The following is a 57671-nucleotide window of genomic DNA, read 5'->3' on the forward strand; positions in this document are numbered from 1 at the left end:
GCGTACGCCCCCGCGCTCACCCCGCCCCGTGCGCCGCCTGCCGCTCCCGTACGTCCTCCTGCGACAGGTACACGTCGGTCCGCTCGAAGTCCCGCAGCGTCGCGGGCTTCTCCGCCTGGAAGCCGGTCCGTACGAAGTCGTCCCCGGCGGTGGCGTTGATCAGCCAGTTCGCGACGGTGCGGAACCTGGCGACGCCGGTGCGCAGTGCCAGCAGGTGGTAGCCGCGCGCCGCCACCTGGGCGGGCAGCCCGGTCAGCTCGTACCCCAGCGGCTTGGACACCGCGTCGATGCCGCCGAGGTCCACGACCAGGCCGAGGTCCTTGTGCCGGTACGGCGTGCGCGGCGCCCCGCGCAGCCCGGCGACGATGTTGCGGGCCGCGTGCTTGCCCTGCCGCGAGGCGTGCTGCGCGGTGGGCGGGCAGACCGCGCCACCGCCCTTCTCCAGGTCCGGTACGGCCGCCGCGTCACCGCAGGCCAGCACGTCCGGCATGCCCGGTACGGTCAGGTCCGCGTCCACGACGAGCCGGCCCCGTACGGTCTCCGCGCCGAGCGTGCCGATGAGCGGGGACGCCGCCACGCCCGCGGTCCAGATCAGCGTCCGGCACGGCAGTACCCGCCCGTCCGTGAACTCCACGGTGTCCTCGGTGACCTCGGCGACCGACACGCCGAGCGACACCTCCGTGCCGCGCCGCCGCATCAGTTCCAGGGCCTTCTGGCCGAGCCGTTCGCCCAGTTCGGGCATCAGCTTCGGCGCGATGTCGATGAGGTGCCACTTGATCTGGGTCGGGTCCAGGCGCGGGTAGCGCTTCGCGGCGGCGCTGGTCAGCCGCTGGAGGTAGGCGACCGTCTCGGTGCCCGCGTACCCGCCGCCCACGACGACGAACTGGAGCCGCGCCGCCCGCTCCTCCGGGTCCGTCGAGGCCGCGGCGATGTCGAGCTGGGCGATGACGTGGTCGCGGATGTACGCGGCCTCGGCCAGCGTCTTCATGCCGCGCGCGTACTCCGTCAGCCCGGGGATGTCGAAGGTGCGGGTGATGCTGCCCGGGGTCAGCACCAGACGGTCGTAGCGGACGTCCGTGATCTCGCCCGTGATCAGCCGGACGACGCAGACCTTCGCCGCGGTGTCGATGCCGATCACCCCGCCGGGCACCAGGCGTGTCCGGCGCAGGATCCGCCGCAGGGAGGGGGCGATCGACTGCGGGGTGACCACGCCGGCGGCGACGTGCGGCAGCAGCGGCAGGTACAGCTCGTAATTGTTGGGCGTGACGAGCACGATCTCGGCCGTCTCCGCGGACAGGCTGTGCTCCAGGCCCCGCGCGCACTCCACTCCGGCGAAGCCGCCGCCCACGATCAGGACTCTGGGTCGTTCCATGACGCGTCCTCGCCTCTGTCGGCAGCTGTGTCGGCTCCCGGCCACGCTCACACGCGGCGGCGGGGCCCGCCACCGCGCCCGCCGGGTGCTTCCTGCGACCGGGTGAGAAACCGGGGTGCCGGAGGGTGCCCTACCGGGTCAGCGGTGGTCCCGGTGGGTGGGCCGGGGGCGCCCGGTGCGGGCGAAGTGCGGCAGGGAGATGCCGCCGCGGTGCGGGGCGGCGCCGGTGCCCGGCCGTACGAACAGGGTGACGGTGACGCCCTCGGTGAAGCCGTTGCGGCGCATCAGCGCGGCCGACGCGGTGTTGTTCACCTCGACGTCGGTGACCACGGACGAGGCGCCCGCCGCGGTCAGCGCCGCGCAGCAGTCCTCGACCAGCCGGCCGGCCACGCCGCGCCCCTGGAACTCCGGGTCCACCGCGATCCACTCCAGGTACCCCCAGTCCTCGCGCTGCTCGAAGGTCATCGAGCCGAGCACGAACCCGGCGAGCCGCTCACCGGCCAGGGCGACCCGGCAGGCGGGCACGGACGCGTCGAGGTGGGTGGCGACGGCGGTCAGCGACCAGCCGGTGTACGGCATGGCGTCGGTGTCGTAGACGCGGGAACCCAGCTCCAGCACGGCCGGAAGGTGTTCGGGCCGCAGCGGGTGCAGAGTGATCCCGGGGCCGTGCGGAGGCGGGGTGGTCATGGCCGGAGCTCCTTCCGGAGGGGGCGCGGGGCGGGTTCCGAGGCGCGCCCCATGGTGGTACGAACCCACCCTAAGTGGGGCGATATCGGGTCGCGGACCGGCCCCTGTAGTTTGCGGGGGTGAGCACCGCCGTCGCCGAGATCCTGTCCCTCCTGCTGCTGGTCTGCGTCCTGGTCTTCGCCGTACGGAGGCCGGGCGGTGCCCCAGAGGCGGTCGTGGCCGTACCGGCGGCGGGCCTGCTCGTAGTGGCCGGTGCGGTGTCACCGTCCGCCGCCTGGCAGCAGGTGCACACGCTGCTGCCGGTCGTCGGCTTCCTGGCCGCCGTACTGGTGCTGGCGCATCTGTGCGCGCGTGAAGGGCTCTTCGAAGCGGCCGGGGCGGCCCTGGCGCGGCGCTGCGCGGGGCGCCCGCGGCTGCTGCTGGCCGGTGTCTTCGTGCTCGCCGCCGCGGTCACCGCGGTGCTCAGCCTGGACGCGACGGTGGTGCTGCTGACGCCGGTGATCGTGGCCACCGCCGCGCACGCCGGCGCACGCGCCCGGCCCCACCTGTACGCCTGCGCCCACCTGGCGAACTCCGCCTCGCTGCTGCTGCCCGTCTCCAACCTCACCAACCTGCTCGCGCTCGGCGCCGCCGGACTGTCCTTCACGCGCTTCGCCGCCCTGATGGCGCTGCCGTGGGTCGTGGCGGTGGTCTTCGAGTACGTGGTGTTCCGGCGGTTCTTCGGGGCTGAGCTGCGGCAGGACGCCGGGGGAGGCGCGCCGCGTACGGGTACGGGCGGCGACGGGGAAGCCCCGGACCCTCCGCCGCTGCCCGTCTTCGCGCTCGTGATCCTCTCGCTCACGCTCGCCGGATTCGTGGTCACCTCGTTCGCCGGGCTGAACCCGGCCTGGGCGGCGCTGGCCGGCGTGCTGGTTCTCGGAGTACGCGCGCTCGCGCGCCGGGAGACCACCGTGACCGGCGTCGTGGGCGCGGCCAAACCGTACTTCTGCCTCTTCGTGCTGGCCCTGGGCATCGTGGTGCAGGCGGTCGTGGACAACGGCCTCGGCGATACCGTCGACCGGCTGCTGCCCGCGGGCGCCTCGCTGCCCGCGCTCCTCGGCGTGGCCGCGTTCGCCGCGCTGCTCGCCAACGTCATCAACAACCTGCCCGCGGTACTGGCCCTGCTGCCGGTCGCGGCGCACGGCGGCGCCGGCCCCGTGCTCGCGGTGCTGATCGGCGTGAACCTCGGCCCGAACCTGACGTACGTCGGCTCCCTGGCCACGCTCCTGTGGCGGCGCACCCTCCATGATCGCGGCAACGCCCCCGACGTGGGCACCTTCACCCGGCTCGGCCTGCTGACCGTACCGGCGGGACTGGTCCTGTCGACAGTGGCGCTGTGGGGGGCTTTGCAGGTCATCGGCACCTAGTACCCGGTGCCGCCGCCCTACAGCGGCCCCTCCCAGCCCACCGCCTCGACACCGTCCTCCGCCACGGTCAGCCGTACCCCCGCCCGCCCGTCACCGAGGACGGCCGTCGCGTCGACCACCACGTCGATACGGCCCGGCGCCGACGTCCTGCTCCGCTCGCTCGCGTCCGTGAGCGCCGCCCGCAACTCCTCGATCAGCGCGTCGCCGCTCGCCTTGCCGACCCGCGCGTCCACCGGGCCCACGAACCGGACCGACGGCCGGACGCCCAGGCGAGGGGCCGCGGCACCGGTTTCCTGGAGGACGCGGGTGCGCAGCCCCGCCGGTGTGTCGGCGGGGCCCTGCTGGAGAGCGATGATCGCGGTGCGTATCTCCTGGATCGTCGCGTCGAGTTCGTCCACGGCCTGGCCCAGGCCCTCCCGCACCTCCGGCACCACCGTCCTGCGCCGGGTGCCCTCCAGGAGCATCCCGGTCGCGAACAGGCGCTGTATGACGAGGTCGTGCAGGTCGCGGGCGATGCGGTCGCGGTCCTCGTAGACGGCCAGCCGTTCGCGGTCGCGCTGCGCGCCCGCCAGGACGAGCGCGAGCGCGGCCTGCCCGGCGAACTGCGCTGCCAGGGTCCGTTCGGACGACGTGAAGCGCCGCTCGCCGGGGGCCCGGCACAGCGCGAGCGCGCCCAGTACCTTCCCCCAGCCTCCGGCCGGGTGGGACCCCGTCTCGCTGCGCAGCGGCAGCAGCATGGCCGGACCGTAGTGGCGGGCGAGCGGGGAGACCGAACGCGGGTCGGCGGCGAAGTCGTCCGAGTGGACGGCCAGTCCGGCGCGTATCTGGTGGACGACCGGGCTCTCCGGCGGGATCACGCCCCGGTACGCCTCGTCGCGGGCCGGGTCCGGCAGGAGCGTGGCGAGCGCCGCGACCTCCATGCCGCCGTCGGAATGCGGCAGCAGCACCGCCCCCGTCACCGCCTCGGCCAGCTCCCGGCCGCGCTCGGCGACGACCGCGAGCGCGCCCTCGGGTGCCGTACGGGGCGTGGGCCCGGCCAGCAGCGCGGTCGTGACGGAGGCGGCGCCGTCGATCCAGCGGCGGCGCTGCCGGGCCGCCGCGTACAACCGGGCGTTGCTCATGGCGATGCCCGCCTCGGTGGCCAGCACCCGCACCAGGTGCAGGTCCTCGGCGTCGAACTCCGCGCCGTCCCGCTTGTCCGCGAGGTGGAGGGTCCCGAACCGTTCGCCGTGTGCCCGGATGGGCACGCCGAGGAAGGAACGTATCGTCGGATGGCCGGGCGGCAGCGCCCCGCAGGCGCGCGGGTCCCGGGTGACATCGGCGATGCGGACCGCCTCGGTGCCGTGCAGCAGCGCGCCGATGATCCGGCTGCGCTCCGGGAGACGGCCGATCCGGCGTTCGTCCTCGGGGGAGACGCCGTGGGCGATCAGGTCGCACAGTGCGACGCCGTCCTCGTCGAGCAGGCCGACGGCGGCGTACCGGGCGGAGGTCAGGGCCGCGGCGGTGTCCGCGACGCGGCGCATCGCGCCCGTCAGGTCGAGGTCGGCGCCGACCGTGACCATGGCTTCGAGGAGTTGCGGGAGCCGGGGCAGGAGGCTGTCGGGAAGGTCGCGCAGGCGCTGCGCGGTCCCCTCGGCGGGGTCCGGGGAGCCGGACGCATCGGGCGTGACGGGGCCATGGCAGTGCGGATGGTGCGGCATCGGTCCGGCTCTCGCCCTGTCTCTCGCGTCTCTGCTCCGCCCGGCACCGCGCGCCGTCCCCGGGCCGTATGCGGCGGGCACCGTACGGGACGGGGAACGGATGTGCGTCCGTAACGCGCCCCTGATGGCTGATCGGCGGAATTGAGTCCAGTTCGTCCAAATGAAGGAACCGGCGACCGATTGGCGGGGTCGGGCACGCAGACGCTACCCAAGGAATGCGTAGGAAAAGGATAAGCGCTGGCCGGAAACTGCTCGGTCTTTCGACCGAGGCGCCGGGCCGGAGCGGGGCCGGGAACGTCTCGTTCCGGCTCAACCTGCCGCCGGGTCCGCCACTGTCCCGCCCGATGACCGCTGCACCGGTCCTATGCCGAGCGCCGTGACCGCCGTCACATGCGCGTGCTCCGGGGGTGACACGTCCACCATCCGCCCCCATGACGTGAGTTTGAGACAACTTCTTTACGTATGTGCCGTCCGGACTGACGCCGGTGCCAGCGGGTAAGCCGTAGACACGTAAGGGCACAGCCGACGACCCGGACCCCGCCGGAGGCTGGCACCGCGCGGGATGCCGAACGCCGACGGTGGTCGTCGCCGCCCGGGCCGCACCGGGTGAGTCCCCCAACTTCCGTACGTCTCCACCGCCAGCGTGCGACGGCACCACGCGCCCGGGCACGGAGGTGGGGACAGGCAATGGTGGACCAGGGATGGAGCTTCACGAGCCGGGAGCGCGTGGTGGGCGCGACCACGGTGGTGGAACTGGGTGGGGAAGTGGACATTCTCGCGGCGACCGCGCTGGGCCTGCGGCTCGACGAGATCACCGGCACCCGCCACCCCGATCTCGTGCTCGACGTACGGGACGTGACGTTCATCGACTGCTGCGGCGTCTCGATGCTGTGCCGCACCCGGCGGCGTACGGAGGCCAGGGCGGGCCGGCTGCGCCTGGCCGGAGTCGCGGAGAGCCCGAGCGTGCTGCGGCTGCTGCGGCTGACGGGCCTGCTGTCGGCCTTCGACCTCTGTTTCGACGCGGGCTCCGACCCGGGCTCCGACCCGGGCTCCGACCCGGTGTTCGGCCTCGCCGGTGAGACCGGCGCCGGCCCCCGGACGGGCGACGCCTGCCCCTGCACCCGCCCGCACACCGAGGGCCCGGGGCGCCCGGCCGCTCCGGACGCCCCCACGGACAGCGCCGTCGCCTGACGCGACGTCAGGGCCGGGCCCTGATCGCTCCCGGCCCGGCACCGCCGCCCCGGTTACGCCCCCTGCTTCGGCAGCGCCGCCTCGATCGCCTCCGTCAGCTCCGCCGCCTCCGGCTCGGTCCGGGGCCGGAACCGCCCCGCCACCGCGCCGTCGGCGCCGATGAGGAACTTCTCGAAGTTCCACTGCACGTCCCCGGCCTCACCCGCGCTGTCGGCGGTGCGGGTGAGTTCCTCGTACAGGGGGTGCCGGTCCGGGCCGTTGACGTCCGTCTTTTCGAACAGCGGGAAGCTGACCCCGTACGTCGTCGAGCAGAACGTGCTGATCTCCTCGGCGCTGCCCGGCTCCTGGCCCGCGAACTGGTTGCTGGGGAAGCCCAGGACGCTGAAGCCGCGGTCGGCGTAGCGCTGCTGGAGCCGCTCCAGGCCCGAATACTGCGGTGTCAGGCCGCACTTGGACGCCACGTTGACCACCAGGAGGGCCTTGCCCCGGTGGTCGGCCAGCGAGGTGGGCTCGCCGTTCAGGGTGCGCAGGGGGATGTCGTACAGGCTCACGTTCGGGCTCCTCGTTACGGGACCGCGGGTGCGGACGTGTGGACGGACTTCACCGGAACAACATCATCCGCGCGCGACTTCTTCCCGGCCCTCCGCACTCGCCGGTCCCTCGGTCCGCAGTGGCGATCCGTCCCGCCCCGGACCTGTCCAACTGGTTATTCCGGAACACGGGGAATATCTCGGCTGTGAAATCTCTGTGCGCGGGCTATTCTCCTGCTGTGAGGGGCCGGTATCGGCCATGCTTTGTACCGCCTTTCGCCGGTGGGGCCGGGGCGCGGTCGCCCGACAGCGGCAGGTGACGTGCGGGCGTGGGGGAGCCGGCCGTACTGGCCGGAAGGTGATGCGCGAACGAAGGCGCAGGTGGCGGCCGGTGGCCCGGAGCGGCAGGGCTTCGGGGGAAGCGTTCCTGCGCGGGGAGAATTCCTGGTCGGGCCGGCTGCCGTATTCCTCCCCGCGGGGTTGACCGGAAAAGCCCTGGACGAAGCAGGATTCGCGATTCCGCTTCCCCACTTCATGTTTCTCTCATCTTCGCGTGACACGGTGGGACGGCGTGCTCGCGACGGCATCGGAACCATGTACGTACGCACCTTTTCCCGGCGGGAAGTCCCGCCGTTCCCTCGCCGTCGCCGCCGGTGAAGCGCCGATCCCCCGAATACCGGCTCCGGCGTGGCCGCCGACCCCGAAGGTGCCGTCCGCGGCGGCACCCGGCCCGGTCGCGCCCGCGCCGGGCACCCACCGTCGCCCTGCGGTGCCCCGACCACCCACCGTTCACGGGAGAGACTCCATGTCCGCCACCACCTTCGTGGACCGGCCCCGCGCGCTCCAACAGGCGCACGCCCGCTGGCAGTTCTGGCACACGCCCGCGGGGCGGCCGCGCTGGAACCGGCCCGCGCTGCTGGGCATCGCCGCCCTCGCGGCCCTGCTGTACGCCTGGAACATCACCGCCAGCGACTACGCCGGCTACTACGCCGCCGCCGTCCGCAGCATGTCGGAGAGCTGGAAGGCGTTCCTGTTCACATCCTTCGACCCCGGTTCCACGGTCACCCTGGACAAGGTCGGCGGATTCCTGTGGCCGCAGGCGCTGTCCGCGCGGATCTTCGGCTACAGCAACTGGGCGCTCACGCTCCCGCAGTGCGTCGAGGGCGTCGTCTCCGTCCTGGTCATCCACCGCACCGTACGCCGCTGGCGCGGCCCGGCGGCCGGGCTGCTCGCGGCCGGCGTGCTGACGCTCACCCCGGTGGCGGCGTCGATGTTCGGGCACGCGCTGCTGGAGGCACCGCTGACCATGTGCCTGGTGCTGGCGGCGGACCAGTGCGCGCGGGCGATGCTCAGCGGCCGGCTGCGGCCGTTGCTGCTGGCGGCGGTCTGGGTGGGGCTGGCCTTCCAGGCGGCGATGATGCAGGCGTGGATCATCGTCCCGGCCCTGGCCGTCGCGTACTTCGTGGTCTCCCCGGCGGCGCTGCGCAAGCGGCTGGGCCACCTGCTGACCGCGGGCGCCGTGCTGTGCGCCGTCTCGCTCTCCTGGGTGCTGCTGATGACCGTCGTGCCGCAGAACTCGCGGCCGTACGTGGACGGCTCACGGAACAACAGCGCCCTGTCGATGGTGTTCGGCTACAACGGCTTCGACCGGCTCAGCGGGGGCTGGAGCATGGACGCCGCCAACAGCGTGCAGACGGGCGCGGCCAAGGGCCAGGGCGGTGCGGCGCGGGGCGGGGGAGCCCAGGGCGGCGTCCAGGCCGGTGCCCAGGGCGGCGCCAAGCCGTCCGGTCAGTCGCCGACCGGCGGCGACGGATCGCAACTGGCGGTGGGCGCCCCCATCAGCGGCTGGCTCAAGCTCTTCCGTGCGCCGCTCGCGCAGCAGATCGGCTGGCTCTTCCCGCTCGCGCTGTGCGCACTCGTCCTCGGCTTCGCCACCCGCCGCAAACAGCGCCGTACGGACCCGGTGCGCGGCGGCTATCTCCTGTGGGGCGGCTGGCTGCTGACGGCGGCCACGGTCATGAGTGCCATCAACGTCCCGCACGCCACCTACATGTCCGCCCTGGCGCCCGGCCTCGCCGCGCTGTCCGCCGCCGGGGTCGTCACGCTGTGGCGCGCCTACCGGAAGGGGACCGTGAGCGGGGCCGGAGGGCTACGGACTTGGGCGCTGCCCGTGACCGTAGCCGTACAGGCAGCCTGGGCGGTCCACCTCGTCTCCGTCCACGCCGGCTGGGTGCCGTGGCTGATTCCCCTGATCGTCGTTGCTGCGCTCGCCGCGCTCGGCCTGCTGGCGTACGGAGCCGTCCGCTCCCGCCGCGAGAAGGACGGACCGAGCCCCGCTGACTCCCCGTCAGCTGCCAGGGGGCGCAACCGCCTCCGCCGTACCGGAACCGCCGGACTGATCGCGGGCTGCCTCACGATGGCGGCCGCCCCCGCCACCTGGTCGCTGTCCGTACTGGACCCCCGGTACACCGGCTCGGCCCACTCGGCCTCCGCGGGCCCGCAGGACGTGACCATCGGCACCCCCGCGCACCTGACGGACGCCCAGCGCAAAATCCTCGACTATGTGGAGCGGCGCAAGGGCACCGCCGAATACACCTTCTCCGCCGCGCTGCTCTCCGCCGAGCCGTACATCCGCCTCGGCGGCGCCGCCGTCCTGCCGCTCGGCGGATTCGCGGCCGGGACCGAGCCGGTCACCCTGGAGGAGTACCAGCGGCTGGTCGCGTCCGGGAAGCTGCGCTTTGCACTCGTCGGCAACCGCAGCACCGCGGGCACCTCGGAGACGGCGCGGATCAGCCGGTGGGTGCGGTCGGCGTGCGAGAAGGTCGATCCGGCGGCGTACGGCGGGCGGACGGGGGCCGGTGCGGGGCAGGCGAACGGGGCCGGAGCACCGGCCGGGACCGGACAGCCGCAGGCCGGAGGGGGACAGCCGCACACCGGAACCCGGCAGCCGCAGGCCGGAGGCGGCGCGGGCCAGAGTCTCCACCGCTGCGCTCCCGAGGACGTGCGGAGCTGACCGGGATTCGCCCCGCTTGCCCCGCCGTGCCCCTCTTGACCCGTGCGCGAGCTGCCAGCACAGTACGGAGGACCGTCCGGCCGGACCGATCCCGCGGTTGCGGACGCGAGGACGTGGGAGGGTGCCGTGCACAGCAGCCCGAGCATCGTGCCGTCGGACCCGGGAGCCGGGGCCGCCCGGACCGACGGCGTACCGGACGTGGACGAACCGGCCGCGGTCGCCTTGGCGCAGGACCTGGTCCGGCTGCGGACGGTCAACGCCACCGGCGCCACCGCCGTCGAACAGCCCGCCGCCGACCTCGTCTCCCGGCTCTTCACCGCGTTCGGCTGGCCGCACGAGGTGACCGAGGTGGCGCCCGGCCGCCCCAACGTCGTCGCGGTCGTCGAGGGCGGCGGCGGGCCGGGCCGCACCCTGATGTTCGAGGGGCACACGGACGTGGTCACCGAGGGCGACCCGGCGGCCTGGTCCGTCGACCCGTACGGCGCGCAGATCCGCGACGGCAGGCTGTGGGGCCGGGGCGCCGCCGACATGAAGTCCGGCGTGGCGGCCATGATCTACGGGGTACGGGCGCTCCAGCAGGCCGGTCCCTTCCCCGGCCGGATCGTCGTCGGCGTGCTGTGCGACGAGGAGGGCCTGATGCTCGGCGCCAAGGCGTTCGCCGCCTCACCGGCGGCCGCCGCGGTGGACGGCGTCATCGTCTGCGAGCCGGAGGGCTACGAGGTGTGCACCTCGGCCCGCGGCGGCATCCGCCTCCGGTTCGCGCTGCACGGGGTGATGGCGCACGGCGCGATGCCCCAGGAGGGCCGCAACCCGCTCGTCGCCGGCGCGCGTGTCGTCGCCGCGCTCGCCGGGGCCGAGGAGTGGGCCGTACGCCGGTACGGCACCCATCCGCACGCCGGGACGGTGACCGTCACCCCGACGGTGCTGCACGGCGGCGACCCCGACCAGCTCAATGTCATCCCCGCCCACGCGGTGGTCGGCGTCGACGTGCGGACGGTACCCGGCACCGACCACGCCGAGATGATCGAGCATCTGCGGCAGGCGGCCGAGGACGCCGCGGCAAGCGTGGGCGTCACCGTCGGACTGACCGTCGTGGACGACCGGCCCGCCATCGAGACCGACGCGGACCACCCGGTCGTCAGGGCGCTGGTGGCCGCTCACCGCCTGGTGCACGGCAGCGACCCGCCCTTCGGCGCGGTCCCCGGCACGACCGACGGCACGATACTGACCCGCGACGCGGGCCTGGCGACCGTCGTCTACGGGCCGGGCGGCAAATGGATCGCCCACCAGAAGGACGAATACGTCGAGGTGCGCGAGATCGGCGAGTACGCCCGGGTGTACGCCGCGGCGGCCCGGCACTTCCTCGCCGGGAGCGGCACCTGCCGCGAGGGCACCGTCACATGACCCTCCCGTCTTCACACGCGGTCCGGACGCCGCGTTCCGGGCGCTCTCGGCGTCGGCGGTGTGGTGATCAACGAGATCCCGGGCTGCCGCGGTGATGTGGCGCGGGAAGCGGACTGCGGGGCACGGAAAGCCGGACGCATCGGGTGAAGGAGCAGGCGATGGAGCACGCGTCGGAGTACGCAGTCGGCCGGGCGGTGGAGTACGCGAAGCTGTTCCGCCTGGACGGGCGGCGCGTCACGGTGGTGGGCGGCGCCGGGGGCATCGGCCGGGAGGTGGTGTGTGCTCTGGCCGCGCATGGTGCCGAGGTGATCGTTGCCGACCTGGATGCGGCAGGGGCCGCGGCGGCTGCGGAGGCCGCTGCCGCGGAGCCGCCCGCCCCCGGCAGCCGCACCGGTACCGCGACCGCCTGTCCCCTCGACGTGCTGGACGAGGACGCGGTACGGGCCGCGGCGGACCGGTGGGGAGCACTGGACGGGCTGGTCGTCACCGCCGGCGTCAATGTGCGCAAGCGGATCACTGATTACACCGCCGCGGAGTTCGACCGGGTCCTGGCCCTCAACCTGCGGGCCGCCTTCACGCTCGTACGGGCCGTCGCCCCGGCCATGGCCGAGCGCGGCCGGGGCAGCGTGGTCGGCCTCGCCTCCATGCGCGCCTTCCAGGTCGAGCCGGGGCAGAGCGCGTACGCCGCCTCGAAGGCCGGGCTGGTGCAGTTCCTGCGGACGGCAGCGGCGGAGTGGGGGCCGCGCGGCGTCCGGTTCAACGCGGTGGCGCCCGGTGTGGTCCGCACCCCGCTCACCGACCAGATCGCCGCCGATCCGCAGTGGTACGACGCGTACGCCCAGGCGTCCGCGCTGCGCCGCTGGGCCCGCGCCGACGAGATCGCGGGCGCCGCGGTCTACCTCGTATCGGACGCGTCGACCTTCGTCACCGGGAGCGTGCTGACGGTCGACGGCGGCTGGACGGCGGTGGACGGCCGGTTCGAGCCGACGCTCTGAGGACGGCCGTACGGTACGAACGCACCCCCACGGAGCCCCATGCCGCCGCACAGCGACCACAGCACCACCCCCGGCCACACCACCTACGACGTCCCCGGCCTGGCCGCCCCCGTCGAGATCCGCGTCGACCGCTGGGGCGTACCGCACCTGTACGCCGCCTCCCAGGACGACCTGTTCCTCGCCCAGGGATTCAACGCCGCCCGGGACCGCCTCTTCCAGATCGACCTGTGGCGGCGCCGCGGCCTCGGCCTGCTCTCCGAGGTATTCGGCGAGAGCTGCCTCGAACACGACCGGGCGGCCCGGCTCTTCCTGTACCGCGGTGACATGGCCGCCGAATGGGCCGCCTACGGGCCGCGTACGGAGCGCATCACCAGCGCTTTCGTGCGTGGCGTCAATGCATACGTAGCGCTCTGCCGCGCCGACCCGGCCCACCTGCCACCCGAGTTCGCGCTGCTCGGCCACCGGCCCGCCTACTGGGAGCCCGCCGACGTGGCCCGTATCCGCAGCCACGGCCTCTACTACAACCTGGAGCAGGAGGTCGCCCGCGCGCTGACGCTGCGCGACCACGGCCCCGCGGTCGAGGAGCTGCGCCGGGCGCGGGAACCTGCGCACACCCTGCGCGTACCGGAGGGTCTGGACCTGTCCGTCATCCCCGACGACGTGCTGCGGGTCTACCGGCTGGCCACCACTCCGCCGTGGGAGGACGGCGGCCCGCGCCAGGGCCCGGACGGCAGCAACAACTGGGTGATCGCCCCGTCCCGTACCGCCACCGGCCGGCCCCTGCTGGCCAACGATCCGCACCGCGCCGTCACCCTGCCCGCGCTGCGCTACCTCGCCCACCTGTCGGCCCCCGGCATCGACGCCATCGGCGCGGGGGAGCCCGCGCTGCCCGGCATCTCCATCGGCCACAACGGCCGTATCGCGTTCGGGCTGACCATCTTCCCCATCGACCAGGAGGACCTGTACGTCTACCGCATCAACCCGGACGCGCCCCGCGAGTACCGCTACGACGGCCGCTGGGAGCCCATGACCCGGGTCACCGAGACGGTGCCGGTGCGCGACGGGCGGCCGGTCACCGTCGAGCTGTGGTTCACCCGGCACGGGCCGGTGATCCACGAGGACCCGGAGCGCGGCACGGCGTTCGCCGTACGGGCGGCCTGGCTCGGCCCGGGTATGGCCCCGTACCTGGGCAGTACGGAGTACATGACGGCGGAAGGCCCCGACGCCTTCGTGGCCGCGCTGCGCCGCTGGGGCGCGCCCGGCGAGAACCAGGTCTACGCCGCCCCCGACGGCACCACCGGCTGGCAGCCCGCCGGCCGCGTCCCCGCCCGGCCGAACTGGGACGGCACCCTGCCCGTGCCCGGCGACGGCCGCTACGAGTGGGCCGGATTCCACCCCGCGGACACGCTGCCCTCCGTACGCGACCCCGGCCGGGGCTGGTTCGCCACGGCCAACGAGATGAACCTCCCGCCCGGCTACCCGAACGCCCGCCGGACGATCACGTACGACTGGTACGCGCCTGCCCGCCACGACCGCATCGCCGAGGAACTGGACGCCCGCACCGGCTGGACCGTCGCGGACTGCGTCCGCCTCCAGACCGACTGCACCAGCCCGGCCGCCCGCCGCATCCTGCCGCTGCTGACCGGTCTGACCAGCGACGACCCGGCCGTGGCGTGGGCGCTGGACCGGCTGCGCGCCTGGGACGCGCGGCTGGCGCCCGACTCCGTACCCGCCGCGCTCTTCGAGGTCTGGTACCGGCGGTACCTGCGCCCGGCCGTACTGGAACGGGCCCTGGCCCGCCTGCTGCCCCCGGACCGGCGCGCCGCGGCCCTGGCACGCGTCCTGCCCGCCGGCGAAGCCGCCACCACCGACCCGCGGATCGATCTCGGCCTGCTGCTCGCGCCCGGCGACCGGCTCGGCCCCGACCCGGACCGCGCCCTGCGTACGGCCGTCCTCGCCACCCTCCCCGGCGCGCTCGCCGAACTCGGGCGGCTGCTGGGACCGGACCGCGCCCGCTGGACCTGGGGAGCGCTGCACCAGGCGGAACCACGGCACCCGCTCGCCGGGTGGCTGGGCGAGCGGGCCCCGGACTGGACCCGGGCCGGGCCCGCGCCGCGCGGCGGCAGCGGCGACACGGTCAACGCGACCTCGTACGGCACGGACTTCCGGCAGGCCGGCGGGGCGACCTTCCGGCTGGTGATCGACGTCGGCGACTGGGACGCCTCGGTGGCCATGAACGCGCCCGGCCAGTCCGGTGTGCCGGACAGCCCGCACTACCGCGACCTGTTCGCGGACTGGGCGGCGGACCGCGCCTTTCCGCTGCTGTACGGCCGCGCGGCGGTCGACCGCCACACCACCCGCGTGATCACCCTGCGGCCCGCCGGGGGACCGCCGCCCGGAAAAGCGTGATTCAGATCACGGGAATTACCGTGTAACAAACCACGGGTAAGTGCGCGATGAATAAAGAGGTGCCCGCCGTGCACCTTGCCTATGTGTATCGAGAGGTTCCTCGTGTCACTCACCTCGGCCATCACGCGACCGCAGGAAATAACCGGATCCCCGGCCCCGGAAGACGTACCCGCCGACGGTACGGCGATCGAGGCGGCCGGCGGATTCACCCTGTCCCACGGTGACGAGGGGGACGCGCCGGCGCAGCAGGTCGCCGGCGCCGGGGCCTCCGCCGACCCGGTCAAGGACTACCTCAAACTGATCGGCAAGGTCCCGCTGCTCAACGCCGAGCAGGAGGTGGAGCTGGCCAAGCGCGTCGAGGCCGGTCTGTTCGCCCAGGAGAAACTGGACACCGGCGAGCCCGCCGGCCGGCTCCGCCGCGAGCTGGAGATCCTGGTCGCGGACGGCGCCCGCGCCAAGGAACACCTCGTCGAGGCCAACCTGCGGCTCGTCGTCTCGCTCGCCAAGCGCTACACGGGACGCGGCATGCTCTTCCTGGACCTCATCCAGGAGGGCAATCTCGGGCTCATCCGCGCCGTCGAGAAGTTCGACTACGTGAAGGGCTTCAAATTCTCCACGTACGCCACCTGGTGGATTCGCCAGGCCATCACCCGCGCGATGGCCGACCAGGCCCGTACGATCCGCATTCCGGTCCACATGGTGGAGATCATCAACAAGGTGGCCCGGATTCAGCGCCAGCTGCTCCAGGACACCGGCCGCGAACCCACCCCGGAAGAACTGGCCAAGGAACTCGACATGACCCCGGAAAAGGTCATGGAGGTCCAGAAATACGGCCGTGAGCCGATATCCCTGCACACCCCGCTGGGCGACGAGGGCGACAGCGAGTTCGGCGACCTCATCGAGGACACCGAAGCGGTCGTGCCCGCCGAGGCCGTCGGCTTCTCGTTCCTCCAGCAGCAGCTGCGCGCCATCCTGGACACCCTGGCCGACCGCGAGGCCGGCGTCGTCTCCATGCGCTACGGCCTCAAGGACGGCCAGCCCAAGACGCTCGACGAGATCGGCAAGGTCTACGGCGTCACCCGGGAGCGCATCCGCCAGATCGAGAACAAGACGATGTCGAAGCTGCGGCATCCGTCGCGGTCGCAGTTGCTGCGGGATTACCTGGACTAGGCGAAGGCTCTCCCGGCCCGGCGACGGGGGCGTGCGCCCCCGGAGCGTCGGCGCACGGGCGGACGGGCGGTTGCCGTTCCGGCCTCCCCGCGTCGCGTGGTCCCTAGACTCGATGCGTACGCCCGGCCCGTCAGCGCTGACGGGGCGTCCACCCGGCCGGGTGCCCGGCGGGCGTGAGGGCGGGAATCGGGGGATGCGGCCATGCCCGGTGCCGAACGGTTCGTCCAGTCCGCGTTGCGGTTCTGGGAGCAGGGGCGGCGTTACGAGGACGAGGGCCGGCCGCTCCTGGCCGCCCGGAGCTACACACGCGGCCTGGGCGGCTTCCTGTCGTACGTGAAACTGTCCCGGACCGGCCAACTGGCGCCCGCCTACTACGCGTTCGGGGCGCTCGGCAGAGAGACGGCCCGGCTGTGCGCCCCACGGAACCGGCACAGCGCCCTGCAGAACGCCCGCATGGCCCTGGCCGCCTCCCACCTCGCCGACCCGACGTGCGGCCAGGTCGCCTCGGTCGAGCGGGAGGTGCGCGACGGCCGTGACCGGACGCTGTACGCGCTGACCCTGGGCCACCACGACCAGGTGCTCACCGCCGAGATGCGCATCGCCGGCGCCGCGGACGCACGCGATCTGCTGGCCTCCCTGCTCGGCGACGAGGCCGCCACCCGCCCCAGCGCCATGGGCGTCTGGCCCATCGGCAGCGGTGACGGGACGGGCCGGGGCCGCGTCGGCTACTGGCAGGACAAGAAGCGCTACATGCAGGCCGTGCTGCCCAGCTGCGCCGGCCTGGGGGAACTCCGCGAACGCCGCCGCCTGCGGGAGGAGGCCGACGCCTTCTTCGCCGAGCTGCGCCGGGTCGCCCCGCACTACGATCCGGGGCCGCGTCCCGAACGGGGCATCGGCTGACAGGGGGCCGGGTGCGCGAGCGAAGCGCGGGACCGGGCCGGCGGAAGCGGAGGCCGGAGTGAGCAAACACCATATGCGCGGGCCCTTGCAGACGGCGCTCGCCACCTGGCGGCAGGCGCGGACCACGGCGAGCAGCGGCGCCCCGCCCCGGCGCACCGGCGTCGCCTATCACCGGGCCGTCAACCACCTGCAGATGTACGCCTGCATGCTCCGGGCCGGTCCCCGGCCCCGCGAGGAGGTACGGGACGAGCTGAGCGCCACCTGCCACGCCCTGTCCGTCCTGTGCCGCGAGTCGGTACCGAAGGTCTCCGCCTCGGGCGCCACCCACTACGTGGCGGTGCACGCCCGGACCGCCCTGGCCGCCGCCCACCTCGCCGACCCCGTACGGGGCGAGCCCGGCCGGGTTGGCGCGGCCCTGGACAGCCCGGCCCTGGAGCGCTTCGACCCCGACGGCACCGGGGACGTGCCGCCCGCCGAACGGATCGCGGCCGCGGCCGACGTCCGCCTGCTGCTCGCCTCGGTGATCGCCGAGCGGCCACCCGCCCGCGGCGCCACCGGCGCACCGTGGTGCATCACCGAGGACGCGGACGGCGGTTTCCGGGCCGGGTATCGGGACCGGCGGCGCTTTCGCCGTGCCGTGCTGCCCGGCTGCGCGGGTCTGGGGCCGCAGGCTGAGGCGCTGCGACTCGGCGAGGAAGGGGTGCGTCTGCACGTCGCCTTGGCGGCCGGGCTGCCTGGGCACCGTGCGGAACTCGCGCGCGCTCAGCGGGAGTTGGCGGATCTGGCTCGGCTGTTCGGAGTGGCCGCGCCGGTGGTGGGGTGAGGTGGCGGTGTCTCAGTGGGGGCAGGCCCTCGGCGCCCTCGGTGCGCTGCTCATGGGGGTGTTCGGCGGTGCCAACTGGCGCTTCCCCTTTCTGGAGCGCTACCGCATCCTCGGGCTCGGCTGCGGCTTGCTGACCTGGGTGGCCGCCGAGTTCGGCGTGCCGGAGGGCGACCTGCCGCCCTGGTACGAGCCGCTGGGGGCCGCGGCGATGCTCCTGGCCGGCGCGGCGGGCCTGTACCGGGGCCACCAGTGGAGCCGCCGCGGCCGGGAGGGCGGTGACGATGGACCGCAGCACGCCGCCGAAGGCGCCGCGAACCTGCGCCTGTACTTCAAACGGGACAGCACCGCAACCCTGGACGCCGCCGTCGATGCCTTTCGCCTGGCCGTCCGCGACACCGTGGGCAGCGGGCCCCACCTGCGCCACCACGCCGACCTGGTGAAGGCACTGCGTATCCGCTACGAACGTCTCCGCAACCGCACCGACCTCGACGACGCCGTCCGGGTGGCCCGCGGCGGGCGCTCGCTGCGCGGCCCGAAGGCGCACCGCGCGCTGCTGCTGACCGAGCTCAGCACGGCACTGCGCCTGCGCCACGAGCACACCGGCGCCTCCACGGACCTCGTACAGGCCCGTGCCTGCGGAAGGTCCGCGCTGGCCCTCCTCCACGACCGGCACCTGTACTTTCCGCTGTGCAGTTCCCGCCTCAGCGTGGTCCTGCTCAGCTCGTACGAACACAGCGGCGACGCACGCGACCTCGACGCCGCCCTGGCCCGGATGCGGCGCGGTATCGGCTCGGCGGCCGAGCGCGGCTACACCCGTACGGCCGACGAGATCCGCCTCTGCTACCTGCTCACCGTGCGCGGCCGCACCGCCGGAAACGCGTACGACCTCGCCGAGGCCGTGGCCCAGGGGCGCCGCACCCTGGAGCACCTGGCCCCGGCCGACCCCCTGTACCCCTCGTGCCTCCACCACTTGTCCGTCGCGCTCCGCGCCACCCACGACCTGCCCACGGCCGGTACGGACGAGCCCGGCGCCCGGCCGGAAGGCGCGCACCGCACGTACCGCATCAGGAGGGCCGACCCGCCCTTGGAGGAGGCGGAGACCTTCGCACGGCAGGCCCTGCTGCGGGTCGCCGACGACGCGCCCGAGGGCGCCCGCTACCACCTCAACCACGCCCTCGTCCTCCACGGCCTGCACCGCGCCGAGCCCTCCGCCGACCGGCTGGAGCGGGCGCTGCGGGCCGCGCGTGCGGCGGCCCGGCACCCCACGGCCGAGGTGCCGACGCGGGTACGGGCCGGGCTCGTGCTCAGCGACATCGCCGCCGGGCAGGGGCTGCACGCCGAAGCGGTCGAGGCGTTCGAGGACGTGATCGGACTGCTGCCGCGCCTGGCCTCGCACGAGCTGGAGCGCGCCGACCAGGAACAGCAGATCGTGCGGTGGCCGGGCATCGCACGGGCGGCCGCCACCAGCGCCCTGGCGGCCGGCGAGCCCGACCGCGCCGCCGTCCTGCTCGAACACGGCCGCGGCGTGCTCCTCGCCCGGACTCTCGCGCAGCGCACCGACCTCGGCGCGCTGCGCGCCGTGCACCCCCGGCTCGCCGACGAACTGGAGGACGTACGCAGGCAGCTCACGGCGCCGCCCCCGGCCCCGGGCACGGACGGCGACCATCCCACGAGCTGCGTCCAGGAAAGCACCGTCCGCGCCCCTGAACTGCTCCGGCAGGCCCGCCGCGAACAGGAGGAGCGCTGGGAGCAGTTGCTGGAGCGCATCCACGAGCAGCCCGGTTTCGAGGACTTCGCGCGCCCGCCCACCGCCGCCCGGCTGCGCGCCCAGAGCGCGCGGGGCCCGCTGATCTACCTCAACGTCACCGACCGGCGCTCCGACGCGATCGCCGTCACCTCCGACGGCATCCGCTCGGTGCCGCTCCACACCACCCCCGAGGAGGTCGAGGAACAGGCCCGGGTGCTGCACGGCTGCTTCGCCCCCGGGGTCGTCGCCGATGTCGGGGCGCAGGACCCGGCCTACCGCGTACTGGGCTGGATGTGGGACACACTGGTCGGCCCCGCGCTCGACGCGGCCCTGCCGCGACAGGCGGCGGAGGGACCGCTCCCGCATGTGTGGTGGGTGCCGACCGGGCCGCTGGCCGCGCTCCCGCTGCACGCCGCCGGGCACCACCGCGAGGGCGGTCCCGCCCTGGTCGACCGGGCCGTCTCGTCGTACACACCCACGGCACACGCCCTGATGGCCGCCCGTGCCCGCCCCGGCCCCCGTACCGACCAGGACAGTCGGCTCGTGGTCGCCGTGCCCGCACCGCCGGGCGCGCGCCCCCTGTCCAGCGCCGCGCGCGAGGCGGAGTTCGTCCGCGCCCGCGCGCCCGGCGCCACCACCCTGCTGGCGGATAAGGCAGCGGTCCGGGAACGCGTGCTGGAAGAACTGCCGCGGCACGCCTGGGCGCATTTCGCCTGCCACGCCGTCCCCGACCCGAAAACGCCCTCACGCAGCCGGCTGCTGCTGCACGACCACGCCAGTACACCGCTGACCGTGGCCGACATCTCCGCCCTCGACCTGCGCGGCTCCCGGCTGGCGTACCTGTCGGCCTGCGAGACCGCGGTGGCCGGGCCCCGCTACCGGGACGAGGCGATCCACCTGGCCTCCGCCTTCCAGCTCGCCGGATTCCCGCACGTGATCTCCACGCTGTGGCAGCTGCCCGACCGCGCGGCGTACGTACTCGCCCAGGAGATGTACCAGGCCCTCGAAGAGCACCTGACGGCGGGCGAGGGCGTGGCCGCCGCCGTCCACGCGGTCACCCGCCGGGCCCGCCACGAGATGTTCCCGAGCCTGCCCGGCGTGTGGGCGGCGCTGGTGCACGTCGGCCCCTGACCGCCTGCCCCCGCGTCACTCCTCGTCCGGCGTCTCCTGGGCTTCCGCCGATACGGGCAGCGGCTCGCGCGCGGGGCGGGACGAGGCGCTCGCGGGGTCGGCGGGTGCGACGGAGGGCTCCGCCACCCCGTCGTCCGGCGTGTGCCCGCGCCCCTGGGAGGCGTCCTCCTGCTGCAACTCCCGCTCCCACGGGGTCAGTTCCCTGTCATCGGTCTCCATCGGCGCTCCTTCCGGTCCGGGACTCATGGCGGTCGTCATGGTGCGGTCGCCTCACCCCTGTGGCTCCTGCCGGGGCGGCAGCAGGATCTCCAGTACGTCGGTGTCCTCGGCCCGTACGAACAGGCCGCCGCTGTTCTCGACCCGGCGGTGGAAGCTGCCGTCCGGGCGCATCAGCCAGGCCGACTCCAGGTACAGCTCCGGCGGGTGCGGATAGGAGGTGGCGTACGAGCGGGTGCCGTACCAGCCGCCGATCCACACCCCGTCGCGCAGCCGGAGCCGGACGAAGCACGAGCCGCGCTGCCGGAACATCTGGTCCCACGCCGTGGGCGTGCCCCGATAGCGCACGGTGCTCAACCGCCGCCGCTGCCAGTAGGTCACGGCCGCGGCGGCCGCCGCCGGAATCACCACGAACAGCGCCAGCCCGGCCAGCCCGGCGGCCCTGGGCCCGGCGGCCAGACGGGACCAGCCGTCCTGCCCGACGCCCCGCGCCAGGGCGACCAGGTGGGGGCCGAGGACGATCAGGTACAGGGCGTCGAGTACCACGGAGGCGGCGACCGCCCGCAGGACGCGCTCGCCGAGCTTCCGCTCGCCCGGGACCGGGCCGCGCCAGTACTCGCGCAGGAACTGGTAGGTGACCCCGGGCAGCACGAAGAGCACCAGCAGCGCCACCTGGAGCACCGTCGAGGGCGCGGTGGACATCACACACCCCCGGGCCCGACATCGGGGTCCCGTGCCAGCCGGGCGGTGGCGACCGCCGCGGCGGCGAGCCCTCCCAGGACCGCGAGCGCGGAGACCGTCACCCATGGCTTGCGCTCCGCCACCCACGAACCGCTCTGCTCCTGCCCGAGGTTCAGGGCCGTCAGCGCCCCGGCGGCGACGGACCAGGCGACGGCCAGGACCGATCGGCGCACCGTCGTCATGTCCGCGAGCAGCACGGCCGCCGCGCCCAGCGCCGACACCGCGCACACCATCACGGCCGGGTCCCGCCCCGCGCCCAGCAGCACGCCGCCGAAGGCGACCAGAGCGGCAGTCCGCACGCCGCGACGGCGCCCCGCGAGCGGCCGGCCGCGCCGCGCCGTACCGAACAGGGCGGCGCCCATCAGCAGATCCCCCGTCACGAGATACCCGTTCACGCTGCCCCGTCCCTTCCACGGCAAGCGGCCCCGCCGGTGCTCAGGTTAGGTCAACCGGCCCTTGGCGAGCCGCTGTTCGGGCCGGTGTGCCGGTGGTGGTCCCGGCCCGGTGACCGGCCGCCGGGCCGCTGCTAGCCTCACAGCAGCGGCTCGCGGGGGACGGGGGTCCGACATGAGGTCCGCAGCAGCGAAAGCCGGTCGTTTCACCGCGGCGATGGCCCTGGCGGTGCTCGCCGGTGTCACGGCGTGCGGGCAGCCCGGTGGTGGTATTACGGGGCCCGGTGGCGCGCCGACCGGCACGGCGTCGCCCGCCGGGTCACAAGGGGGCGGGGCTCCCGCGTCGGACGGGTCGGGCGGCGGCGATCACGGCGACGGGAACGGCGGTGGAGGTAGCGGCAACCCGGCCTCGTACAGCCAGGGTGGAGATCCGGTGAAGCCGGTGTCGCAGCCTCCTTCGGATACCGGGGAACCTGAGAAGACTGGCCCCGGGATCACACCAACCGCGCCAGGGAATACGCCCTCGTCCTACTGTACGTGGCCTTCAGGCGAGGCGGCCGAGTGCCCGACGCGGACTTCGCCGTCGCCCGACAACTCACCCAGCCCGTCGTCCGACGAGCGTGACAGTTCCCGGGACTCCGGGCGGCCCGAGCGCACTCAGCAGCAGCCCGGGCAGCACGAACGGTCCCCGCAGCCGGACACCACCCGTCCCGGCCCCACCCCAGCCGCCTCCGGCACCCCCTGACCGGCGATGGGCGCCCCGCCGGCCGTACCGGGCGATCCGGCCGTCGCCCGCGCCCGGCGCCGTCGGCGGATGCGCCGGGCCGCCCCGCCGCCGGGCGCCTCCGGCCCCGGCCCCGGTTCCGGCACGCCACCGCAGCCCGACCAGCGGTTCGAGTTCGTCAACACCGTCCTCGGCGCCGGGTCGCTGGTCGGGGGCCTGATGTTCTACGCGGGCGTCATGCACAGCAGCGCCTACTTCGGGTACTTCCACGTCCGTGCGTCCGTCCTCGGCTTCGGCTTCCCGCAGATGATCATCTGGAGTCTGCGGCTGGTGACCCTGCCCGTCCTCGTCTGCCTGGCCCTCCTGGCCCTGGGACCGCGCCTGCCGGAACTCCTCGTGGCGCTTCGCATCCCCAGCCGTGTCACGCTCCGGGTACGCCGCGCCGGGCGGGCCGTCGCCCGGCAGTACGCGCTGTTCGTGGTGGCCGGCGTCGGCCTCATGCTGCTGTGGCAGCACATTCAGCCGTACGGCTGGGCAGCGCCCCTGCTCGTGGCCGCCGGCCTCGTCCTGAGCCAGAGCGGCGCGGCGAACCCGGCCCGCCCCGCACGCGGGCTGTGGCGCAGGGGCCTCCCGGCCGCCGCGGCCGGGCTGTTCCTGGTGTGGGCCATCGCCCTCGTCGCGGGCCAGCTCGGCAGGCAGGACGCCCGCGCGGCCGCCGCCCACCTGGTGCGCCGCCCCGCCGTCGTGGTCCTGAGCACCGAACGCCTCAGCCTCACCGGTCCCGGGCTGACGGCCGAGACGCTGCCGGGCATGCACTACCGGTACCGCTACACCGGACTGCGCCTGATCCTGGAGCGCGACCGCCGCTATTACGTCCTGCCCGTCGGCTGGCGGCACCGTACCGACCCCACCTTCGTCATCGAGGACGACGACTCGATCCTGATCCAGATCATGCCGGGCACCCAGCCCCGGGAGGGGGACGACGAGCCCTGAGGCTGAGGGGGCGGCACGCTCCCGGCGCACCGGCCCGGCCGCGCCGAATATTCGTTTTGCGTGCAACCATCGGGTGCCTGTACTGGTCTGGCCTCGTATGAACGGATCGACAACGGGGACACGGTCGCAGCGCGTGGTGGGCGCCACGGCGGCCGTGGTGCTGGTGACGCTGGCCGTGGCGGTGACGGTCGCCGGCAAGGCGCCGGTGGTCGCCGTCGCCGGCGGAGCACCCGCCACGGGGCCGGCGCTGACGCTCAGCGGCATGCGGAACACGTACTACATCCCCCGGGCCGACTCACCGGTCCGGGACGACACGCCGGGGAAGTACGAGATCACCTTGAAGGCCCGGGAGCCGCACCCGGTCGTCAAGAACGTCAAGGTCCGAATCGACCTGTCCGTCCTCCAGGGCAAGGCGCGCCCCATCTGGGTGGACAAGGGCAACAAGTGCGGCATGACGGGCCAGGTCATGACCTGCACGGTGGACGTCGAACCGGGCGCGGTCTTCACCCCGTTCACCCTGGTGCCGCAGCCGGGGGCCGCCCCGGGGCCGGCCGGAGCCGTCACGGTGACCGTGACCAGCCCCACCACGCCCACCGTCCGGCACGCCACCCAGGTCGTCATCGGCGCGCCCGTCATCACGGCCCGTCAGGTCCCCAAGAGGACCGGCGTCCGGCCGGGCTCCGGGATGGAGCTGACACCCGCCTTCGGGAACAGGGGGGACACCGGCATCGACGACGGGGTGACCGTGCTCGTCGAGGCTTCCGAGGCGACGCTGCGGCGCGTCCACAGCAACTGCCGGTACGACAAGGCCGTGGCGCCCACCAGGGCGCAGTGCGACTTCCCCGGACCGCTTCCGCCCGGTGCGGCGTACGAGACGGACGCCCCGTTCACGGCACTGGCCGACGCGACGGCGATGCACGGCCGTGTCTCCTACACCGTGCTCCGCGCCCACGAGACGTCCGGCGGGCACCGGCTGCTGCCCGCCTCGGCCCCGCGCGGCACCGGAGCGCCGATCGGCCTGCGCCCCGTCGACGGCGGCGGCAGCGACTTCGCCCCGTCGATGTACTCGCACGCCGACGCGGCCACGAGTGTCCTGGACTTCGACACGACGGGAATCAACGACCTCCAGGCGGTCGGCTTCACCATCAAGGGCAAGGTGGGCGAAACCGTCGACGCCCAGGTGCCGTATCCGAGGAACTTCGCCGATCCCGAGATGACGGTGACCCTGCCCGAAGGCGTCAGCCTCGTCACCGTGCCGCGCGGCGAGCACACGAGCGACATGGTCTACTGCGAGCCGGGCGCGTCCGGGAGCGGCCCGGCCGAGTGCCACGGGTACGAGGTCGGCGGCACCTGGGTGCGCGTCCGCATCGACAGGCGGGTCGAGGGTGCCAGGGGATCGGTGCACGCCCTCTCCGGGCCGAAGACCGACCCGAACCAGGACAACAACACGGCACCGGTCACGCTCGAATACACCGGCTGAGCCGGGAGGGGCCGGCGGCTCGCCGGGCAAGGGCGTTTCCCCCCGGGGCCGTTGGCCGTACCGTTCGGTGCGGGACGCACAGTGCCCGCACCGTCCGGTGCACCCGCGAGCGACCGCAGGAGGACATGTGACCAGCGAAGTCGAGCACAGCTCCGTCGAGGTGAACGGCGTCCGGCTGCACATCGCCGAACAGGGGGAAGGGCCCCTGGTGGTACTGCTGCACGGTTTCCCGGAGTGCTGGTACTCCTGGCGGCACCAGTTCGCGCCGCTGGCCGCGGCCGGCTACCGCGTGGTGGCCCCCGACCAGCGCGGCTACGCGCGCAGCGAGCAACCGGCCGACATCGCCGCGTACACGATGCTGCACCTGACCGGCGATGTGATCGGCCTGATCCACGCGCTGGGGGAGGAGCGGGCGGTCGTCGTCGGCCACGACTGGGGAGCGCCGGTGGCCTGGACGACGGCCCAGCTGCGCCCGGACGTCGTACGCGGCGTCGTCGGGCTGAGCGTGCCACCGGCCCCGCGCTCGCCCGCGGCGCCGCTGCCCCGCCTGCGCGAGGCGCTGGGGGACGGCTTCTACCAGATCTACTTCCAGGAACCGGGCGTCGCCGACGCCGAGCTGGCCCAGGACCTGCCCGCCACCTTCCGCGCCATGCTGGTCAACGGCTCCGGCGACAGCCCGTTCACCGACCCGCCCCAGCCGTGGGTGATCCCGGAGGGCGGCAAGCTGCTGGACACCATGCCGCAGCCGGAGGAGCTGCCCGCCTGGCTGACCCAGGAGGACATCGACACCTTCGTGGGCGAGTACGCCCGGCACGGCGACCGCGCCTTCACCGGCGGCCTGAACTGGTACCGCAACCTCGACCGCAACTGGGAGCTGACGGCGCCGTTCCAGGGCCGCGGCATCGAGGTACCCGGGCTGTACCTGACGGGCGACCGCGACCTGGTCCGGGCCTTCCCCGCCATGACCGAGCTGCTGTCCGCCCTGGAGCGGATGATGCCGAACGTGCGCCAGGCCCCGGCCCTGCCCGGCTGCGGCCACTGGACGCAGCAGGAGCGGCCGGACGAGGTCAACGCCGCGCTGCTGGAGTTCCTGGCGGAGCTGCCCGCGGCCAAGTGAGGACGCGGAAGGGCCCGCCACGGGCCGGTGCGGAACCGGCCCGTGGCGGGCCCTCGGCGTCGATGACGAGCGGCTACGAGACCGTGGCGTCGGCCTGCTCGGCCACTTCCGGCGCCCCTTCGGCGAGCCTGCTGTGGCGTCGCCCGTACCCGAAGTACAGCGCGAGACCCACCGCGAGCCAGACCAGGAAGCCGACCCAGGTGATCAGCTGGAGGTTGAGCATCAGGTAGAGGCAGCACAGCAGCGAGACCAGCGGGATGAACGGCACCCACGGCGTGCGGAAGGCGCGGGGCAGGTCGGGGGCGGTGCGCCGGAGGATCAGCACGCTGGCCGAGACGGCGGCGAAGGCGAACAGGGTGCCGATGTTGACCATCTCGGCGAGCACGTCGAACTTCATGAACGCCGCCAGCGCCGCCATGATCACCGAGAGCACCACCAGGTTGATCTTCGGGGTGCCGTGCTTCGGATCGACCTTGTACAGCGCCTTCGGCAGCAGCCCGTCCCGGGCCATCGCGAAGATCACCCGGCTCTGCGAACGGAAGCAGATCAGGCTCACCGCGGCCAGGCCGACCACCGCGCCCAGACTGATGACCGTGGCGAAGAACGGATGGCCCTTCGCCGTGAAGGCATCGGCCAGCGGCGCCTTCACCGACAGCTGCGAATAGTGCTGCATTCCGGTGACCACCAGGCACACCGCGACATAGAGCACGGTGACGACGACCAGCGAGGCGATGATGCCGATGGGCAGATCGCGCTGCGGGCGGCGGGTCTCCTCCGCCGAGGTCGCCACCATGTCGAAACCGATGTAGGCGAAGAACACCATCGCGGCGGCGCTGAGAATTCCCGCGACACCGAATGCCGTCGGCGTGATACCGGTCAGCAGCTGCAATACCGGGGCCTGCAACCCGGAGACCTTCGCGGTGTGCTGCGCCTCCGGCACGAACGGGTGGTAATTGTCGGTGTCGATGAAGAACAGCCCGGCGACGATGACCAGCAGCACAATCGCGAACTTGATGCCGACCAGCACATTGGTGACGCCCTTCGACAGCTTTCCGCCGACGACGAGCACCGCGCCCAGGACGAGCACGAGAAGCGCCGCGGGCAGATTCAGCACGGCGTCGTCGCCGCCGCTCAGCGCGGCGGGCAGGTGCAGTCCGACGCTGTTGAGCATCGACTGCAGATAGCCGGACCAGCCGACCGCCACCACCGCCGTCGCCAGGGTCAGTTCCAGGCTCAGCGCCCAGCCGATGATCCAGGCGGGCAGTTCGCCGAGCGCCGTGTACGAGTAGGAGTACGCGGAGCCCGCGACCGGTACCGAGGAGGCGAATTCCGCGTAGCACAGCGCCGCGCAGGCACAGACCGCGGCGGCGACGACGAAGGAGAGCGCCACGGCGGGCCCGGCCATGTTCCGGGCCACCGTACCGGTGAGCACGAAGATTCCGGTGCCGAGAATGACACCGACCCCGAGGACGGTCAGATCCAGAGCGGAAAGGTCCCGGCGAAGGCGTTGTTCGCCTTCTCCGCGAGCCTCCTTGACGGCTCGCTCCAAAGGCTTTTTGCGCAGCAGACTCACGGTGGGTATTCCGAACTCTCTCAAGGGGTACGGGAACGGTCGTACGCGTTCCCGGTCGGAGTGTCCGTCAGGCGTCCGCGTCCTCGCAACGTAACGCTCCGGCGTCTCAAATGCTGGGACCGCCGCCCGGAATCCCGGGACACCGCGGGATCGGCGGACAACACCCGGTGACCGCTCCACGGCGCGGTAATTCCCGTGAGCCCGCCGCACCCGTCGGCTACAGTGGGCACATGGCTTCCTGGTACTACTTCCTCTGAGACCGGGCGTGACCGCGGACGGCCGGCCCCGGCCGTCCCACCGTACGAACGGCGCCTGCCCGCGCGACGACCTCCGCGCCGCCGCGCCGATTCCGCGGTCACTTTCTCCCCGCAGCCGTGCCTTCCGCCGTGCTGCGTTCCCGGCCTCTTATCGGAATCCGGCCCCCGTGCCCGACAGCGCACGGCGCGGCCAAAGATGCACCCAGGGATTTCCCGTGCGCCATCGCGCCCAATTGACCATGAAGGACGTTTTCCTCGCCTACGGCGACCGCACCGTGCTGGAGCAGGTGTCGCTGACCGTGCGCCCCGGCGGCAAGGCCGGTGTCATCGGAGACAACGGCTCCGGCAAGTCCACCCTGCTCCGGCTGCTGGCCGGGGATGTGGAGCCCGACGCGGGCGAGATCACCGTGTCCTTTCCCGACGGCGTCGGCCACCTCGGCCAGACCGCGGACCTCGACCCGCGCGGCACCGTCCAGGACGCCGTCGACACCGCCCTCGCCGAACTGCGCGACATCGAAGCCCGCATACGGACGGCCGAAGCCGCCCTGGCCACCGCCACACCGGGCGAACTCGACGCGTACGGCGAGCTGTTGACCACGTACGAGGAGCGCGGCGGCTACCAGGCGGACGCCCGCGTGGACGCCGCGCTGCACGGCCTCGGCCTGGCGCACCTCACCCGCGACCGGGTGCTCGGCTCGCTCTCCGGCGGCGAGCGGTCGCGGCTGTCGCTGGCCTGCGTCCTGGCCGCGGCCCCCGAACTGCTCCTGCTGGACGAGCCGGCCAACCACCTCGACCAGCAGGCCACCGCCTGGCTGGAGGCCCACCTGAAGGCCCACCGCGGCACGGTGGTCCTCGTCACCCACGACCGGGAACTGCTCGAAGCGGTCACCTCCGACATCCTCGAAGTCGACGGCGACCTGCGCACCGTCACGCGGTACGGAGACGGCTGGCAGGGCTACCGCATGGCGAAGGCCGCGGCCCGCCGCCGCTGGGCGCAGGACCACGAGGAGTGGCGCGCGGAGGTCGCCGGGACCGCCGAGCTGGCGGAATCGGCCGGCCGGCGCCTGGCAGGCACCGGCAAGGACCCTCACGAAGGCTTCGGCAAGCACCGCCGCTCCCATGAGACGAAGCTGTCCGGCCAGGTCAGGGCGGCCAGGCAGCGGCTGGCCCGGCTCCGGCGTCATCCGGTACCGCCGCCTCCCGTACCGCTCCGGTTCAGCGCGGAGCTGGCCACGTATACGGACGGAGTCGGGCGCGTGGAGGGGCGCGAGTCCCCGGACGGGCCCGCGCACACGGAAGGACCCCTCGCCGAACTGGCCAACATCACCGTCGGCGACCGCCTGCGCCTCGACGGGCTGACCGTCGCGCCGGGCGAGCGCCTGCTCGTGACCGGCCCGAACGGCGCGGGCAAGACGACGCTGCTGCGCGTGCTGGCCGGGGACCTGCGCCCCGACACGGGCACCGTGCGCCGCCCGGCCCGTACGGGCTACCTGGCGCAGGAGCTGTCCGCCGCGCCTCCCCGGCGGTCCCTGCTGGCCGCCTTCGCCGCCGGGCTGCCCGGCCCGCCCGACGAGCACGCGCCCGCGCTGCTGGCGCTCGGCCTGTTCCGGGAGGACGACCTGGCGGTGCCGGTGACGGCCCTGTCCGTGGGCCAGCGGCGCAGGCTGGAGCTGGCGCGCCTGGTCACCCGCCCCGCCGACCTGCTCATCCTGGACGAGCCGACCAACCACCTCTCCCTCGGCCTCGTCGAGGAGCTGGAAGAGGCACTTTCGGCCTATCGCGGCGCGGTGGTCGTGGTCTCCCATGACCGTCGCTTCCGTCGCGGGTTCCGCGGGCGCACGCTGGAGCTGGACGGCGGCCGGGCGGTACGGGAGGGCGCCGCCGACGGCCGATGAGGGCCGCGCCCGGGTTCGTGACGGGGAAGGGCGCGCTCCAGGGTGCGCCCTTCGGCCCGAGGGCCGACAGTGGAGGGAAAGCCGTCCGGAACCCGCGAAGAAAGGGTGAAGGGGCGACCGGTCCCGTGGCGGCGTGGCATGACGGCGCGGTGAACGGGCACGCGTGCGGACGGGCCGGGCGGTGGCCCCGGGACCACACGGACCACACGAAAACCGTCCGTACACGTTGAAACCGCTGAGAAGCGGGCACCCGGCACACCGTCAGGACATCACCGGCAAGGCTGTCACGACCGTCAGTCGGCGACCCGCGAATTCCGAGGAGGAAGCGCCATGCACCTCTCGCTCCTTCAACCGATCATCGACCGGCCGGGCCCCTGGGCTTCCGTGTACGCCGAAATCCCGCACAGCACCGAGGACGCGGCCAAGCAGCGGGAACTCTCGGCGGACGCGGCGGCCAGGCAGCTCGCGGAGCAGGGCGCCGACCGGGCCACGTGCGACGCGGTGCGCGCGACCCTGGCGAACGCGCGGGCCGACGGCGAACCGGCCGACCTGCCCGGACGGGCGGTCTTCGCCACCGGCGGCGAGGTCGTCCTCGACGCGCCGCTCTCCGGCCGGCCCGCCCGGTCGTTCGCGAGCTGGTCGCCACTGCCCCGGATCACCCCGTGGGCCGAGGCCGCGGCGGACGACGTACGGTGCCTGGTCGTGTACGTGGACCGGGAGGGAGCCGACTTCGCGCTGCACAGCGACCAGGGCGCCCTGGACGCCGGTACGGTCGAGGGCCTGGACTGGCCGATCCACCGCACCGCGACGGCCGACTGGTCCGAACGGCACTTCCAGACCGCGGTCGAGAACACCTGGGAGCAGAACGCCGGCGAGATCGCCGAGGCCGCCCAGCGGGTCTTCGAGAGCTGCGGCGCCCAGGTCATGCTCCTGGCCGGCGACCCGCGCGAACGCCGCTCGGTGCACGACAAGCTTCCGGAGCAGCTGCGTACGGTGGCCTTCGAGAGCGACCACGGCGGCCGGGCGGCCGGCGCCGACAGCACCAGGCTCGACCGCGACATCGCCCACGTCCGCGCGGGCTTCGAACACGACCACGTCACGGATGTGCTGAACCGGTTCCGGGCGGGCGCCGACGTCGGCGGCACCGACCCCGCGTACGCCGCGTCCGGCGTACCGGCCCTCATCGAGGCGGCGCGCGAACACCGCATCGACACCCTGATCCTCACCCCGGGCAGCGCCGACGCCGGCCGTGAGGTGTGGGTGGGACCCGGCCCCGACCAGCTCGCGGTCCGGGGCACCGAACTCCAGTACCTGGGTGAGACGAACCCGTCCGCGGCGCGCGCGGACGACGCGCTGCTGCGTTCGGCGGCCGCCACCGGAGCCGAGGCCGTCGTCGTACGCGATCCCGCCGAAGCCCCCGCGGGCGGCCTCGGCGCCATCCTCCGCTGGAGCGCGCCCACCCAGCACGAGTAGGCGGGTCCTCAGGCCGGAGACCGGTGCGCCGGGCAGTTTCCCCTCGCTGTCCGGCGCACCGGTTTTCGTCATGCGCGGGAGGGCGCCGGAGGCGGCGACTGCGGGAGCGTGCGACGGGTGGCGGGCCGCTCCTTCCGCCGGGGCCGGCCGTCGGGTCCAGGGCCGCCCCGGCAGACAGGGCCGAGCAGGTCGGGTGGAGCCATAGGGCTGGGGTCACCTCGACCGGCTGGGACTCGGCCTGGGTGCAGACCGTCGCGTCAACTCGACCTTCCTTTCGCTCATCCTCCTGTGGCCCACGCTCGCAGGCTAGGAGCGGGCGCACCGGCCGGACAGGGCGCACGTTCCGCGCCCGGTCGCGGAAACCGGGCGCACACCGGGCGCCGCGGCGCGTCCGCCCCAGAAGGCGCGTGGCGCATCAGGGGGAGGCGGTTCCGGTGCCGTACGGGTGAGGTGGACGCGGTTTTTGCGAAGCTGGGGGCCGAGCGTTACCGACAGGGAGGTTCACCGTGGCCCGTACCGCCCCCGTATCCGCCCCCGCGTCCGACGACGCGCTCCGCGCCCGGCTCGACGCCGTCGCCGAGCGACTGCTGCACCTCGCCCGTGACCTGCACGCCCACCCGGAGACCGCGTTCGCCGAACACCACGCGGCGGACGCCCTCACCACGCTGCTGGCGGACGCGGGCCTCACGGTGGAACGCGGGACGGCCGGGCTGCCGACCGCCTTCACCGCCACCGCGGGCCCGTCCGGCGCGGACCTGACCGTGGGGCTGTGCCTGGAGTACGACGCGCTGCCGGACCTCGGCCACGCCTGCGGTCACAACCTGATCGCCGCCGCGGGCGCGGGCGCCGCCATCGCGCTGGCGGCGGTCGCCGACGACCTCGGCCTGCGCGTGAAGGCGCTGGGCACGCCCGCGGAGGAGAGCGGCGGCGGCAAGGTGCACTTGCTGCGGGCCGGGGCCTTTGACGACGTGTCGTTCGCGATGATGGTCCACCCCGGCCCGGCGGACGACTTCGGCGGCACGTCCCGGGCCGCGCGCGGGGTGCAGGCGGAGTACCGGGGCCGCGCCGCGCACGCGGCCATCGCCCCGTACGACGGCGTGAACGCGGCCGACGCGTGTGTGATCGCGCAGACCGCGCTGGCCCTGCTGCGCCAGCAACTCCCCGACGGCGTACGGATGCACGGCATCGTCACGCACGGCGGGGACCGCACCAACATCATTCCCGCGCTGGCCCGCGTCAGCTGGCAGCTGCGCGCCGGCACCCTGGACGAACTGGAGGCGCTGTGGCCGCGCGTACGGGCCTGCTTCGAGGCGGGCGCGGTGGCCACCGGGTGCGAGCTGACGCTGACCGAACCGGCCGCCGCCTACGCCGACCTGCGGCAGGACGCCTGGCTCGGCGACACCTACGCCCGGCACGTACGGGCCCTCGGCCGCACGCCCGAGCCCGCCGTCTCCATCGGCGCCTCCACCGACATGGGCAACGTCAGCCACGCCCTGCCCGCCATCCACCCCACCATCGGCCTGGGCTGCACCGCCCGCCCGCACACGGCCGAGTTCGCCGCCGCGGCCGTCGGCGAGCAGGCCGACCGCGCCGTACTGGACGCCGCCCTCGCGCTGGCCCGCACCGCCGCGGACCTGGCCACCGACCCGGCCCAGCGGACCCGGATCACCGAGGCCCACCGGGCACGCGCCTACCGGCCCTCGTCGGCGGGCTCGCCCCCGGGGTGACCCGCCGCGTTCTGCTGCTCCTCCAGATTCGTGGAAAAGGTGTCCCCCTCCTTCCCGACCCGCTCGTCCTCGTCTGGTTCCTCCGTGACGTCCAGCTCGGCGTCCTCGAACTCCTTGACCAGTTCGTCGGCGGCGGAGTCGGTGTGCTTGGGGTGGTTTTCCATGGGGTGGTCCTTTCTCACGGGTCCGGGCCGGCTGTCCGGTGCCCCTCCGGGTTCCCGGACAGGTGGTGATCATGCTTGGAGCAGCGATGACCCGTCCGGCCGTACGGGGCTTCGGGCGGTGGCGTTCACGACGCCCACGAACCGGGCGGGCGCGCCGGCACCGTCAGGTCGGCCGTCACCCCGTAGTGGTCGCTCGCCTGGACCCCGTCCACCGGCTCCGCCAGAAAGTGCGCGCACCCGGACACCGTGAGTGTGGGACCGTACTTGCCGCAGCGCATCAGCACGTGGTCGATACGGCGGCCCCGCTCACCCGGCATGTCGCCGCGGCGCACCAGGGGATTGTCCGGCGTGAACGTATGGCCGGGCACACCGGGACGCGCGTCGGCCCAGGCGTCGCGGTAGCAGACGCTCATGCCCTCCAGCGATTGCAGACCGGTCCAGAACCGCATGCTCGCGGAGTCCGGCGGTGCGTCGAAGTCACCGAGCACGACGGCGTGGGCCCCGGCCGGGGAGCCCGGCCGGTCCGTGGGGGCCTGCTCCTCCAGGCACTCCTCCACGATGCGGGCGCAGGCCACCGCCTGGAGTTCGCGTTCCCGCTCGTACCCGTACGGCCAGCTCGGCTTGTGGTGGGCGACCACCAGGCGCCCCAGCGGCGGGGGCGCCTGGACCTCGGCCGCGACCATGCCGCACCACGGCGTCGCGGCGGTGCGCTCCGTCACCCGCAACGGGTCCGAACGCAGCACGCGCAGCGGCAGCCGGCTCGCGAGGAGGGCTCCCTCGCCGTCCGCCGTCCACCGCGGATGCGGCGCCAGGTGCCACCCGGGGCCCAGCAGTTCGGTGGCACCGTCGTGGTCCCCGTCGCGTACGACCTCCTGCAAAGCGACCACGTCCGGACACAAGCGGCGGACGGCCCCGGTGATGGCCGTCCGCCGTCGGCTCCAGTCGGCGTACCGGGGAGCCAGGGCGTTGAAGGTGAGGAACCGGATGCGTTTCACCGGAAGCTCCGGACCCCGCTCAGCTGGGCAGCGCCGGACGATTCCAGTGCCGGTGGGCGGCCACCGCCTCGGTGAAGGCGGCGGTGAAGTCCTGGGCCGTCGTGCCGGCCGACAGGCGGTCGGTGACGATGCCGGACTCGCTGACGGTCGAGTCGCCCTCGGCCGCCGTGCGCAGCTCGTCCGGCAGCATGCCGGCCAGCTTGGCGACGCTCGCGCCCAGGGCGCCGATCGGCTTGCCGTGGCGGTAGGCGCTGCGGACGAACCGCAGGGCCGCGTCGTCGGCCGCCGCGTTGCCGGAGTCCAGGCCGCCCGGGGGCAGCAGCACCGCGTCGTAGAGCACCGAGGCGACCGTGGGCAGCGCCCGGTCCACGGCGAGGGTGCTGCCGTCCTTGTCCTGGACGGTGCCGTCCTGCGGGGCGATCAGCTCGACGATCGCGCCGCCCTCGGCCAGCGCGTCGCGGACCGCGATGGTCTGCGCGGCGTCCACGCCGTCGGAGACCAGGACCGCGATCTGGCGGGTGCTGATCGAACCGTCCCCGCGGTTGTTCTCGAAGCTCAGGGCGGGGGAGGGGGTGGGCCGCGGCGTGTTCGGGCGCTCCTGCGGCGCGGGCACGCCGATGCCCTCGGCGACCGCGACGGCCAGCGCGTGGTCGACGTACGACAGCTGCTCGACCGTACGGGCCCGTACCTCCTTGGCGCCCACCTTGCCCAGCTCGAAGCGGAAGGCGTCGACGATGTGCTTCTGCTCCCAGTCGGCCATGCTGTGCCAGAACATCGCGGTCTGGGTGTAGTGGTCGTCGAAGCTGGGGCTGCGGCGGCGGATCTTGCGGCCGTCCACGCGCTCGGTGTAGTGCCGGAAGGCCGGGTCGTCGGGGTCGGCCAGGGCGGGGCAGCCGCCGCCGAGGGAGTTCGGGAAGTAGTTGGTGCCCCGGTGGATCTCGTCCTGGTGGAAGCCGTCGCGCTGGTTGTTGCGGACCGGGGCCACCGGGCGGTTCACCGGGATCTGCGCGAAGTTCGGGCCGCCCAGGCGCAGCAGCTGGGTGTCCAGGTAGGAGAAGTTGCGGGCCTGGAGCAGCGGGTCGTTGGTGAAGTCGATGCCCGGCACGACGTTCGCCGTGTGGAACGCGATCTGCTCGGTCTCGGCGAAGAAGTTGTCGGGGTTGCGGTTGAGCACCATCCGCCCGATCGGCTGTACCGGGACCTGCTCCTCCGGAATGATCTTGGTGGCGTCCAGCAGGTCGAAGTCGAAGTCGTGCTCCTCGGACTCCGGTACGAGCTGCACACCCAGCTCCCACTCGGGGTACGCGCCGGCCTCGATGGTGTCCCACAGGTCGCGGCGGTTGAAGTCCGGGTCCCGGCCCTGGGCCTCCTGGGCCTCGTCCCACACCAGGGAGTGCACGCCCAGCTTCGGCTTCCAGTGGAATTTCACGAAGGTGCCTTGACCCTGCGCGTTGACGAACCGGAAGGTGTGCACGCCGAAGCCCTGCATCATCCGGTAGCTGCGCGGGATGGCCCGGTCGGACATCAGCCACATGATCGTGTGCAGCGTCTCCGGCTGGAGCGAGACGAAATCCCACAGCGTGTCGTGCGCGGAGGCGCCCGTCGGGATGTCGTTGTGCGGCTCCGGTTTCACCGCGTGCACAAAGTCGGGGAACTTGATGCCGTCCTGGATGAAGAAGACCGGGAAATTGTTCCCCACCAGGTCGTAATTGCCTTCCGAAGTGTAGAACTTCGTGGCGAATCCGCGCACGTCACGCACCGTGTCCGCGGAGCCCCGCGGCCCCTGCACGGTGGAGAACCGGACGAACACCGGAGTCTTCACCGACGGGTCCTGAAGGAAAGCCGCGCGAGTGAATTCCGCGCACGATTGGTACGGCTGGAAGTAGCCGTACGCACCCGCGCCGCGCGCATGCACCACACGTTCCGGAATCCGCTCGTGGTCGAAGCGGGTGATCTTCTCCCGGAAGTGGAAGTCCTCCATCAGAGTGGGGCCGCGCTCACCGGCCTGGAGGGAATCGTCGGTGTGGTCGACCGTTACGCCCTGGTCGGTCGTCATCGGCCCGGAGGCCGGGTCTTCGGCGCGGAAGCGGTCACGCTGTTCTTGCTTCGGGTCGGCCATCGGATTCCTGCTCCTTGTCTGCCCTGTACGTGCGAAACGTGCTGACGCCCGCACGGCGATTTCACGCACGCCGCGTCCCGCATCCGCGACGGCGCTCCGCCGGGCTGGGTAACCGCCCGGCCGGTTACCCAAACATGCGTTTCGGGCCGGTCGGTGAAGGGGGCGTGGCGACGCGTGACGTCTCCGGGGGCGGGGCGGCCCGAATCGTCCTATGCTCGTGATGCAGACGTTGGGCGTGTGCCGAATGCCTGGTCACGCCGGGCGTCCGGGGAGCTGTGTGCTGTCCGCTCGGTGTGCTTCCGCCGTCTCGGTGACGACGCCCAGACCCCGCGTCCGTTGGGAGAGTGGATCCCGTGAGCACAGCCGTCACGGCTCCGTCGCGACGTCGGCGAGCCTTTCCGGACACGCCCGACGCGGCGGAGACGAACGCCGTTTTCGCGCGCATGGCAGAACTGCCCGAGGGCCCGGAGAAAAGGCGGCTGCGGGACGAACTGACACGTTCCTGGCTGCCGATGGCCGTACGTCTCGCCCTGCGCTTCAGGGACCGCGGGGAAAGCATGGACGATCTGAAACAGGTCGCCGCGCTGGGCTTGGTGAAGGCCATCGGCGGGTACCGCCCGGAGCGTGGCAGCGCATTCGAGAGTTACGCCATCCCCACCATCGTCGGCGAGGTCAAGCGGCATTTCCGGGACTGCACCTGGGGCGTGCACGTACCGCGTCGCGTCCAGGAACTGCGCAATACCGTACGGCTCGCCGTACGCGAACTGGCGGCGGCCTCCGACAGCCGTTTCCCGACCGTCCCCGAGATCGCCGAGCGCACCCGGCTCTCCACCGAGGACGTCATCCTCGGCCTGGAGGCCATCGAAAGCTACAAGACCCTTTCCCTGGACGCCGAGCGGCCGGGCGCCGACGACGATTTCGCGCTCCGTGACAGCATCGGCTTCACCGAGCCGCAGTATGAACTGGTCCTGGCCAGGGAAACGGTGCGCGACGGCCTGCGCGGCCTGCCGGAGCGAGAGCGCCGTATTCTGTACATGCGCTTCTTCTGCGATATGACACAGAGCCGTATCGGCGAGGAACTGGGGCTGTCCCAGATGCACGTGTGCCGCCTCATCAAACGGACCTGTGCCCGCATTCGCGAGCAGGCCGACGGCACCGGCCCGGAGGCGCCCGCCAGTTCGGTTGCGGCATGAGCCGCTGAAATGACATGCGGTCCTGCCTTTCCTGGTAGGACCGCAGTAGCAGTTTTGGACACAAAGGTGGAGAAGGGCCGGCTTTACATGGGCGACTGCCAGATGACGTTCGTTCCCGGGGTGCCGTCGTGGGCCACCCTCCTGACGGGGGACCTCGACGTCGCGACGCGTTTCTACGGACCGCTGCTGGGCTGGCGGTTCGAGGCCGGACCGGACCGGTGGGGCCCGTACGTACGGGCGATGGCCGGCGACACGGCGGTGGCGGGGCTGAGCGCGGCCGCCCGCCACACCGAGCTGCCCAACTCGTGGACCACCTACTTCGGGACCCGCAACGCGGACGACGCGGCCAACGGGGTCCGCGAACGCGGCGGCACGGTCGCCATCGGCCCGCTGGACTTCGACGCGGGCCGGCTGGCGCTGGCCGCCGACCCCGCCGGCGCGCGCTTCGGCCTGTGGGAGTGCCGGGAGAACACCCCGCAGACCGACCTGCAGCCGGCCGGCCCCGGCGCACCGGCCTGGGTGGAACTGCGTACCCGCGACGCGTTCGACGCGGCGCGCTTCTACGGCGACCTCTTCGAGTGGCTCAGCGAGGAGGACGCCGCCACCCCCTTCGACGTGCGCTGGGAGAACGAGCGGGTGGTGCTCAGCTTCGAGGGCCGGGACGCGGTGGGACTGTACGGCGGCGCGATCGAGGCGGCGGCCGACCCGCAGGTGCGGCCGCGCTGGAACATCCACTTCCAGGTGCCGGACATCGAGGAGGCCGTCGAGACGGCCAAGAAGCTCGGTGGCCGGGTGGAGTCCAAGGCGGAACGCACCTCGCAGGGGCCGGTGGCCGAGCTGCGCGATCCCGAGGGGACCCTCTTCCACATCATCGGCGCCCGGACCTGACGGCCCTGCTGCCCCGCGCCCGTACGGACCGCACCCGCGCCCGCTACCGCACCGCGACCAGCACCGCGTCCTCGCCGAACTGCCAGACCGGCGCGGCATGCCGGAACCCGGACCGGCGCAGCAGCCGTATGTGATGGCTCAGCGGCAGGCCGTTGTGCACATGGTGCGGCGTGTGCCGGGCGCGGCGGGCGGTGAAGGGATCGGCCAGCTCAGGATCGGCGGCGGCAGCGGCCCACCAGGAGGCCCAGTCCTCGCGGCAGGCCGTCCGCTGCCGCTCGGCCCGCCGCAGCCCGACCTGCACGGCGACCTCCGCGGCCCGGTCGCCCGCCGGACCACGGAACCGGTCGCTGTTGACCAGCACGCCGCCGGGCCGCAGCAGACCGGCGAGGTCCTGGTACGCGCGGCGCAGCGCGTCCGGCGCGAGGCAGTGCAGCGCCGTCGAGGACACGGCCGCGTCGAGCGGGCGGTCCAGGCCCAGCGCGCGGGCCCAGCCGGGCGCGCCGACCGGCGCCTCGACGAAGCGCACCGCGTCGCCGTGATGGGCCTGCCCGAGCGCGAGCAGGACGGGGTCCTTGTCCACGGCCACGATGTCCGCGCCGGGCAGCCGCCGGGCGAGGCGCGCGGCCAGTGACCCGGGCCCGCACCCCAAGTCCACCACGCAAGCACGGCCCTGATGTGCCGTCTCTTTCTCCACGGCGTCCGCGATGACCGTGAAGCGTTCCTCACGGTCGATCGCGTACCGCTGCTGCTGCCGTTCCCACCGCCGCACCCACCGCGCGGCCGTGGCCACACTCAGTCCCATCCGGTCGCGTCACCTTCACCGTCTCGCACCTGTTGGCCGAAGTGGTTCTCAACCTACAGGTGAAAACGGTTTCCAAACGCGTTCTGTCACTCCAAAGGGGTCAGGCACACGACGCCAGGACGTCCAGCAGCCGGTCGACCTCCTCCGGCGCGTTGTAGGCGTGCAGACTCACCCGGACCGAGTGCTGCCGCTCGCCCCCGCTGCCCTGGCACAGGCTGTCCGAGCGGACCATGAAACCGTGGTCGAACAGCGCGAAGCCCAGGTCGCTTGAGGCGATGGCGTGGTGCCGGAAGGTGACGATGCCCTGGCGCCGCTGGACGTCCGCGTCGGCCGCCAGGCTGCGCCGGCACCCCAGCACCTCGTACGCGGGCAGCCGGCGCAGGCCCTCGGTCAGCCGGGCGGCCAGGGCGGTGGTCCACCGCTCGACGCGGTCGGTGCCGGCGGCGTCCAGCCAGTCGAAGGCGGCCCGCAGGCTGCGGATGCCGGTGGTGTTCGGGCTGCCGTCCCACCCGCCCGGCTCGAACACCGGGCCCCGCGCGTTACGGGCCCACACGGCGCCGGAGCCGGGCAGCGCCAGGGCCTTGTGCCCGGAGAAGACGGCGAAGTCCACGTCCAGGTCCGCCAGCGACACGGGGATGTGGCCGACGCTCTGGGCCGCGTCCAGACAGATCGGCACGTCGGGACCGACCGCACGGCGGATGCGGTGCACGTTCATGTCGCCGCCGTAGACATGGTGGACGTGGGTGACCGCCACGAAGCGGGTCCGCGGCCCGGCCAGCCCGGCCAGCGCCTCCGGGTCGTAGTCGCCGGACCCGGCCTGGTACGGCATCGGGCGGACCCGGATGCGCAGGCCCTGCCGCGCGAGCAGGTCCCGTACCTCCAGCCACGGGACGATGTTCGCCTGGTGGTCGGCGAGCGGGACCACGATCTCGTCGCCGTCCGCCAGGTGACCGGCCAGCCAGTCCCGCGCGACGGCCCGCAGCCCCGCCGTCGCGCCGCTGACGAAGTGCACCCCGGAGCGCTCCGGCGCCGGGTCGCCGAGGAATTCCTTGATCCGCTGCCGGGTCTCCTCGACCAGCGCCGTGGTCCGGTTGGCCCAGGTGTACGTGCCGCGCCCGGCGTTGGCGTTGCCGGTGGTGAGGTAGTGCTGCACGGCGTCCAGCACCGCCTGCGGCTTCTGCGTCGTGGCGGCGTTGTCCAGGTAGGCCAGGTGCGGGGCGGCACCGGTGATGATCGGGAACTGGGCGCGGACGGCGGTGTGCCAGTCGCGCAGTTCCTCCAGCGCCGCGGTGGCGGGGACGTCCATCGTGGTCATCGGCCGTCACTCCCGTACCAGCGGGGCGCCCGCGTCGCGCCAGGCGATGATCCCGCCGCGCAGGCTGCGCACGTCCGGATGGCCCATCCGGGTGAGCAGCGCGGCGTACCGGGCGGACTGCTCGCCGACCGGACAGGCCAGCAGGACCGGGCTGCTCTTGCTGAACGGCAGCCCGCCGCGGACCAGTTCGGCGAAGAGCTCGTCGACGATGTTGACGGATCCGTCGATGTGCAGCGCGGCGTAGGCGAACGGGCTCCGCAGGTCCACGACGAGCGGCCGGTCGCGGTCGAGCCATCGCACGGCGTCCTCGACGCCGATGTCCGGCGCCGCGCGCACCTCGGCGTCGGTCAGCGTGGCGGGGGAGTTCGGCTGGGGCGGCCGGCCCAGCAGCTCGGGACGGCGCTGGCGTACGTAACCGAGGTAGCTCTCGATGCGGTCGCACACGATGAACACGGCGGTGCGGCGCTCCGCCGGCCGGTCCGGGTCCGGATCGGGCGCCGGTGCGGCATCCAGCTCGCGCAGGTGCCGTACGGCGCCGAAGTACGCGGCCCCGCTGGTCGGGCCGGCCAGGATGCCGCACCGCCGGGCCAGCGTCAGCATGCCGTCGAGCGCCTCGTCGGCGGTGACGGACGCGATGGTGTCGTAGGTGCCCGGGTCGAACAGGCCGACCTCCTGCACCTCGTCGATGGTGCGGATGCCGGGCACGAAGTCCGCCTTGTGCGACACTAGCCCGACCACGCCCACCCGCGGATCGTGCTCGCGCAGCACCCGGGCGACCCCGGTGGACGAGCCGGCCGTGCCCACACAGGCGATGAACCAGTCCGGGGCCCGGCCGTCCAGGTCCTTGACGATCTCCGGCCCGGTGCCGTCCACGTGGGCCTGCGTGTTGCGGTCGTTGTAGTACTGGTCGGTGTACAGGTAGGCGCCGCCCGGTGCGGTGAGCTCCTGGTGGAACTGGGTGAGCGGGTCGTCGGTGTTGGTCGGGTCGAGGCATTCGGTCTGCCCCGGCAGCTCCTCGACCTCCGCGCCCAGCAGCAGGAGGAGGTCCTTGACCTCCGGGATGCGCATGCGGTTCGTGACGGTCTTGAAGGGCACCCCGTGCATCCCGGCGAGCACGGCGAGCGCCTTGGCCGTGTTGCCGCTGGACAGCTCGACGACGGTACGGCCCTCGTCGGCGGCCGTGGCCAGGCCCGGCCGCGCCATGTTCCAGGCCGCCCGGTCCTTGACCGAACCGAACGGGTTGAGCATCTCCAGTTTCGCGTACAGATCGATGGTGCGCAGGCCGTGGACGGACGGATCGATGCGTACGAGCGGGGTGTTGCCGATGGCGTCGGTGATGCGCTCGAACCTCATGCAGTCCCTTTCGTCCGGCGGGATAGGTGCGGCCAGTACTGCTCGTCCAGGCACCAGTGCCAGGGCGCGTCCTCCTGGCCGGGTCCGTCCGCCGCCCCCTCCTGCCATACGGCGATCTTGCGGGCGACGGGCTGCTGCTGCGCCTCGTCGGCGCTGAAGTCCATGCAGTACCCGGCGGTGTTGGCGAATGCCAGCAGGTCGCCGGGGCGCGGCGCGGCCGGCAGGTGGACCGCGCGCCGGGTGATCATGTCGGCCTCCAGGCACAGGTTGCCCGCGAGGTAGACCGCCACCGGGCCGCTGTCCGGGCCCGGTCGCGCGTCCCGCGGCACGAGGACGGGGTCGACGAGGACGCCGTGCTCCTCCAGCCCGATGTCGTCGGCGTTCGCGTCGAGACGCACGAGGAGGTGATCGGAGGAGACGCGGTCGCAGGCAGCGGGAACACCGTCGGTTTGTGTACGGCGTACCTCCAGCACCCGCGCCAGGGTGACCCCGCACTGGTCCACCAGCGCGCGGCCCGGCTCGGTGTGCAGCTCGTACAGGTTCTCCAGCAGCAGGGTGGCCAGCGGGCGGCCCAGCGAGGGGGCGGGGAGCGACAGGAGCGCGTCCAGGTACTGGGCGCCGGCGGTCGGGCGGTGGGCGGGGTACAGGGCCAGGGCGCCGCGCAGGGTGCCGTTCTCGTTGCGCAGGCCGTAGGTGTGGCGGCGCCAGGTCATGGGCGGGCGGGTGCCCAGCGCGGCGTTGGTCAGCTCGGTGGTGTAGCGCTGCCACTGCCCGCCGTCGGCGAGGTAGTCGGTGCCGAAGCCGCCGCCGATGTCCACGGCACGCGGCGTGAAGCCCCGGGCGCGGCAGGTGTCCAGGGCCTTGACGCACCCTTCGAGGGCGACCGCCTTCTCAGCAGGGCTGGTGGTGTCGAGGTGGTAGCCCACCCCGGTCAGCTCCACCGCGTCACCGTGCCGTTCGACCGACTTGAGCAGGCCGTCCAGGTCGCCTTCGGCCGTACCGAAGCGGCTCTGCCGGGACAGCAGTCTGACGCCGGGGGCACGGAAGCCGGAGAGCCGCAGCAGGATGCGGACGCGGGGGAGGCCGTGGTCCCGTACGAGTGCGGCGAGCGCGTCCAGTTCCCCCGGGCTGTCGATGTGGACGGCGGTGCCGGAGCGGGCCGCCAGCCACAGGAATTCCGCGTTCTTCGGCCCGGTCGCCAGGATGCGGTCCGGCGCGAACCCGGACCCCAGCGCGTGCTGGAGCTCGCCGAGCGACGCCACGTCCATCCCCGCGTCCGTGGCGGCGAGCCGCCGCACCAGGGCGCTGGACCGGTTCGCCTTGTGCGCGAAGTGGATGACGCCGCCGAGGTGGTGGCGGCGGTAGACGGCCCGGAAGGCGGCGAGGTTCTCGGCGACCCGGTCGGGCAGCACCACGTTCAGCGGCGACCCGAGCCCGCCGGCGAGCGTATGGAGAAACGTCCTTGCGCGCAGCAGGGAAGCCAGCCGGGACTCCAACCGCGGTTCCAGGTACAAGGGAACGTCCATACGGAATACTTCCCCCGGTACGGACCCGAGGCCACCTCGTACGCGGAACCGGCCGGGCGCACCGGCCGCGGCGGGCGGCCGGTACGGGCCCTCACACGGCGGCGGTCCGGGACTCCGCCAGGTGCCGGACGCCGGACCGTACGGCCCAGAAGAAGACCGCGAGCGCGAAGGCCGCCACGACCAGCGAGTCGTACGGAGCGGGCAGCAGGCCGGAACCCTCGAAGCTGCCCAGCCAGGACAGCAGGGGCAGCACCGCCAGATACGCCACCAGCCAGGCACCGGTGCGCAGTTCGGCGAGCAGGGGCAGCCGCCGCCCGGCGCCGTCCCGGTCGCCCACGGCGTCCGCCGCGCCGTCCCCGGAGCGCCGCATCGCCAGGAAGATCAGCAGCCCGGCGAGGACCAGCGGCAGCGCCAGCCGCAGGTTGTGCCACCCCGACCAGTACACGAATTCGCTGGCCACCACGAAGCTCACCGGCGCGATCCAGCGCAGGCCCGGCACCCAGCCCGACGTTCTGCTCCCGGGGTCGGCGAGGAAGACCGCCGCGGCGACCGCGGACGCCCCGTAGATCAGCAGGTACATGTTGCCCATCACACTGACGATGTCCTGCCAGCCCCCGAACGGCAGCAGGAAGATCACGATCACCGCGAGGTTGAGCACCAGCGCCCGGCGCGGCACGCCGAACCGCTCGTTGACCGTCATGAAGAAGCGGGGCAGGGTGCGGTTCTTCGCGAGCGCGTAGGTGTGCCGGGCGTTGATCGCCACGCCCACGTACGCGGAGCCGCCGGGGGAGATCACCGCGTCCGCGTACAGCAGGCTGGACAGCCAGTGCAGGTTGAGGATCAGCGCCAGCTGCCCGAAGGGGGACTCGAAGGACACGCCCTTCCAGCCGCCGCCGAGCAGGTGCTCGGGGACGGTGAAGAGGAACGCCACCTGGAGGGCCAGATACATGGCCACCGCCAGGGCAATGCCGGTCAGGACGGCCGCGGGAATCGTCTTGCGGGGGTTGCGGGCCTCGCCCGAGAAGTCCAGCGGCGCCTGGAACCCGTTGACCGAGTAGACGATGCCGCCGCCGGCCAGCGCGGTCAGGCAGGCGGCGTACCCGTACGGCGCGAAGCCCCCGTGATCGGTCAGGCGCCCTTCGTGCCAGCCGGAGGCGATGAGCGCGATCACGGTGATTACCGGGACCGCGATCTTGAACACCGTGACCAGGTTGTTCAGCCGCGCGAACATCCGCACCGCGTACCAGTTCAGCGCTGTCAGGACCACGCTGAGCGCGGCGGCGACACCGACCCCGGCCAGGGTCAGGGTGTGGCCGCTGTAGAGGCCCGGCACATAGTGCGCGGCGTACTGCATGATCGCGCTGATCTCGGCCGCGGTGCCGCCCACCGAGAGCAGCACCGACCAGCCCACCAGCGTGCCGACCAGCCGCCCGTTGGCGAACAGCGGCCAGCGGACCGTGCCGCCGCCCTCGGGCCGTGATGCGCCCAGCTCCACCATGACCAGGGCGACCAGCGCGCACAGCAGCCCCGCGCCGATCCAGGACAGCAGCGAGGCGGGGCCCGCCGTCTGCGCCGCGTACAGGGCGGCGAACAGCCAGCCGGACCCCACGATGTTGGAGAACCCGATCGCGGTGAGCCCCCAGAACCCCAGGTCGCGGCGCAACCGGCGCTCCTGCGCCAGCACCGCTGGCGCACCGGCCCCGTCGACCTCACCCGTCACCTGACGTTCCGACACCGCACTTCCTCCCTGCTCCGTTACCGACGGCTCATGACCGTCCGCATGCGGATTCTGCCGTTCCATGGCGGGAAAAGCGCACGTCACCACGCGCGGCCGGGGGGACGGGTGTCCGATTTGCCGAGGGCATGGGCGCCCGATATGTGGCGCGAAGGCAGGAGATGCCGGGCGGTCACAGGGCGGCCCGCCCGCCGGAGAGGAAGAAGATGACGGCTGTATGAAATCTGCGGCGGCCGGTCGGCCGGCCGTGCCGCGACGGCGTACGGCGTCGTACGGCGGGGCGCGGGCACCGACACACCGCGCCCCGCCGCACCACCCGGTCCTGTCAGCTGCGCAGCGGGCCCTCGCAGGTGTAGGACGCGCTCCCGGCCCGGCCGTCGGACCAGATGTCCACGGCCCCGAAGGAGCAGTTCATGTCGGCCAGGTTGTTGGCCGCGGCACCGGCCCGGTCCAGCAGGAAGTAGTCGACGGTCTCCGACATGTCGGCGAAGACCCGGTCCGGGTCGCGGGCGTCGGAGAGGTTGGCGGTGATCCGGCCGGTGCAGGTGAAGCGGGACCGCCCGGCGGGCTCCCCGGTGCCCGTACAGGCCGGGGTGTTGTACGTGGCCTTGGCGAAGGCCGCCTGGACCTCGGACGCCTCGGCGAACCGCAGCGACCCGTTGGGCGTGAAGGTGGTGTCCGGTACGTACAGGTCGTCGGCCTGCGGGATGTGGGCGTCGAGGAAGGCGTCGTACGCGCGTTGCAGCCCGCCGTCCGCGCCCAGCCGGGTCCGCCACGCGTCGAAGCCCTTCGGGTCGTCGGCGCGCTGGTAGCCGTACATCTCCCGGAGCAGTGACGGGCGCTGCTGCCACAGGAACTCGAAGAACGTTCCGGCGTAGTTGTAGAAGCGGAAGCCGTCACCGGCGTACGTGGAGTGCAGCAGCCGGTCGACGCTCATCCGGGGACCGCCGTTCGCGGTGTCCGCGATCACGCCCTTGACCAGGGATTTGCGCACCTTCACCCCGTCGTCGCGGGTGCCCCCGGCGAAGAACTCGGCGGTGCCCTCGTCCATCGCGGTGGTCAGGTCACCGGTGTACCAGGGCCCCTCGCCGAAGCTGCCCGGCACGGCCCAGCGGCCGTTGAGGTAGTGGGTGTACTCGTGCCGGAACAGCTCTTCGAGGGTGAGCGAGGAGTCCTGGGGGACGCGGCGCTGGTAGGTGTAGAAGGTGGCGCCGTTCTCGATGTAGACGCCGCCGTTGTTCGTGCCCATGCCGGTCAGCAGCGGGTGCATGATCTCGTACTCGGCGCGCGAGGCGTACAGATGGACGTGCAGCGTGGTGTTGGTGTCGCCGGCCAGCGGCGTGTCCGTGCCGAGCACCCGGAAGAACTGCGCCTTGACCTGCTTGCTCGCGTAGTAGAGCTGGTCGACGGTGGTCCGGTCGAGCGCGGTGCGCACCTCCAGGGCGCCCCGGTCGTAGGTGTACGTGGACGGGAAGATCTCGCGTTCGAGCTGCGCCCGGCAGACGCCGTGCCGCTCACAGTCGCCGAAGAAGTTCAGCCAGCCCGCCACACTGGCCCACGGGGCGCTGCGGCGGCCGAAGTTGGACTCCGCGACGGTGAGCAGGCTGCCAAGATCGCTCACGACGGCGGGCTTGAGGGCGTCGATCTGACCGAAGCGGCCGTACTCGCCCAGCGCGTCGCGCACCGCCCAGGCGTTGGCCGTGCCTTTCAGGTGGGTGTGGCCTGAGAAGGCGCGGAAGTCGGCGCGGTATGCCGCGTCGGCGGTCACCGCGGCCCGGAAGGCCGTGTCGTTGTTGCCCGGGTACACGCCGAGGTAGTTGACGGTGAGCGCGGCGAGGGCGGCACCGCCCCACATCGGGTCCGTGGCGGTCGGCTTGCCGGGGCCCATGGTGGCCAGCACCCGTCTCACCAGCGGGAGTTGGTGCTGCCGCAGGCCCGGCGCGCTCGCGGTGGTGAGGGCTTCGCGCAGTGTCTCGGCGTTGTGCCGGGTGGGCTCGAAGGTGCGGGACGCGGTCCCGTACGCGGCCACGGCCGCCCGCATCGCCTCGACCGTCGGGGCGTCCGTGACGTCGATCTCGTCGCGCGAGAAGTCGTGGTAGACGACCGCGTGCAGGTAGGTGAACAGCTCGTACAGGTGGGTGGCGTCGGTGCCGTCGTGGTTCGGCGCGAGCGCGCTGATCCGGTGGGCGACGGCCTGGACGTGCGGCCGTGACATCACCGGGGCGAGCCGTGCGTCCCAGGTCCAGATCAGCCCGCGCAGGCAGCCCTCGGCGGTGACGGCCGGATCGGTGAGGAAGTCCGCCAGGGCTTCCGGGCCGAGGCGGGTGAGGGCGTCGAGGGTGCAGGCGGGCGCGGTGCCCGTACGGGGTCCGTCGGGGGCGCTTCCCGACAGGTCGCCGGGGGTGTGGCCGCGGGGCACGCGGCCGTTGCCGGGCGGTAGGTCGCGTGCCGTTGGCCGCGGTGCGTCGGCCAGCCGGTCGGCCCGGTCGGTGTCGTGCCGCCGGTCCGTGGCGTCGTGGGTGGGGTCGACCGTCGGCGCGACGGCCGTCGGCCGGCCGGGCGCCGCGCCGTGGGCGGCCTGCGCCGCGGGAAGGAGGAGGCCCGCCGAAAGAACGGCACTCAGCAGACCCTTGCGCACAGTGTGTAACGGAAACACCGGCTGCTCCTGGGTAGAGGGTGTGGGGGCAGATGCGGAGCCGTGCGGCATCAACTACCGCGCGGAGGTGGGCAGTTGACTGCCCGACGGGCCGCGGCGCGCCCCCGTAACCTAGTAATGTGACATTGCACTGACAACCCGTCGGATACGGGTTTCGATGCGCGGGCTGCTCAGGGCCGTGCGCCGGATGCGTGCGAGGCCCCGTTCACCGTCCCGGCGCCGTACGCGCCCACAGCGACCTCACGTGCCCGAGATGCCGCGCCATGCACGCCTGTGCCCCCGCGGCGTCACCCGCCAGCGCCAGATCCAGCAGTTCCAGGTGTTCCTGCGCCGAAGGCAGCAGCTCGCCCCGCTCGTCGAGACCGGTCAGACCGTAAAGGCGGGAGCGTTTGCGCAGGTCGCCGACGGTCTCGACGAGCCGCGCGTTGCCGGAGAGGGCGAGCAGGTCCAGGTGGAAGCGGCGGTCGGCCTCCAGGTAGCCGATGAGGTCATGGGCCCGCGCGGCGGCGACGATCGCCTCGGCGAGCGGGCGGAGCGCGGCCAGCTGCTCGCGGGAGGCCGTGCGGGCCACCCGCCCCACGGTCGGCACTTCGATCAGGGCCCGTATCTCCGCGAACTGGTCCAGGTCGCGTTCGCTCACCTCGGTCACCCGGAAGCCCTTGTTGCGCACCGGCTCGACCAGGCCCTCGCGCGCGAGGTCGAGCATCGCTTCCCGTACGGGTGTCGCCGAGATCCCGAACCCGGCGGCGAGCGCGGGGGCGGAGTACACGGTGCCGGGGCGGAGTTCACCGGCGATCAGGGCGGCGCGCAGGGCGTGGGCGGCCCGGTCGCGCAGCCGTTCCTGGCCGGTGATCGGTCCGAGGTGCTGCACATCGCCCCCTGGCTGGGCCCCTCGACGGGCGTCTGCGTACCCGGCGTGAACTGGGGCCCAGCGTACAAGGCGAGGCCGGGTCAGGGGATGTGCGCGGGAGTTGGCTCCGTGGCCGGCGGGGGGCGGTCAGTGCGATGTCGGCCGAATCTTCAGTTCGAAACTGCCCCGGGGCTCGGAGCCGAACGGCCCCGCGTGCGCGTCGAACGACGACCCGCCGTACCGCTTGTCCAGTACGGACAGCGACCAGGTCGCCGGGGCGGCGAGCGTGGCGAGGCAGGCGGCGGCGAGGGCGAGGGCGCCGAGCGGACGGCGGCGCGTACGGAGCCGGGGGACGAATACCGCGACCCCGAGCGCCGCGACCCCGAGCAGCCCGGCCGTCGCGACGAGCGGCGTCAGCCACGGCGCGAAGTCCGCCTGCCCGGCCGCGAGATACCCGGCCCAGGCCGCCTGCGCCGCGACGGTCACGGGGAGGGCGAGGCGGACGGCGCGGCTGCCGCGGTCCGCACGGTGCGCGCGCCACATGGCGACGGCCCCGGCCGCGCTCAGGGCCGCGAGCGCGGGCGCCAGACCCGCCACGTACGCCGTGTGCGGTACGGGGACGACGCACAGCACCGCCGCCGTGGTCAGCAGCCAGGTGCCCCACATCACGTAACCGGCGCGCGTCCGGTCCGTACGGGGACGCCCGCGGCTGCGGAACAGGCCGAAGGCGAGGCCGAGCAGGGCCAGTGGGTAGAGCCAGCCGATCTGCCGCACCAGCCGCTCGCCGACCAGCTTGTGCGGCGGGTTGTTCTCCGGGTCCGAAGCCGTGATGCCGCCGCGTCCGGCGCTCCGCGCGGCGCCGCCGCCACCGGACTTCGCGGTCCCGTCCGTGCTGAAGGTGGCGCTGTTGCCCGACTGCCCGAACCGGCCGAATCCGTTGTAGTCGAAGACCATGGAGAAGGCACTGTCGCCCGAGGAGCCGCCCACCTGCGGGCGGACGTCCTTGGGCGTGAACGTCATCAGCAGCACCCAGGACAGCGACACCGCGCCCATGACCACCCCGGCGGTCAGCAGATGGCCGAGCCGCCTGCGGAGCGTGACCGGCGCCGCGAGCAGGTAGCCCACGGCGAGCGCGGGCACGATCAGCCACGCCTGCATCATCTTGGCCTGGAAGCCCAGGCCCACCCAGACCCCGGCGAGCAGCAGCGCTCCGAGGCGCCCGCCTCGCACCGCCCGCTGGTACTGGTCCACCGCCAGCACCAGGCACATGATCAGGGACGCGTCGGGGATCGCGTGGCCGAACATGGAGGCCGCCACGGGGGTGAGGGTGAAGAGGCCGGCCGCCAGGAGACCGGCAGCGGCGCCCTGCCAGCGGCGTACGACGCGGTACATGACCAGCACGGAGACGACGCCCTCGACGCACTGCGGCAGGGTCAGGGCCCAGTCGTGGAAGCCGAAGAGACGGGCGGAGAGGGCCTGCGGCCACAGAAAGCCGCCGATCTTGTCGAGGGTGACGGTGGCGGCGGGGTCGAAGGCGGTGAAGAGGAACGCCTTCCAGCTCTCGGCCATGCTGCGGGCGGCGGTCGAGTAGAACGGGGCCAGGCCGCTGCTGGTGATGTTCCACGCGTACAGCAGTCCGGCCAGCGCGGCGATCACGAGCAGGGCGGGGCGCGCCCACGGGGGCTGTCCGTCCGGGGAGCGCCACAACTCCCAGCGGCGGCGCGAGCGTTGGCGCGTCGCTGCGCGCCGGGACGCGCGCGTCGCGGTGGCGGAGGCGGACGGCGGGGACGGGGCCGAAGGCACGGGGGATGCGGACATGGCAACGGGGCCTCCCGGTCACGGGTGCGGGCGGGGCGGGACGTCCGCGCCGATGGTGGCCCCCTGTGGCGGGACGGGCAAGGGAGGCGATTGACCGGGAATTGTCCGGGAGATGACCGCGCAGCTCAGCGGAGCGGACGTCGCGGCGCTCCGGACAATGTCCGGGCGGCGGGCGGTCATCCGGCGGTGTGCGGGCTGTACGGAATACGACGTACGGCGCGTACGAGGGCGGTGTGCCGGCGGGTCGTTACGGGGGCGTGGGAGCCGTTACGGGGCCCCGGCGTCGCGGGACGCGGCCCCGTCGCCACCGTCCTCCGCCGCCCGGCCGCCGTCCCTGTCCTCCGCCGCCGGACCGCCGTCCGCGGCGCGCCGGTCCGTACGCGGCGGATGGACGGTGAGTTCGGCGACGGCACCGCCGTCCGGGGCGTTCGAGAAGCGCAGGGTCGTACCGAGGACCCGCGCCTGCCCCACGGCGATCGTCAGCCCGAGCCCGTGCCCGCCGTCCTTCCTGCCGTTCTTCGGACGGCTGCGGAAGCGCTGCGGGCCCTCGGCGAGCAGCTCGTCGGGATAGCCGTCGCCGTGGTCGCGGACCGTGACGACCGGCCCGTCCACGGTCAGGACCACCGGCGGACGGCCGTGCTTGTGCGCGTTGACGACGAGGTTGCCCAGCACCCGCTCCAGCCTGCGCTGGTCGGTCTCCACCTCGCAGTCCCGCACCACCCGCACCTCGGCCTCCTGCCCGGTGCCCCGTACGGCGCGCTCGGCCAGCGGCCCGAGCCGGTGCACGTCGAGGTCGGCTCGCTCCACCTCCGCGTCCAGCCGGGAGATCTCCAGCAGGTCCTCGGTCAGCCGGCGCATGGCCTGCACGCGCTCCTGGACCATCTCGGTGGGCCGCCCCGGCGGCAGCAGCTCGGCGGCCGCGTGCAGCCCGGTCAGCGGGGTGCGCAGCTCATGGGCCACATCGGCGGTGAACCGCTGCTCGCTGTGCAGCTTGCTCTGCAGGCTCGCGGCCATCGCGTCGAGCGCGGCGGCCACGGCGGCTGTCTCGTCCCGGGCGTACTCGGGCCGCTGCGCGCGGGGATCGTCCACCCGGGCGTCGAGGTCACCGGTGCTGATGCGGCGGGCCACCTGCGCGGTGCGGTGCAGGCGCCGGGTGACGCTCCGGGTGGCGTACAGGCCGACGATGAGGGTCAGGGTGATCGCGACGGCCGCCGACCCGATGATGGCCTGGTCCAGGCCGCTGATGACGGTCGCCCGCTGGCTGTAGTCCTGGCCGACGGCCAGCGCCTTCCCGTCGGCCGGTGTCACCGCCCACATGACCGGGCGGCCGTCCCGCAGCTGCCCGAGCTGGGTGCCGCGCTCGCCCCGCCGCGCCATGTCCCGCAGGGCGGGCGGCAGCTCCGGCGGGTCCAGGCGCGCGTCACGGCCGAGCGGCTCCCCGGCCACGTACGACGCGACGACCGAGTCCAGCCGTACCAGCGCCGCGTCCCTGGCCTGGTGCTCGGTCTGCCGGCTGACCAGGACGTGGACGAGAATGCCGAGCACCGAGGCCAGGAAACAGCACATGACCATGATGAACAGGGCGGCCTTCCAGCGCAGCGTCGCCGTCCAGGACGGCAGGCGCAGCCGCCGGCGCGCGCGGTCCCGGGCCGTACGGGCGCTCATCGCGCGGCCTTCGGGCGCGCGGGCGCGGTGCGGCCGGACCGCACCGGGTCGAACTCCATCGCCCGCAGCTCCATGGCCTGCGCGCGCTCGTCCCAGGAGTAGACCGTGCGCATCTCGTACCCGGCCGAGCCGCTGGGCTCGCGCAGAATCACCTCCTGGCCGGTCACCTCGACCGACAGCGGCCGGGCGGCGGCGTCCATGATGCGGGTGACCTTTCTGTCGCGGACCGTGAAGACCCAGATGGCCACCTGGTCGTCCGTACCCTCCGCTATGCCGACGATCAGCTCGTCCTTCCCGTCACCGTTGAGGTCCCGGTAGCGGGGAGCCCGTACGGGGCACTTCGGCCGCTGCCGCCGGTCGGCGGTGCAGCGTCGGATCTCCCGCAGGGTGCCCGGGTTGAACTGCGGCCCGCTGTGACCGTCACCGCCCGCGGCGGTCTGCGCCTTGACGATGTCCAGCCATGACACCCGGTGGATGTCCCCCGACGGCACCTCGGGCACCCCGTGCAGCGGCGCGGGTCTGGTGTCCGTGCTCTCCTTGCCGTCCGTGTCCCGGGGCGGCAGCGGGGGCTCGTCCCACAGCTGCGCGGGGGCCGAGACGCCCGGTGCCGGCCCGGCGCTGCGCGCTTCCCCGGTCCCGGTGCAGCCGCTCACCAAGGAGACCGCCGTCGCCCCGGCGACGGCCGGCAGCCAGGCCCGTACCTGTCCGGTGAGCGGCGGCCGTGGGCGGGGAAAAGGCACAGTGTTTCCAGTCGGTGGCTTGCAGGAGCGCGGGCGTCGGGCCCACGCGAACATGATGTTGGCTCTTTTCTGTTGCGGCAATCCGGCGGTTGTGTAACGACCACCCATAAAGCGTTGAACGGTGCCGTTACTCTTCCGGCCGGAGCCGTTCGTCGCGCGGCGGTCCGCCCCGGCCTCCGGGCGCATCTGTTCGGGAATTCTCCGGGGGCCCGCACACGCGAGGAATAGCCGGGCGATTCCGGATGCGCGGGTGGCGGATCGGTATTCCGCGAGCGTTCACCGGCGCATTGCCCGGTGTGTTTCACGAGGCCCTCAGCCGCTTCCCGCCCCGCCCGGACCAGCCATCGCCACCAGCGCGACCGCCGCCTCACGGGCGCGCAGCGCCGTGTCCGGATCGCCGCTGATCGTGGCCGTGGTGATCGCGCCGTCGAGCAGCAGCGCCAACTGGCCGGCCAGTGCTTCCGGGGCGCTGACGGGCAGTTTCCTTACGAGGTCCACGAGGTACGCGTGCACGGCGTCCTTGTGGTCGCGCGCGGCGCGGGCCACGCCCTCCGACACGGCGCCCAGTTCCCCGTACGCGTTGATGAAGGCGCAGCCGCGGAAGCCGGGTCCGGTGAACCAGGTGTGCAGCCAGTCGAAGACGGCGGCCGGCGCGTCCTGCGGCGTGGCGGCGTGTGCGTCGACGTACCCGGCGAGGGCGGTGCGCCAGCGCTCGTCGCGGTGGCGCAGGTACGCCTCCACCAGCTCGTGCTTGGACGGGAAGGACTGGTACAGCCGCTTCAGCGACACGCCCGAGGCGCCGCGGATCTCGTCCATGCCGACGGCCTGGATGCCCCGTGCGTAGAACAGCTCCTCGGCGGCGTCCAGCAGCCGTACCCGGGCTTCTTCCTGTTGCACCAAGCCTCCCGCTTTCCCTGAGAACGACCGTTCTCTAGAGTAGCGGACAGCGCGGAGAACGGCCGTTCTCCGTGTGGTTCCCCCTGCAAGGAGGCCGTCATGGCACCACGTCCCCCGCTCCCGCCGTTCGACCGGGAGACCGCGCTGAAGAAGGTCCAGGCCGCCGAGGACGCCTGGAACACCCGCGACCCCGAACACGTCGCGCTCGCCTACACCGAGGACTCGGTCTGGCGCAACCGCGGCACCTTCCTCACCGGGCGCGCCGAGATCACGGCCTTCCTCCGCGAGAAGTGGGCGCGCGAACTCGACTACGCGCTGCGCAAGGAACTGTGGGCCTACCAGGACGACCGGATCGCGGTGCGGTTCCAGTACGAGTGCCGCGACGCGGACGGCCAGTGGTGGCGCAGCTACGGCAACGAACTGTGGGAGTTCACCGGCGAAGGGCTGATGCGGCGGCGGGAGGCCAGTATCGACGACGTACGGATCGACGCGGCGGAGCGGCGCATCTTCGGTCCGCGGCCGGACGCGGAGCGCGGGGCCCTCGTCCCGGTGCGGTGAGCTGAGCACGGCCCGGGGCCGTGACGCACCCCGCCCCGCCGGGACATCCCGGCGGGGCGGAGCCGTGCGGTGGTACGGCGCGGCCGTTGACGACGACAGGGCGCGCCGGAGGCTGCGTCGGGTGACGCCTACTTCACGTTGATCCCGGTCCAGGCGGCCGCGACCGTCTTGTACTCGGTGCTGTTGGCGCCGTACAGGTCGGCGGCGGCCTTCAGCGTGCCGGTGCGGGCGCCCGCGTACTTCGTGGTGGAGGTGAAGTACGTGGTCAGCGCGCGGTACCAGATCTTCTCGGCCTTGGCGCGGCCGATGCCGGTGACCTTCGAGTTGTCGTAGGTCGGGCTGTTGTAGGTCACGCCGTTGATGGTCTTCGTGCCGCTGCCCTCGGACACCAGGTAGAACCAGTGGTTGGCCGGGCCCGAGGAGTAGTGCACGTCGACGCCGCCCAGCGACGAGGACCAGTAGTCCTTGGACGCGCCGTCCTTGGAGGGCTTGTCCATGTAGCGCAGCGGGGTGCCGTCACCGTTGATGTCGATCTTCTCGCCGATGAGGTAGTCGCCCTTGTCGACCGCGTTGTTGGCGTAGAACTCGGCCGCCGTGCCGAAGATGTCGGACGTCGCCTCGTTCAGACCGCCCGACTCACCGCTGTAGTTGAGCTTGGCGGTGGCGGCGGTGACACCGTGGCTCATCTCGTGGGCGGCCACGTCCAGCGCGGTCAGCGGGTTGCTGTTGTTCTGGCCGTCGCCGTACGTCATGCAGAAGCAGGAGTCCTGCCAGAACGCGTTGACGTAGCTGTTGCCGTAGTGGACGCGGGAGTAGGCGGCCTTGCCGTCGTTGCGGATGCCGCTGCGGCCGTGCACGTTCTTGTAGTAGTCCCAGGTCACCGCCGCGCCGTAGTGCGCGTCGACGGCCGCGGTCTGGCGGCCGCCGCCCCACTTGTCGTCGGCGTCGGTGAAGAGCGTGCCGGTGCCGGACGTGCCCTGCTTGAGGTCGTACGTCTTGTGGCCGCCGCGGGCGCCGTCGGTGAGGTTGTAGGTGCTGCCGCTCTTGGTCGTGGTGAGCGGGACGGTGCCGCTGTAGGAGCTGGTGCCTGTACCGGTCTCGATCGTCTCGTCCTGGAAGAGCTTCTTGCCGGTCTTCGCGTCGGTGACGACGTGCAGCTCGCTGGGCGTGCCGTCCTTCTGGACGCCGGTGACCACGGTCTCGTACGCGAGGACCGGCTTGCCGGAGGCGGCCCAGATCACCTTGCGCGGCGCGTTCTTGGCCTCGGCCTTGGTGTTCTTCTCGGCGGCGGAGGCGGACAGCGCGCTCTTCTCGGCGGCGGCCGCCGGCTGCGCGGCGTCCGTGGTGGGCACGGCTATCTCGGCCTGCGTCGCCTTGTCGACCGTGCGGGTGCCGTTCTTCTTCTCGTGTACGACCAGGTCCCCGCCGAGGACCGGCAGGCCCTCGTAGGTGCGCTCGTAGCGCGTGTGCACCGTGCCGTCCGCGTCCTTGATGACGTCGCGGGCGATCAGCTTCTCCTGGCTGCCGAGCCCGATCTTCTGCGCGGTACCGGCGGCGTCCGCCTGGGCGCTCTTGATCGCGGCGACGCGCTGCTGGCCGGAGAGCGCGAGGGCGCCGGTCGCGGCGTCGGGCTGGGCGGTCGCCGAACCGGTCTGGAAGGCGACCGCGACCATGGCGGCGGAGGCGACCAGGGCGGCGGCACGGAGGGAGTGCTTGCGGGGGGTGGAGGTCATGCGTCTCAACTCAGTCTCCTAGCGCGGGCCGTACGGTTGCGGCCCGAATGAGGGGGAGGGCGCGCCCTGTCGGGCCGCCCGGTGGTGCAGGAGTGAATCGAGAGGAGAGTGCCATCACCTGACCGGTCTTGTCAGGTCTTCAACAAGGATTTCACATGGGGTTTGACGAAATGCGGTTGTTTGTCATCGATTTGCGGCCGGTGAGCGACCGATTGTGAACAGCACGGTGAACGCGCGCCGGCGGTCCGGGGACCGAGTGTCGGGCGGTACGGAAGGGACGGGAGGGGCGGCATGCCGGAGGCCCGGCATCCGCGCGGGGATGCCGGGCCTCCGTACCCGTACGGCCGGACTACGTCAGGACGTGGGCAGCTTCGCGGACCAGGCGGTCACGGACAGCGTGCCGTTGTCCACCTCCTGATCGAACGGGACAACGCTGTGCGCGTTGCTGCCCGTCGGGGAGATCTGGAGGCTCTTGGCGTGCGCGGTGTTCGCGCCGGTGTGCGTCCACACCAGATCGGCGTAGGCGCTCCGGCCCGGCTTCAGCGTGACCCGGTGCACGCCCGGGTCCTTGGCGAAGTACGTGTCACCGTGCCGCACCGTGGTCTTCAGCGCCGTGTGCCCGGCACCCTCCAGCGCCAGGCCCGGGTAGCCGGATATCGCGCAGGTGACCTTGCCGGTGTTCTGCACCCGCAGGTACGTGCCCGCGTGGTTCATCCCGTGCTGGCTGCCGCCCGCGTCGGTGGTGGTCGCCTTCAGCGTCCCCGGCTGGCACTCCCCGGCACCCGCCGGTGCGGCGGCGGAGGCGACACCCGTACCCGCTCCGGCGGCGAGCGCGACGGCGGCGGCAACGGCGGCAGCGGTACGCAGACCACGCATGGTCGATCAACTCCTCTCTCCCCGGGGCCCGGGGAGAACGATCAGTGATGCACCCACCCGCCTGCCCCATGGACCCGACTCGATACGTACTCGGTCGCGGCTTTGGCCGCATCCGGTCGCATCCGTGCGGCAGTGGACGGAAACGTGCACCCCGTGCTTCCTTCTTGCGTGCCGTCCACTCTGGGCGGCGCCGCTGTCGATCGGCTAACGGGCCGCTAACGTCCGGGCGCTGTGATCCGGGCGGGACTCACTCCGGCCCCAGCCGGCCGTCGAGCGCGGCACCGACCTCCGGGCAGCTCGCGCGGACGGTGTCGAGGAACGCGGCCAGCACGGGGGAGCTGTCCCGCGTGGCGAACGACAGGACCAGGTCGGGCAGCCGGGCCGGTGGGGTCACCCGGCAGAACCAGGCGCCCTTGCGCGGGACCGCCGTCATCCGCGAGGGCCCCAGTCCGACCCCCACGCCGGACACGGCAAGGCTGATGATCGTGTGCACGTCCCGGGCGACCGTGGCACTGTGACAGGCCGCCGAGTCCTCGCCCAGCAAGGCGCTCAACGCGATGCCGATGGCCGGTTCGTCGTCGCAGGACGCCACGATCAGGTGCTGTTGCCGCAGCTGCGCCACGCTCACCGAAGGACGGCCCGCATAGGGGTGCGCCGTACCGACGACGGCGGTCAGATGATCGCGCCCGATGGTCACGGACGTCAGGTTCTCCGCCCCCCGG

43 protein-coding genes and 1 pseudogene (1 of these 44 running past the window's edge) are annotated in these 57671 nt (G+C 73.1%); 19 read left to right on the top strand and 25 right to left on the bottom strand.

The window, feature by feature from the left end; all coding sequences use genetic code 11:
* Nucleotides 1-16 precede the first annotated feature (16 nt).
* Nucleotides 17-1372 (bottom strand): NAD(P)/FAD-dependent oxidoreductase, encoded by a 1356-nt coding sequence (locus ADK86_RS21270; protein WP_053698003.1) that lies wholly within the window; start codon nucleotides 1370-1372, stop codon nucleotides 17-19.
* A 138-nt stretch (nucleotides 1373-1510) separates the two neighbouring features.
* A complete protein-coding gene (locus tag ADK86_RS21275) occupies nucleotides 1511-2059 on the bottom strand; it encodes a GNAT family N-acetyltransferase (RefSeq protein ID WP_053698004.1) in 549 nt (182 codons plus the stop codon).
* A gap of 119 nt (nucleotides 2060-2178) precedes the next feature.
* Here ADK86_RS21275 and ADK86_RS21280 point away from each other — a divergent pair, with 119 nt between their 5' ends.
* On the top strand, nucleotides 2179-3465 hold the full coding sequence (locus ADK86_RS21280) for an SLC13 family permease (RefSeq protein ID WP_053698005.1): 1287 nt from the start codon (nucleotides 2179-2181) through the stop codon (nucleotides 3463-3465).
* Nucleotides 3466-3482: 17 nt separating this feature from the next.
* Here ADK86_RS21280 and ADK86_RS21285 read toward each other — a convergent pair whose 3' ends face one another.
* Nucleotides 3483-5165, bottom strand: coding sequence for a GAF domain-containing protein (locus ADK86_RS21285; RefSeq protein WP_053698006.1), 1683 nt, complete (start codon nucleotides 5163-5165; stop codon nucleotides 3483-3485).
* 687 nt (nucleotides 5166-5852) lie between these two features.
* Here ADK86_RS21285 and ADK86_RS40160 point away from each other — a divergent pair.
* The gene (locus ADK86_RS40160; RefSeq protein ID WP_063789048.1) at nucleotides 5853-6356 is read left to right on the top strand and encodes an STAS domain-containing protein; all 504 of its coding nucleotides are present in this window, start codon (nucleotides 5853-5855) and stop codon (nucleotides 6354-6356) included.
* 53 nt (nucleotides 6357-6409) lie between these two features.
* Here ADK86_RS40160 and ADK86_RS21295 read toward each other — a convergent pair whose 3' ends face one another.
* Nucleotides 6410-6907, bottom strand: a complete 498-nt coding sequence (locus ADK86_RS21295; RefSeq protein WP_053698007.1) for a glutathione peroxidase — start codon at nucleotides 6905-6907, stop codon at nucleotides 6410-6412.
* A 784-nt stretch (nucleotides 6908-7691) separates the two neighbouring features.
* Between ADK86_RS21295 and ADK86_RS21300 the strand changes: the two genes are divergently transcribed.
* The 8 genes and pseudogenes from ADK86_RS21300 to ADK86_RS21335 all read left to right on the top strand — a co-directional run bounded on the left by ADK86_RS21300 (nucleotide 7692) and on the right by ADK86_RS21335 (nucleotide 20478).
* Nucleotides 7692-9899, top strand: a complete 2208-nt coding sequence (locus tag ADK86_RS21300; protein ID WP_053698008.1) for an ArnT family glycosyltransferase — start codon at nucleotides 7692-7694, stop codon at nucleotides 9897-9899.
* A gap of 126 nt (nucleotides 9900-10025) precedes the next feature.
* Nucleotides 10026-11303, top strand: coding sequence for a M20 family metallopeptidase (locus tag ADK86_RS21305; protein ID WP_199834444.1), 1278 nt, complete (start codon nucleotides 10026-10028; stop codon nucleotides 11301-11303).
* Between the two features lie 158 nt (nucleotides 11304-11461).
* On the top strand, nucleotides 11462-12298 hold the full coding sequence (locus ADK86_RS21310) for an SDR family NAD(P)-dependent oxidoreductase (protein WP_199834445.1): 837 nt from the start codon (nucleotides 11462-11464) through the stop codon (nucleotides 12296-12298).
* Between the two features lie 39 nt (nucleotides 12299-12337).
* Nucleotides 12338-14707: a penicillin acylase family protein gene (locus ADK86_RS21315; protein WP_053698009.1), complete on the top strand. Its 2370-nt coding sequence runs from the start codon at nucleotides 12338-12340 to the stop codon at nucleotides 14705-14707.
* A 150-nt stretch (nucleotides 14708-14857) separates the two neighbouring features.
* Nucleotides 14858-15877, top strand: a pseudogene (locus ADK86_RS21320) (RNA polymerase sigma factor); the annotation flags it as partial.
* Between the two features lie 201 nt (nucleotides 15878-16078).
* Nucleotides 16079-16777 carry a hypothetical protein gene (locus tag ADK86_RS42440; protein WP_053698011.1) on the top strand — a complete coding sequence of 233 codons (699 nt, stop codon included), beginning with the start codon at nucleotides 16079-16081 and terminating at the stop codon, nucleotides 16775-16777.
* 58 nt (nucleotides 16778-16835) lie between these two features.
* Entirely contained in the window at nucleotides 16836-17600 is a 765-nt protein-coding gene (locus ADK86_RS21330) for a hypothetical protein (RefSeq protein WP_159393905.1), read from the top strand.
* A 7-nt stretch (nucleotides 17601-17607) separates the two neighbouring features.
* Nucleotides 17608-20478 carry a CHAT domain-containing protein gene (locus tag ADK86_RS21335; protein WP_159393906.1) on the top strand — a complete coding sequence of 957 codons (2871 nt, stop codon included), beginning with the start codon at nucleotides 17608-17610 and terminating at the stop codon, nucleotides 20476-20478.
* A gap of 15 nt (nucleotides 20479-20493) precedes the next feature.
* On the opposite strand, the gene ADK86_RS21340 is transcribed toward ADK86_RS21335, so the two are convergent.
* From ADK86_RS21340 to ADK86_RS21350, 3 genes are read right to left on the bottom strand one after another with little or no spacing between them, the layout of a single operon-like run.
* Nucleotides 20494-20697, bottom strand: coding sequence for a hypothetical protein (locus tag ADK86_RS21340; RefSeq protein ID WP_053698014.1), 204 nt, complete (start codon nucleotides 20695-20697; stop codon nucleotides 20494-20496).
* Between the two features lie 51 nt (nucleotides 20698-20748).
* Nucleotides 20749-21396, bottom strand: a complete 648-nt coding sequence (locus ADK86_RS21345; protein WP_053698015.1) for a DUF6338 family protein — start codon at nucleotides 21394-21396, stop codon at nucleotides 20749-20751.
* Nucleotides 21396-21830, bottom strand: a complete 435-nt coding sequence (locus tag ADK86_RS21350; protein WP_053698016.1) for a hypothetical protein — start codon at nucleotides 21828-21830, stop codon at nucleotides 21396-21398. The genes ADK86_RS21345 and ADK86_RS21350 overlap by 1 nt, the downstream gene beginning before the upstream one ends.
* 748 nt (nucleotides 21831-22578) lie before the next feature.
* Between ADK86_RS21350 and ADK86_RS21355 the strand changes: the two genes are divergently transcribed.
* From ADK86_RS21355 to ADK86_RS21365, 3 genes are all read left to right on the top strand, one after another.
* The gene (locus tag ADK86_RS21355) at nucleotides 22579-23544 is read left to right on the top strand and encodes a hypothetical protein (RefSeq protein WP_053698017.1); all 966 of its coding nucleotides are present in this window, start codon (nucleotides 22579-22581) and stop codon (nucleotides 23542-23544) included.
* A 133-nt stretch (nucleotides 23545-23677) separates the two neighbouring features.
* Nucleotides 23678-25024: a hypothetical protein gene (locus tag ADK86_RS21360; protein WP_053698018.1), complete on the top strand. Its 1347-nt coding sequence runs from the start codon at nucleotides 23678-23680 to the stop codon at nucleotides 25022-25024.
* A 127-nt stretch (nucleotides 25025-25151) separates the two neighbouring features.
* Nucleotides 25152-26141 carry an alpha/beta fold hydrolase gene (locus ADK86_RS21365; RefSeq protein ID WP_053698019.1) on the top strand — a complete coding sequence of 330 codons (990 nt, stop codon included), beginning with the start codon at nucleotides 25152-25154 and terminating at the stop codon, nucleotides 26139-26141.
* 73 nt (nucleotides 26142-26214) lie between these two features.
* Here the strand turns inward: ADK86_RS21365 and ADK86_RS21370 are convergent, their stop codons facing one another.
* The gene (locus tag ADK86_RS21370; protein WP_199834446.1) at nucleotides 26215-27714 is read right to left on the bottom strand and encodes an amino acid permease; all 1500 of its coding nucleotides are present in this window, start codon (nucleotides 27712-27714) and stop codon (nucleotides 26215-26217) included.
* Nucleotides 27715-28210: 496 nt separating this feature from the next.
* Between ADK86_RS21370 and abc-f the strand changes: the two genes are divergently transcribed.
* From abc-f to ADK86_RS21385, 3 genes are all read left to right on the top strand, one after another.
* Complete coding sequence (gene abc-f / locus ADK86_RS21375) at nucleotides 28211-29866, top strand: ribosomal protection-like ABC-F family protein (protein ID WP_053698020.1); 1656 nt, start codon at nucleotides 28211-28213, stop codon at nucleotides 29864-29866.
* A 330-nt stretch (nucleotides 29867-30196) separates the two neighbouring features.
* Nucleotides 30197-31339 carry a Vms1/Ankzf1 family peptidyl-tRNA hydrolase gene (locus ADK86_RS21380; RefSeq protein ID WP_053698021.1) on the top strand — a complete coding sequence of 381 codons (1143 nt, stop codon included), beginning with the start codon at nucleotides 30197-30199 and terminating at the stop codon, nucleotides 31337-31339.
* 506 nt (nucleotides 31340-31845) lie between these two features.
* The gene (locus tag ADK86_RS21385) at nucleotides 31846-33066 is read left to right on the top strand and encodes an amidohydrolase (RefSeq protein WP_063789049.1); all 1221 of its coding nucleotides are present in this window, start codon (nucleotides 31846-31848) and stop codon (nucleotides 33064-33066) included.
* On the opposite strand, the gene ADK86_RS21390 is transcribed toward ADK86_RS21385, so the two are convergent.
* The 3 genes from ADK86_RS21390 to ADK86_RS21400 all read right to left on the bottom strand — a co-directional run bounded on the left by ADK86_RS21390 (nucleotide 33030) and on the right by ADK86_RS21400 (nucleotide 36344).
* Complete coding sequence (locus ADK86_RS21390; RefSeq protein WP_053698022.1) at nucleotides 33030-33230, bottom strand: hypothetical protein; 201 nt, start codon at nucleotides 33228-33230, stop codon at nucleotides 33030-33032. The two genes, ADK86_RS21385 and ADK86_RS21390, sit on opposite strands and share 37 nt — an antisense overlap.
* Before the next feature lie 125 nt (nucleotides 33231-33355).
* Entirely contained in the window at nucleotides 33356-34225 is an 870-nt protein-coding gene (locus ADK86_RS21395) for an endonuclease/exonuclease/phosphatase family protein (protein ID WP_053698023.1), read from the bottom strand.
* Nucleotides 34226-34244: 19 nt separating this feature from the next.
* Nucleotides 34245-36344, bottom strand: coding sequence for a catalase (locus ADK86_RS21400; RefSeq protein ID WP_053698024.1), 2100 nt, complete (start codon nucleotides 36342-36344; stop codon nucleotides 34245-34247).
* 443 nt (nucleotides 36345-36787) lie between these two features.
* Between ADK86_RS21400 and ADK86_RS21405 the strand changes: the two genes are divergently transcribed.
* Nucleotides 36788-37537, top strand: coding sequence for a SigB/SigF/SigG family RNA polymerase sigma factor (locus tag ADK86_RS21405; RefSeq protein ID WP_033027213.1), 750 nt, complete (start codon nucleotides 36788-36790; stop codon nucleotides 37535-37537).
* A 54-nt stretch (nucleotides 37538-37591) separates the two neighbouring features.
* Nucleotides 37592-38425, top strand: a complete 834-nt coding sequence (locus ADK86_RS21410) for a VOC family protein (protein WP_234345957.1) — start codon at nucleotides 37592-37594, stop codon at nucleotides 38423-38425.
* A 43-nt stretch (nucleotides 38426-38468) separates the two neighbouring features.
* On the opposite strand, the gene ADK86_RS21415 is transcribed toward ADK86_RS21410, so the two are convergent.
* The 11 genes from ADK86_RS21415 to ADK86_RS21465 form a co-directional block, all read right to left on the bottom strand.
* Nucleotides 38469-39227 carry a class I SAM-dependent methyltransferase gene (locus ADK86_RS21415; protein ID WP_053698026.1) on the bottom strand — a complete coding sequence of 253 codons (759 nt, stop codon included), beginning with the start codon at nucleotides 39225-39227 and terminating at the stop codon, nucleotides 38469-38471.
* A 100-nt stretch (nucleotides 39228-39327) separates the two neighbouring features.
* A complete protein-coding gene (locus ADK86_RS21420; protein WP_053698027.1) occupies nucleotides 39328-40542 on the bottom strand; it encodes an aminotransferase class V-fold PLP-dependent enzyme in 1215 nt (404 codons plus the stop codon).
* 6 nt (nucleotides 40543-40548) lie between these two features.
* On the bottom strand, nucleotides 40549-41895 hold the full coding sequence (locus ADK86_RS21425) for a pyridoxal-phosphate dependent enzyme (RefSeq protein ID WP_030594788.1): 1347 nt from the start codon (nucleotides 41893-41895) through the stop codon (nucleotides 40549-40551).
* Entirely contained in the window at nucleotides 41892-43421 is a 1530-nt protein-coding gene (locus ADK86_RS21430) for a diaminopimelate decarboxylase (RefSeq protein WP_053698028.1), read from the bottom strand. The genes ADK86_RS21425 and ADK86_RS21430 overlap by 4 nt, the downstream gene beginning before the upstream one ends.
* A gap of 91 nt (nucleotides 43422-43512) precedes the next feature.
* On the bottom strand, nucleotides 43513-45156 hold the full coding sequence (locus ADK86_RS21435) for an APC family permease (RefSeq protein WP_078952160.1): 1644 nt from the start codon (nucleotides 45154-45156) through the stop codon (nucleotides 43513-43515).
* Between the two features lie 325 nt (nucleotides 45157-45481).
* Nucleotides 45482-47863 carry a collagenase gene (locus ADK86_RS21440; protein ID WP_078952161.1) on the bottom strand — a complete coding sequence of 794 codons (2382 nt, stop codon included), beginning with the start codon at nucleotides 47861-47863 and terminating at the stop codon, nucleotides 45482-45484.
* A gap of 154 nt (nucleotides 47864-48017) precedes the next feature.
* Complete coding sequence (locus ADK86_RS21445; RefSeq protein ID WP_053698030.1) at nucleotides 48018-48683, bottom strand: GntR family transcriptional regulator; 666 nt, start codon at nucleotides 48681-48683, stop codon at nucleotides 48018-48020.
* Between the two features lie 126 nt (nucleotides 48684-48809).
* Nucleotides 48810-50480 (bottom strand): ArnT family glycosyltransferase, encoded by a 1671-nt coding sequence (locus tag ADK86_RS21450; protein ID WP_078952162.1) that lies wholly within the window; start codon nucleotides 50478-50480, stop codon nucleotides 48810-48812.
* 267 nt (nucleotides 50481-50747) lie between these two features.
* Nucleotides 50748-52145 (bottom strand): sensor histidine kinase, encoded by a 1398-nt coding sequence (locus tag ADK86_RS21455; RefSeq protein WP_053698032.1) that lies wholly within the window; start codon nucleotides 52143-52145, stop codon nucleotides 50748-50750.
* Complete coding sequence (locus tag ADK86_RS21460) at nucleotides 52142-52885, bottom strand: FG-GAP repeat protein (RefSeq protein ID WP_234345958.1); 744 nt, start codon at nucleotides 52883-52885, stop codon at nucleotides 52142-52144. The genes ADK86_RS21455 and ADK86_RS21460 overlap by 4 nt, the downstream gene beginning before the upstream one ends.
* Nucleotides 52886-53197: 312 nt before the next feature.
* The gene (locus ADK86_RS21465) at nucleotides 53198-53782 is read right to left on the bottom strand and encodes a TetR/AcrR family transcriptional regulator (RefSeq protein WP_053698033.1); all 585 of its coding nucleotides are present in this window, start codon (nucleotides 53780-53782) and stop codon (nucleotides 53198-53200) included.
* Between the two features lie 99 nt (nucleotides 53783-53881).
* Here ADK86_RS21465 and ADK86_RS21470 point away from each other — a divergent pair, with 99 nt between their 5' ends.
* Nucleotides 53882-54340: a nuclear transport factor 2 family protein gene (locus ADK86_RS21470; protein ID WP_053698034.1), complete on the top strand. Its 459-nt coding sequence runs from the start codon at nucleotides 53882-53884 to the stop codon at nucleotides 54338-54340.
* Nucleotides 54341-54468: 128 nt separating this feature from the next.
* Here the strand turns inward: ADK86_RS21470 and ADK86_RS21475 are convergent, their stop codons facing one another.
* From ADK86_RS21475 to ADK86_RS21485, 3 genes are all read right to left on the bottom strand, one after another.
* Entirely contained in the window at nucleotides 54469-56073 is a 1605-nt protein-coding gene (locus ADK86_RS21475; protein WP_199834448.1) for a M4 family metallopeptidase, read from the bottom strand.
* A 354-nt stretch (nucleotides 56074-56427) separates the two neighbouring features.
* Complete coding sequence (locus tag ADK86_RS21480) at nucleotides 56428-56949, bottom strand: DUF4232 domain-containing protein (RefSeq protein ID WP_053698036.1); 522 nt, start codon at nucleotides 56947-56949, stop codon at nucleotides 56428-56430.
* 247 nt (nucleotides 56950-57196) lie between these two features.
* Nucleotides 57197-57671, bottom strand: partial view of a LysR family transcriptional regulator gene (locus tag ADK86_RS21485; protein ID WP_053698037.1) — the 3' portion only. 455 nt of this gene lie beyond the right edge of the window; the window shows 475 of its 930 coding nt (coding positions 456-930); the start codon falls outside the window, past its right edge; it ends in the stop codon at nucleotides 57197-57199.

The sequence above is a fragment of the Streptomyces sp. NRRL F-5755 genome (genome assembly GCF_001279365.1).
Taxonomy (GTDB): domain Bacteria; phylum Actinomycetota; class Actinomycetes; order Streptomycetales; family Streptomycetaceae; genus Streptomyces; species Streptomyces rimosus.

Excerpts from the sequence above, each read along its gene's own strand:
- ADK86_RS21270 (WP_053698003.1), bottom strand. The coding sequence starts at position 1,372 with ATGGAACGACCCAGAGTCCTGATCGTGGGCGGCGGCTTCGCCGGAGTG.
- ADK86_RS21275 (WP_053698004.1), bottom strand. The coding sequence starts at position 2,059 with ATGACCACCCCGCCTCCGCACGGCCCCGGGATCACTCTGCACCCGCTG.
- ADK86_RS21285 (WP_053698006.1), bottom strand. The coding sequence starts at position 5,165 with ATGCCGCACCATCCGCACTGCCATGGCCCCGTCACGCCCGATGCGTCC.
- ADK86_RS40160 (WP_063789048.1), top strand. The coding sequence starts at position 5,853 with ATGGTGGACCAGGGATGGAGCTTCACGAGCCGGGAGCGCGTGGTGGGC.
- ADK86_RS21300 (WP_053698008.1), top strand. The coding sequence starts at position 7,692 with ATGTCCGCCACCACCTTCGTGGACCGGCCCCGCGCGCTCCAACAGGCG.
- ADK86_RS21310 (WP_199834445.1), top strand. The coding sequence starts at position 11,462 with ATGGAGCACGCGTCGGAGTACGCAGTCGGCCGGGCGGTGGAGTACGCG.
- ADK86_RS21315 (WP_053698009.1), top strand. The coding sequence starts at position 12,338 with ATGCCGCCGCACAGCGACCACAGCACCACCCCCGGCCACACCACCTAC.
- ADK86_RS42440 (WP_053698011.1), top strand. The coding sequence starts at position 16,079 with ATGCCCGGTGCCGAACGGTTCGTCCAGTCCGCGTTGCGGTTCTGGGAG.
- ADK86_RS21340 (WP_053698014.1), bottom strand. The coding sequence starts at position 20,697 with ATGGAGACCGATGACAGGGAACTGACCCCGTGGGAGCGGGAGTTGCAG.
- ADK86_RS21345 (WP_053698015.1), bottom strand. The coding sequence starts at position 21,396 with ATGTCCACCGCGCCCTCGACGGTGCTCCAGGTGGCGCTGCTGGTGCTC.
- ADK86_RS21355 (WP_053698017.1), top strand. The coding sequence starts at position 22,579 with ATGGGCGCCCCGCCGGCCGTACCGGGCGATCCGGCCGTCGCCCGCGCC.
- abc-f (WP_053698020.1), top strand. The coding sequence starts at position 28,211 with ATGAAGGACGTTTTCCTCGCCTACGGCGACCGCACCGTGCTGGAGCAG.
- ADK86_RS21380 (WP_053698021.1), top strand. The coding sequence starts at position 30,197 with ATGCACCTCTCGCTCCTTCAACCGATCATCGACCGGCCGGGCCCCTGG.
- ADK86_RS21390 (WP_053698022.1), bottom strand. The coding sequence starts at position 33,230 with ATGGAAAACCACCCCAAGCACACCGACTCCGCCGCCGACGAACTGGTC.
- ADK86_RS21400 (WP_053698024.1), bottom strand. The coding sequence starts at position 36,344 with ATGGCCGACCCGAAGCAAGAACAGCGTGACCGCTTCCGCGCCGAAGAC.
- ADK86_RS21405 (WP_033027213.1), top strand. The coding sequence starts at position 36,788 with ATGGCAGAACTGCCCGAGGGCCCGGAGAAAAGGCGGCTGCGGGACGAA.
- ADK86_RS21415 (WP_053698026.1), bottom strand. The coding sequence starts at position 39,227 with ATGGGACTGAGTGTGGCCACGGCCGCGCGGTGGGTGCGGCGGTGGGAA.
- ADK86_RS21420 (WP_053698027.1), bottom strand. The coding sequence starts at position 40,542 with ATGACCACGATGGACGTCCCCGCCACCGCGGCGCTGGAGGAACTGCGC.
- ADK86_RS21425 (WP_030594788.1), bottom strand. The coding sequence starts at position 41,895 with ATGAGGTTCGAGCGCATCACCGACGCCATCGGCAACACCCCGCTCGTA.
- ADK86_RS21430 (WP_053698028.1), bottom strand. The coding sequence starts at position 43,421 with ATGGACGTTCCCTTGTACCTGGAACCGCGGTTGGAGTCCCGGCTGGCT.
- ADK86_RS21440 (WP_078952161.1), bottom strand. The coding sequence starts at position 47,863 with ATGCCGCACGGCTCCGCATCTGCCCCCACACCCTCTACCCAGGAGCAG.
- ADK86_RS21450 (WP_078952162.1), bottom strand. The coding sequence starts at position 50,480 with ATGTCCGCATCCCCCGTGCCTTCGGCCCCGTCCCCGCCGTCCGCCTCC.
- ADK86_RS21455 (WP_053698032.1), bottom strand. The coding sequence starts at position 52,145 with ATGAGCGCCCGTACGGCCCGGGACCGCGCGCGCCGGCGGCTGCGCCTG.
- ADK86_RS21470 (WP_053698034.1), top strand. The coding sequence starts at position 53,882 with ATGGCACCACGTCCCCCGCTCCCGCCGTTCGACCGGGAGACCGCGCTG.
- ADK86_RS21475 (WP_199834448.1), bottom strand. The coding sequence starts at position 56,073 with ATGACCTCCACCCCCCGCAAGCACTCCCTCCGTGCCGCCGCCCTGGTC.
- ADK86_RS21480 (WP_053698036.1), bottom strand. The coding sequence starts at position 56,949 with ATGCGTGGTCTGCGTACCGCTGCCGCCGTTGCCGCCGCCGTCGCGCTC.